We start from the raw sequence: 55,029 nt of genomic DNA on the forward strand, positions 1-55,029 counted from the left end.
GGCGTCGGTCAGGCGTGGGCGAACCACTTTCTCGTTACCGGCGATGATCTGCTGCGGGTCTTTGCTTTCGATGTTGGCCACGGTAATGAAACGTGGCAGCAACTTGCCGTCGGCATCCAGCAGGCAGAAGTACTTCTGGTTGTCCTGCATGGTGGTGATCAGGGCTTCTTGCGGCACGTCGAGGAAACGCTCCTCGAACGAGCACACCAGCGGCACTGGCCACTCGACCAGCGCGGTCACTTCATCGAGCAGGGCTGGCGGTACGATCGCCGTGCCTTCCTGACGGGTGGCCAGCTCTTCGGTGCGCTTGCTGATGATCTCGCGACGCTCGTTGGCGTCGGCCAGAACGTAGGCGGCACGCAGGTCGGCCAGGTAGCTGGACGGCGAACCGATGCGCACGTTTTCCGGGTGATGGAAGCGGTGACCACGGGAGTCGCGGCCGGCCTTCTGGGCGAGGATGGTGCAGTCGATGACCTGGTCACCGAGCAGCATCACCAGCCATTGGGTCGGACGAACGAATTCTTCCTTGCGTGCACCCCAACGCATGCGTTTCGGGATCGGCAGGTCGTTCAGCGAATCTTCGACGATGGTCGGCAGCAGGCTGGCGGTCGGCTTGCCGGCGATGCTCTGGCTGTAGCGCAGTTTCGGGCCGCTCTGATCGATTTCGCTCAGCTCGACGCCGCACTTCTTGGCAAACCCCAGGGCTGCCTGCGTCGGGTTGCCTTCGGCATCGAACGCGGCCTGACGTGGCGGGCCATCTAGGTTGATGCTGCGGTCCGGCTGCTGGGTGGCCAGTGCGGTGATCAGCACGGCCAGGCGGCGCGGGGCGGCGTAGACGGTTTTGCTCTCGTAGTTCAGGCCGGCGGCTTGCAGGCCCTTGTCGATACCGGCGAGGAACGCCTCGGCCAGGGTGTTCAGGGCTTTGGGTGGCAGTTCTTCAGTGCCCAGTTCAACCAGAAAATCCAGAGCACTCATTGTGCAGCCTCCAGCTTGGCCAGTACTTCGTCACGCAGGTCCGGGGTCGCCATCGGGAAGCCCAGCTTGGCGCGAGCCAGCAGGTAGGCTTGCGCAACGGAACGCGCCAGGGTGCGTACACGCAGGATGTATTGCTGACGCGCAGTCACGGAAATTGCCCGGCGCGCATCCAGCAGGTTGAAGGTATGGGAGGCCTTCAGCACCATTTCGTAGCTCGGCAACGGCAGCGGCTGGTCGAGTTCGATCAGGCGCTTGGCTTCGCTTTCGTAGAAATCGAACAGTTCGAACAGCTTGTCGACGTTGGCGTGTTCGAAGTTGTAGGTGGACTGCTCCACTTCGTTCTGGTGGAACACGTCGCCGTAGGTCACTTTGCCCATCGGGCCGTCAGCCCAGACCAGGTCGTAGACCGAGTCCACGCCTTGCAGGTACATGGCCAGACGCTCGAGACCGTAGGTGATCTCGCCGGTCACCGGGTAGCACTCGATGCCGCCCGCTTGCTGGAAATAGGTGAACTGGGTCACTTCCATGCCGTTGAGCCAGACTTCCCAGCCCAGACCCCAGGCGCCGAGGGTCGGCGATTCCCAGTTGTCTTCGACGAAGCGGATGTCGTGGACCAGTGGGTCCAGGCCGACGTGCTTGAGGGAGCCCAGGTACAGTTCCTGGAAGTTGTCCGGGTTCGGCTTCAGGACCACCTGGAACTGGTAGTAGTGCTGCAGACGGTTCGGGTTTTCGCCGTAGCGGCCGTCAGTCGGACGGCGGCTTGGCTGCACGTAGGCGGCGTTCCAGGTTTCCGGGCCGATGGCGCGCAGGAACGTTGCGGTGTGGAAAGTGCCGGCGCCTACTTCCATATCGTAGGGCTGAAGTACCACACAACCTTGCTCGGCCCAGTATTGCTGGAGGGCGAGGATCAAGTCTTGGAAGGTACGCACGGCTGGCGTAGGCTGGCTCACGAAATTCACCTGTTTCTTGGGCTGCGATTTAAAGAGCGGGAGTATACCCGATTCGTTGCTGCGCACGCCCCCTGGAGCCTTATGCCACGCTGCTTTTGGTGTTCCGAAGATCCGCTGTACATGGCTTATCACGATCAGGAGTGGGGCACGCCGCTACGCGATGCGCAGGGTTTGTTCGAGTTGCTTTTGCTCGAAGGGTTCCAGGCCGGGCTTTCCTGGATCACCGTGTTGCGCAAACGCGAGCGTTATCGTCAGGTGATGTTCGGCTTTGACGTGCAGCGCGTGGCGCAGATGAGCGATGCCGAAATCGACGAGTTGATGCTCGATCCGGGCATCATCCGCAATCGCCTGAAGCTCAACGCCGCCCGGCGCAATGCCCAGGCCTGGCTGGCGCTGGAGGACCCGGTGGGGTTTCTCTGGTCCTTCGTCGGTGGTACGCCGGTGATCAATCATTTCAAGGATCGCAGCGAAGTGCCGGCCGTTACGCCGGTCGCTGTCGAGATGAGCAAAGGCCTGAAAAAAGCCGGCTTCACCTTCGTCGGGCCGACCATTTGCTACGCGCTGATGCAGGCCTCGGGCATGGTCATGGATCACACCCGTGATTGCGACCGCTACGCGCAGCTGGCCAACGGCGGTTAGAATGGCCGATTCGCGCACAGCACAAGATCAGGAGTGACCTGTGGATAAGTTGAAAGGCGCCTTGCTGGTAGGCGCTCTGCGGCTGTTTGCCCTGCTTCCGTGGCGGGCCGTGCAGGCCGTGGGCTCGGCGATTGGCTGGGTCATGTGGAAAACCCCGAACCGTTCCCGCGACGTGGTACGGATCAATCTGTCCAAGTGTTTTCCGGACATGGACCCCGCCGAGCGTGAACGTTTGGTCGGACAGAGCCTGAAGGACATCGGCAAGTCCCTGACCGAAAGCGCCTGCGCCTGGATCTGGCCGGCCCAGCGCTCCATCGACTTGGTGCGCGAGGTCGAAGGCCTCGACGTGTTGAAGGACGCCCTCGCCTCCGGCAAAGGCGTGGTCGGCATCACCAGCCACCTGGGCAACTGGGAAGTGCTGAACCACTTCTATTGCAGCCAGTGCAAGCCGATCATTTTCTATCGTCCGCCGAAGTTGAAGGCGGTGGATGAATTGCTGCAAAAGCAACGGGTGCAGTTGGGTAACAAGGTCGCTGCCTCCACCAAGGAAGGCATCCTCAGCGTCATCAAGGAAGTGCGCAAAGGTGGTGCAGTGGGCATTCCCGCTGACCCGGAACCGTCCGAATCCGCCGGGATCTTCGTGCCGTTCTTCGCCACCCAGGCGCTGACCAGCAAGTTCGTGCCGAACATGCTCGCCGGTGGTAAGGCGGTCGGCGTGTTCCTGCATGCCCTGCGCCTGCCGGACGGTTCGGGCTACAAAGTCATCCTCGAAGCCGCGCCAGAAGCCATGTACAGCACCGATACGGCGGAGTCCTGTGCAGCCATGAGCAAGGTGGTCGAGCGTTATGTCGGCGCTTACCCGAGCCAGTACATGTGGAGCATGAAGCGCTTCAAGAAGCGTCCACCGGGTGAAGAGCGTTGGTATTGATTCAATTGGCATGATCTGTGGATAACCCTGCATTCGGGGTTATCCACAACCGTTCATTCAAGGGCGCAGAAGATGTCCGAACACCGCAAGTCATTCCGCATCAAGATCAGTCATGAAAGCATCGGCGATTGCCTGGGCCAGACCCGCAACCTGTCGACCACCGGCGTCTACGTCAAGCATCCGCAACTGTCGACGCTGCCCCCGGGCGCAGTGGTCTACGGTCAGGTGCAGGACTTGCCCACAGGTGCGCCGCGGGTGCGCATGGAAGTGGTGCAGGTGGATGCCGAGGGCATCGGTTTGCGTTATCTCTGATCAGTGCGCCTGGCGGTCGAGCTTCTTCAGGAACACCGTCATTTCCTTTTCTGCCTGCTTGTCGCCATGGTTGCGAGCGGCTTCCACGCCTTGTTCCCAGGCTTGGCGCGCGGCCGCAAAGTCCGCCAGCGCCAGATGGGCCTTACCCAGTAGTTTCCACGCCGCCGAATACTTCGGATCGAATTCGACGCAGCGCTGGAAATGCTCCGCTGCCTTGGCGTTCTCCCCCAGATCCAGATAACCCTTGCCCAGGCCGAAGCGCAGCAAAGCGTTATCCACACCCTTGGCGAGCATTTTTTCCAGGGATTCGATCATGGGGTGGATTCCTTTTCTGCGGGTATCAGGGGATGTTTTTTTCGTCTTTGACGCCGCCATCGCTGGCAAGCCAGCTCCCACAGGGTTCTCTGGTGTGCATCATATTTGTAAACAACCAAAAAACTGTGGGAGCTGGCTTGCCAGCGATAGGGCCGATGCAGGCACTGAAAAAATCAGGATCAGAAGAAGCTCAACCCCACATGGAACAACTTCTCCACATCGCGAATATGCTTTTTATCCACAAGGAACAGAATCACATGGTCGCCCGCTTCGATCACGGTGTCGTCGTGGGCGATGATCACTTCTTCATCGCGGATGATCGCGCCGATCGTGGTTCCTGGCGGCAAACCGATGTTCTCGATGGCCTTGCCGATCACCTTGCTCGATTTCGCATCGCCATGGGCGATCGCCTCGATGGCTTCCGCCGCGCCCCGGCGCAGTGAGTGCACGCTGACGATGTCGCCCCGGCGCACGTGGGCCAGCAAGGTGCCGATGGTCGCCAGTTGCGGGCTGATGGCGATGTCGATGTCGCCACCCTGGATCAGGTCGACATAAGCCGGGTTGTTGATGATGGTCATCACCTTCTTCGCACCCAGGCGTTTGGCCAGCAGCGAAGACATGATGTTGGCTTCGTCGTCGTTGGTCAGGGCCAGGAACAGGTCCGCGTCGGCGATGTTCTCTTCCATCAGCAGGTCGCGGTCCGAAGCACTGCCCTGCAGCACCACCGTGCTGTCCAGGGTGTCGGAGAGATGACGGCAGCGTGCCGGGTTCATCTCGATGATCTTGACCTGATAGCGGCTTTCGATGGCTTCGGCCAGACGCTCGCCGATTTGTCCGCCACCGGCGATGACAATGCGTTTATAGGTTTCGTCGAGACGGCGCATTTCGCTCATCACCGCGCGAATGTTCGCTTTGGCGGCGATGAAAAACACCTCGTCGTCGGCCTCGATCACCGTATCGCCCTGGGGCAGGATCGGCCGGTCACGACGGAAAATCGCCGCGACGCGGGTTTCCACGTTCGGCATGTGTTCGCGTAACTGCCGCAGTTGCTGGCCCACCAGAGGCCCGCCGTAGTACGCCCGCACCGCCACCAGTTGCGCCTTGCCTTCGGCGAAGTCGATCACCTGCAAGGCGCCGGGATGCTGGATCAGGCGCTTGATGTAGTTGGTGACCACTTGTTCGGGGCTGATCAGCACGTCCACCGGAATCGCTTCGTTCTGGAACAACTGCTCTTCGCGGGTCAGGTACGCGGCTTCGCGCACCCGGGCGATCTTGGTCGGGGTGTGGAACAGCGTGTGGGCGACCTGGCAGGCGACCATGTTGGTTTCATCGCTGTTGGTCACCGCGACCAGCATGTCGGCGTCATCGGCGCCGGCCTGGCGCAGTACCGTCGGGAACGAACCGCGACCTTGAACGGTACGGATGTCCAGGCGATCGCCGAGATCGCGCAGGCGCTCGCCATCGGTATCGACCACGGTAATGTCGTTGGCTTCGCTGGCCAGGTGTTCTGCCAGCGAGCCGCCGACCTGCCCTGCACCGAGGATGATGATTTTCATCCAGTCACTCCATTGAATCCGTTTAACCGCGAGCGGCGGCGATCTTGATCAGCTTGGCGTAGTAGAACCCGTCGTGGCCGCCTTCCCGGGCCAGTAACTGGCGACCATGGGGCTGCTTGATGCCGGCCGCCGTGGCGAGGTCCAGTTCACGGGCGCCCGGCGTGCGGGCCAGGAACGCTTCGATGACTTCAGTGTTTTCGGTCGGCAGCGTGGAGCAAGTGGCGTACAGCAGAATGCCGCCCACCTCCAACGTGGTCCACATGGCATCGAGCAGTTCGCCTTGCAACAGCGCCAGCGCGGCGATGTCGTCGGGTTGGCGGGTCAGCTTGATGTCCGGGTGACGACGAATCACGCCGGTGGCCGAGCATGGCGCGTCCAGCAGGATGCGCTGGAACGGCTTGCCGTCCCACCACACCTGAGTGTCGCGGCCGTCGGCGGCGATCAGTTCGGCGCTCAGTTTCAGGCGTTCGAGATTCTCGCGCACGCGCACCAGTCGTTTGGCTTCCAGGTCCACCGCTACCACGCCGGCAAGTTGCGGCTCGGCTTCGAGAATATGGCAAGTCTTGCCACCCGGTGCGCAGCAGGCGTCCAGTACCCGTTGCCCCGGCGCCAGATCCAGCAGGTCGGCGGCCAGTTGCGCGGCTTCGTCCTGCACGCTGATCCAGCCTTCGGCGAACCCTGGCAGGCTGCGGACGTCGGCGGCGGCTTCGAGCACGATACCGTCGCGGCTATAGACACACGCAGTCGCGGCGATACCGGCGTCGGTCAACAGGCCGAGGTAGGCATCCCGGCTGTGATGGCGACGATTGACCCGCAGGATCATCGGCGGATGCGCGTTGTTCGCCGCACAGATGGCCTCCCACTGCTCAGGCCAGAACGCCTTCAGGGATTTTTGCAGCCAGCGTGGGTGAGCGGTGCGCACCACCGGATCACGCTCCAGTTCGGCGAAAATCGTTTCACTTTCGCGCTGAGCGTTACGCAACACGGCGTTGAGCAGTGCCTTGGCCCAAGGCTTTTTCAGCTTGTCGGCGCAACCGACGGTTTCCCCGATGGCGGCATGAGCCGGGACACGGGTATAGAGCAACTGATAGAGGCCGACCAGCAACAGCGCCTCGACGTCGGCGTCGGCGGCCTTGAACGGTTTCTGCAGCAGCTTGGCCGCCAGTGCCGACAAGCGTGGCTGCCAGCGCGCGGTACCGAACGCCAGGTCCTGGGTGAAGCCGCGATCACGGTCCTCGACCTTGTCCAGTTGCGTCGGCAGGGAGCTGTTGAGCGAAGCTTTTCCGCTCAGGACAGCGGCAAGTGCCTTGGCGGCGGCCAGACGCGGATTCATTGAGCGTCCACCGCTTGACCGAGGACGATACCGGTGGCGAACTTCTCGCGACGGCTGTTGAACAGGTCGCTGAAGTTCAGCGCCTTGCCGCCGGGCAACTGCAGGCGGGTCAGGCACAAGGCCTGTTCGCCGCAGGCGACGATCAGACCGTCCTTGCTGGCGCCGAGGATTTCACCGGGTGCGCCTTTGCCTTCGGCGAGGTTCGCGGCCAGCACTTTCAGGGCTTCGCCGTTCAAGGTGCTATGGGTGATCGGCCACGGGTTGAAGGCCCGCACCAGACGCTCCAGCTCAACCGCCGGGCGACTCCAGTCGATGCGTGCTTCGTCCTTGTTCAATTTGTGCGCGTAGGTAGCGAGGCTGTCGTCCTGGACTTCGCCCTCCAGGGTTCCGGCGGCGAGGCCGGCGATCGCCTGGACCACGGCCGGCGGGCCCATTTCGGCTAGGCGATCGTGCAGGCTGCCGCCGGTGTCTGCGGCGCTGATCGGCGTGGTGACCTTGAGCAGCATCGGCCCGGTGTCGAGGCCGGCTTCCATGCGCATCACGGTCACGCCGCTTTCGGCATCGCCCGCTTCCACGGCGCGCTGGATCGGCGCCGCACCGCGCCAGCGCGGCAGCAGCGAGGCGTGGCTGTTGATGCAACCCAGGCGCGGAATATCCAGCACCACTTGCGGCAGGATCAGGCCGTAGGCGACCACCACCATCAAGTCCGGTTGCAGTGCGGCCAGTTCCGCTTGCGCGCCTTCGTTGCGCAAGGTCGGCGGCTGCAACACCGGGATGTTGTTTTCCAGAGCAAGCTGCTTGACCGGGCTCGGCATCAGTTTTTGCCCGCGACCGGCCGGACGATCCGGTTGGGTGTAGACCGCGACGATCTCGTAAGGGCTGCTCAGCAGGGCCTTGAGGTGTTCGGCGGCGAATTCCGGGGTGCCGGCAAAGACAATGCGCAGTGGCTCAGTCATGGATGACGTCTCTTGAAAAGAAAAGGCTTGCCGCAGCAAGCCTTTGAAGATGGGCATCAGGCGTTCTGGCGATGAAGCTTTTCCAGTTTCTTCTTGATGCGGTCGCGTTTGAGCGTGGACAGGTAATCGACGAACAATTTGCCGTTGAGGTGGTCGCATTCGTGCTGGATGCACACCGCGAGCAAATCTTCGGCGATCAGTTCGTATGGCTGGCCGTCGCGGTCCAGCGCCTTGACCTTGACTCGTTGCGGGCGATCGACGTTTTCATAGAAGCCCGGTACCGACAGGCAGCCTTCCTGATACTGGCCCATGTCGACGGTCAGCGGTTCGAGCTCGGGGTTGATGAACACTCGGGGCTCGGTGCGGTCTTCGGAGAGGTCCATCACGACGATACGTTTGTGCACGTTGACCTGGGTCGCGGCGAGGCCGATGCCAGGCGCTTCATACATTGTTTCAAACATGTCGTCGACCAACTGACGCACTTCGTCGTCCACTACGGCCACTGGCTTGGCGATAGTGCGCAGACGCGGATCAGGGAATTCGAGGATGTTTAAAATGGCCATAAGCTTGATTAGTGCACGTGTGAAGTAAGGTCGGGTCGATGGCCTGGCGGGTCCGAAGAATTGCAGGCTACCGTTGTAAAACGTAGCTCCCTTCTGTTGACAAGCAAGTTTTGACAAGCAAGCCGGGAGCGAGCCACCGAGGGCTCTGGCGTTTCACGCGAACGCACATAATAAAGGGATTCACCGCATGAGGAAATCACTACTCGCCCTGCCGCTTCTGGTCTCGGCCGGTCTGGCGTACGGGCAAGTGCAACTTCGGGAAGATATTCCCACCATAAAGCTGTCCCCTCACGTGCGCAGCAGCCCGGTGACCGAGGCTATCCCCGGCATCGCGCTGAAATCGATCAACAGCTTTCTGCTGAGCAACCGCATCGTCGACAAGGCCGAGGATTTCACCAAGGCGCCCTATATCGTCGCCGGCGATTCCGAGCGTGTGCTCAGCGGCGCGGGTGACCGCATCTTTGCCCGTGGTCAGTTCGATCCGGCGCAGCCGGTGTACGGCATCTTTCGCCAGGGCAAGGTCTACACCGATCCGCAGAGCAAAGAGATTTTGGGGATCAACGCCGACGACATCGGCGGCGGCGAGGTCGTGGCCATCGAAGGTGACGTCGCCACCCTGGAGTTGCAGCGCACCACCCAGGAAGTGCGCCTCGGTGACCGCCTGTTCAGCGGCGAAGAGCGCTCGATCAATTCCACCTACGCACCCAGCGCACCGAGCCACGAAATCAGCGGTTTGATCATCGATGTACCGCGCGGGGTCACGCAGATCGGCGAACTGGACGTGGTTACGCTGAACAAGGGGCAGCGCGACGGACTGGCCGAAGGCAATCTGCTGGCGGTGATGAAGACCGGCGAAACCGTGCGCGACCGGATCACCGGCCAGCCCTTGAAGATTCCCGATGAGCGCGCCGGTCTGCTGATGGTTTTCCGTACCTACGACAAGCTCAGCTACGGGCTGGTGCTGAGCGCTTCGCGTTCGCTGTCGGTGATGGACAAGGTGCGAAATCCATAAGCTTGCTGCACAAGTTACCAACAGAGTTATCCACAGCTTATTCCCGTTTGTACGGGTGCTCATAACGATCAAGGATGATCCATGTCGACGTCTGCCGTTACACCGGTTTCCCCTGCGGAACTGGAAGCTCGATTACGCCTGCACCGTGTGCCGGAACTCGGTCCGGCGCGGTTCAGGAAGCTGCTCGAAGCCTTCGGTTCGGCATCCAAGGCCATCAGCGCACCGGCCAGTGCCTGGCGCGCGTTGGGTTTGCCACTGGCCTGTGCCGAGGCCCGGCGCAGTCCCGAGATTCGCGACGGCGCCAGCCATGCGTTGGCCTGGCTTGAGCGTCCGGGCCAGCATTTACTGATGTTTGACCAACCGGACTACCCGGCACTGCTGGCACAAATCAGCGATGCACCGCCGCTGTTATTTGTCGCGGGCGATCCGGGCATTCTGGAAAAACCCCAACTGGCCATGGTCGGCAGCCGTCGCGCGTCTCGGCCGGGGATGGACACCGCGGCGGCGTTTTCCCGCAGCCTGGCGGGCGCCGGGTTTGTCATCACCAGCGGCCTGGCCCTGGGCATTGACGCCGCTGCACACCAGGCTGCTCTGGATGTCGGCGGGCAAACCGTAGGCGTGCTTGGCACGGGGCTCGAGAAGTTTTATCCACAGCGCAATCGGCGCCTGGCAGACGCGATGATTGCCTCGGGCAGTGCCGTGCTTTCGGAGTTTCCTTTGGATGCAGGCCCGACCGCGAGCAACTTCCCTCGACGCAACCGGATCATCAGCGGCTTGTCCCTTGGCGTGCTGGTGGTCGAGGCAAGTGTCGCCAGTGGTTCGCTGATTACGGCGAGGCTGGCGGCGGAACAGGGGCGCGAGGTGTTTGCGATGCCCGGGTCGATTCATCATCCGGGCGCACGCGGCTGCCATCAGTTGATCCGTGACGGTGCGGTGCTGGTGGAAACCATCGAGCATATCCTCGAAGCCTTGCGCGGCTGGCAACGACTGTCGTTATCCACAGAAACGTGCACCGCTGTAACCACTCACCCGCTGCTGAAGCTGCTGCATGCCGCGCCTCTGACCAGTGAAGCGCTGGTCGATGCAAGCGGCTGGGCCTTGCCGAAAGTGCTGGCGGCGTTGACGGAACTGGAAATAGATGGCCGCGCCGTGTGCGAAAGCGGGCGCTGGTTTGCGCGGGTGAGCTAGGTTTTATGAACAAGATCGGTAAACTGCGCAGAGCCTTATTCTGGAGTGTTTTTCATGGTCAACAGTTGGCGTGTGCAACAAGCCGCGCAAGCAATTCGCGCCGGGGCGGTGATTGCCTACCCAACCGAAGCAGTCTGGGGCCTGGGTTGCGACCCGTGGGACGAGGAAGCGGTGGAACGTCTGCTGCTGATCAAGGGCCGGTCTGTGGACAAGGGGCTGATCCTGGTTGCCGACAACATTCGTCAGTTCGATTTCCTTTTCGAGGACTTCCCCGAGCTGTGGATGGACCGCATGGCCAGCACCTGGCCTGGCCCGAACACCTGGCTGGTGCCGCACCAGAACCTGCTGCCAGAGTGGATTACCGGCGTGCATGAAACCGTGGCGCTGCGGGTCAGCGATCATCCGCAGGTGCGCGACCTGTGCGCGCTGGTCGGGCCGCTGGTGTCGACGTCGGCCAACCCGCAGGGGCGCCCGGCAGCGCGTACGCGGATTCGCGTCGAACAGTATTTCCGGGGGCAGGTGGATCTGGTGCTGGGTGGAAATCTGGGCGGGCGCAAGAACCCGAGCGTGATTCGCGATCTGGCCACCGGCAGGGTTGTGCGCCCGGACTGATACCGAAGCGACCCCTATCGCGGGCAAGCCCGCTCCCACAGTGTCTTCTGGTGTTCACAAAATTTGTGGTCACCGCTGATCCTTGTGGGAGCTGGCTTGCCAGCGATTGCGTCCTCAAGGCAACAAAACAACCGAACCGGTCGTACGACGCGCCGACAACTCGGTCTGCGCCTTCGCCGCCTCAGCCAGTGGAAAGCGCTGGCTGATCTCCACGGTCAGCTTGCCGCTGATGATCATCTCGAACAGCTCGTCGGCCATGCGTTGCAGGTTCTCGGCGTTGTTCGCATAAGTGCCGAGGGTCGGCCGGGTCACGTACAGCGAGCCTTTCCCCGCCAGGATCCCCAGGTTCACGCCGTCGACCGCGCCGGACGCATTGCCGAAACTCACCACCAGCCCACGCGGCGCGACACTGTCGAGTGATGTCAGCCAGGTGTCCTTGCCGACGCCGTCGTACACCACCGGGACTTTTTTGCCGTCAGTCAATTCCAGCACACGCTGGGCGACGTTTTCGTGGCTGTAGTCGATGGTCGCCCAGGCGCCGTTGGCCTTGGCCAGTGCGGCTTTCTCCGCCGAACTGACCGTACCGATCAGCTTCACGCCCAGGGCCCTGGCCCATTGGCAGGCCAGAGAGCCGACCCCACCGGCCGCGGCGTGGAACAGGATGGTTTCGCCACCCTTGAGTTCATACGTCTGACGCAGCAGGTACTGCACGGTCAGGCCCTTGAGCATGACGCCTGCGGCCTGTTCGAAGCTGATGGCGTCCGGCAGTTTCACCAGATTGGCCTCCGGCAGGACATGCACATCGCTGTAGGCGCCCAGCGGGCCGCTGCCATAGGCCACACGATCGCCGATCTTGAAGCGGGTCACGTCGCTGCCCACCGCCTCGACCACGCCCGCACCTTCCGAGCCGACTCCCGATGGCAGGGACGGCGGCGGGTACAGGCCGCTGCGGTAATAGGTGTCGATGAAGTTCAGGCCGATGGCCTTGTTGGTCACGCGCACTTCTTTCGGGCCTGGCTCGGCGGGTTGGTAATCCACATACTCGAGCACTTCGGGGCCGCCATGGGCGCGGAACTGGATACGCTTTGCCATCAGAACTCTCCATAGGTCGTTTTACCAAGCTCCCTATCGGACTCCTAAGCTTGATCTTCGTCAACTGCGACGGGCCGACTTGCGATGGTATGCTACGGGCCCATTTGCGCTGGCCCCCGCTCCGATGGAGCGCCGCGTAGTTTTGCCCGATTCAAGGTGAAGACATGACGACCCGCACCGAGGCCGTAAAAGCCTACCTGCTCGACCTGCAAGACCGTATCTGCGCCGCCCTGGAAGCCGAAGACGGTGGCACGCAATTCGTCGAAGACGCCTGGACCAGGCCGGCCGGCGGTGGCGGTCGCACACGCGTGATCGAAAACGGCGCATTGATTGAAAAGGGCGGCGTGAACTTTTCCCACGTATTCGGCAGCGGTCTGCCACCCTCCGCCAGCGCTCATCGTCCGGAACTGGCCGGCCGTGGTTTCGAAGCCCTCGGCGTGTCGCTGGTGATTCACCCGCACAACCCGCACGTGCCGACTTCCCACGCCAACGTGCGCTTTTTCATTGCCGAAAAAGAAGGTGAAGAGCCGGTCTGGTGGTTTGGCGGCGGCTTCGACCTGACCCCGTATTACGGCAACGAAGAAGACTGCATCCACTGGCACCGCGTCGCCGAGCAGGCCTGTGCGCCGTTCGGCGCGGACGTCTACCCGCGTTACAAGGCCTGGTGCGACAGCTACTTCCACATCAAGCATCGTCACGAGCCGCGGGGAATCGGCGGGTTGTTTTTCGACGACCTGAACGAGTGGGACTTCGACACCAGCTTCGCCTTCATGCGCGCCATTGGTGATGCGTACATCGACGCCTACCTGCCCATCGTGCAGCGCCGCAAGAATGATGCGTTTACTGAAAAACAGCGCGAGTTCCAGGAATTCCGCCGTGGCCGCTACGTTGAATTCAACCTGGTCTACGACCGCGGCACGCTGTTCGGCCTGCAATCGGGTGGGCGTACCGAGTCGATCCTGATGTCGCTGCCGCCGCAAGTGCGCTGGGGTTATGACTGGAAAGCTACGCCTGGCAGCGAAGAAGCGCGCCTGACCGAGTATTTCCTGCAAGACCGCGATTGGTTGGCCGAAGCCTGAACGAGGAAACCTGATGGACCGTTATGTCGTATTCGGTAACCCGATTGGCCACAGCAAGTCGCCGTTGATCCATCGCCTGTTCGCCGAGCAGACCGCGCAAAAGCTGGACTACAACACCCTGCTGGCACCCCTCGACGATTTCTCCACTTGTGCCCGGACGTTTTTCCTCGAAGGACGCGGCGCCAACGTGACGGTGCCGTTCAAGGAAGAGGCCTATCGATTGGCCAATAGCCTGACGGCACGGGCGCAGCGCGCCGGTGCGGTCAATACCCTGAGCAAACTGGCCGATGGCAGTCTGCTGGGCGACAACACCGACGGTGCCGGGTTGGTGCGCGACCTGAAGGTCAACGCCGGGTTCAGCCTCAAGGGCAAACGCATCCTGCTGCTCGGTGCCGGCGGCGCGGTGCGCGGTGCCCTGGAGCCGTTGCTGGCCGAGCAGCCGGCCTCGGTGATCATCGCCAACCGTACGGTGGACAAGGCCGAATTGCTGGCGGAACTGTTCTGCGATCTGGGGCCGGTCTCGGCCAGTGGTTATGACTGGTTGCAGGAGTCGGTGGACCTGATCATCAACGCGACCTCCGCGAGCCTGACAGGCGATGTGCCGCCCATATCGCCCGGCCTGATCGAGCCGGGCAAAACGGTGTGCTACGACATGATGTATGGCAAGGAGCCGACCTCATTCTGCCGCTGGGCCAGTGAGCACGGGGCTGCGGTGGCGATGGATGGCTTGGGGATGCTGGCCGAGCAGGCGGCGGAAGCCTTCTTCCTTTGGCGCGGAGTGCGCCCGGATACGACGCCGGTGCTGGCCGAACTTCGCCGACAATTAGCCCTGTAACCCCTGTGGGAGCGAGCTTGCTCGCGATGACGGCAGTACATCCAGCATTGATATGCCAGACATACCGCTATCGCGAGCAAGCTCGCTCCCACAGGGTTCAGAGTGAAGTCGGATTAATCCTCAAACCGGATCGGGCATTTCTCTGCCCCTTCCAGCTTCCTCAATTCTTCCACCACCTGCGGCCGGGCCCGGCGCAGGGTCAGGCTGCGATCCTGGCGCAGCAGGCGCCGCGCTTCCTGATGGAGCATTTCCACCCCTGAATAGTCGATGAAGTTGATCTGCTGCGCCTCGATCACCACCCGCGCGCCGTGCATGCGTTGCAGGCGCACTTGCAGGTAATGGCTGGCGCCGAAAAAGATCGACCCGCCGACCCGCAGAATATCTTCCTCGCCATCGCGTACGTGCTGCACCCGTGGTTGCGATGTGCGTTTGAGGTAGAAAAAAAGCGACGCCAGCACGCCGGCGTAGATCGCCGTCTGCAACTCCAGCAACAGCGTGGCGACGCAGGTCAGCGCCATGACCAAAAATTCGGCGCGGCTGACCCGCAACAGCGCGCGAATGCCGCGATGGTCCACCAGTCCCCAGGCGATCAACAGAATGCTGCCAGCCATGGCGGGAATCGGTATGTGTGCGATCAGGCTCGCGCCGAAGATCGCAAACAGAGCTACCCACAATGCCGAAAAAATCCCCGCCAGGGGCGAACAGGCCCCTGCTTCATAGCTCAGACCTGAGCGAGTGAAGGAGCCGGCTGAGAGCGACCCGGAAAAAAACGCACCGACGATGTTCGACAAGCCCTGGGCGCGAACTTCCTGGTTGGCGTCGAGTAATTGCTGCGAACGTGCCGAGATCGAGCGGGCAATCGACAGACTGGTGACCAGCCCGAGCATACCGACCGCCACCGCACTGGGCAGCAGGCGCAGGATCAGATCGAGGTCCAGCGGCAACGGACTGAAAGGCGGCAGCTTGCCGGTAAAGGCGCTGACCAGTTGCACATGGCCGAACATTGATGGCCAAAGCCAGACCAGCAATGCACCCAGCACCAGAGTGATCAACAGCGTCGGCCAGCGTGGCAACCACAGCTTGAGGATCACGCCCACGACTACCGTCGCCAGCCCCAGTGCCAGCGAAGGTTTGTCCATTTCGCCGAGATGGCGCAACAAGGTGATGAAACTGTCCAGCGCAGTGGCCTGGCTGGGCAAGTCCAGCCCCAGCAGGTTAGGCAGCTGACCGATGGCAATCACCACGGCAGCACCCAGAGTGAAGCCGAGTACCACTGAGTGGGAGACGAAATTCACCAGGGCGCCGAAGCGCAGCAATCCCAGCAGCCACTGGAAAATCCCGGCCAGGAAGGTGAGCAACAGGATCACGGTGACGTAGTCCTGCGTCGCCGGAACGGCCAGGGGACTGACGCTGGCGTACAGGACAATCGAGATGGCCGCCGTAGGACCGCAGATCAAATGCCACGACGAACCCCAGAGGCAGGCGATCAGCACCGGGATGATTGCGGCGTAGAGGCCGTATTCCGGTGGGAGGCCGGCAATCAGCGCGTAGGCAATGGATTGCGGCAACGCGAGAATCGCGCCGCTGAGGCCGACGATCAGGTCGCGCCCGACGCTGGCGCGGGTTTGCTTGGGCAACCAACTGAGGAATGGAAAGAGTGAATGGCGGCTTGGCAGGGCCATGGGGCCTCTCGGTTGGGGTTTTGTGAAAGAGTATCAGGACGAGATAACGATGTGCCCAATGTGGGAGCGAGCTTGCTCGCGATGACGGAATCACATTCAACATCTCTGCTGACTGTCCCGCCGCTATCGCGAGCAAGCTCGCTCCCACAGGGATGGGTTAAAGCCTGGCTTTGACCGCAGGCAACGCATCCTTGCCATCCACGGTCTTCACCCCATCGAGCCATTTATCCAGCACCGCAGGGTTGGCTTTGATCCATGCCTTGGCCGCGTCCGCATTGCTGACTTTCCTGTTCACCACTTCGGCCATGATGCTGTTCTCCATGTCCTGGGTGAAGCTCAGGTTGGTCAGCAGTTTGCCGACGTTCGGGCAGGCCTGTGCATAACCTTTGCGGGTCAGGGTGTGGACGCTGCCGGTGTCACCGAAGTATTTCTCGCCGCCCTTGAGGTAGTGCATCTTCAGTTGCACGTTCATCGGATGCGGCGTCCAGCCGAGGAAGGTCACGAATTTCTGTTTTTTCACCGCGCGGGATACTTCGGCCAGCATTGCCTGCTCGCTGGACTCGACCAGTTTCCACTGGCCCATGTCGAAATCGTTTTTCTTGATGATTTCCTGCAGCGAAATGTTCGCCGGCGCGCCGGACCCGATACCGTAGATCTTGTGGTCGAACTTGTCGGCGTATTTGTTCAGGTCGGCAAAGTCATGCACACCCGCGTCCCAGACGTAATCCGGGACGGCGAGGGTGAACTCGGTGCCGTCGAGGTTTTTCGCCAGTTGCGTCACATCGCCGTTGGCCACGAACTTGTCGTAGAAACCCTGCTGCGCCGGCATCCAGTTCCCCAGGAACACATCGACCTGGCCATCCTTGAGCCCGCCAAAGGTGATCGGCACCGCGAGGGTGTCGACCTTGGCCTTGTAGCCCATGCCGTCCAGCAGAAACCCGGTGATGGCGTTGGTCGCGGCGATGTCGCTCCAGCCCGGGTCGGCCATCTTCACCGTCTCGCAGCTCTGATCGGCAAATGCCGATGCACTGCCCAGGGCCAGGAGCCCGACCGTCAGTACTGTGGATAACCTTTGCATGGACTTCCCCTTAACATTATTGGTTTTGGCAGGGTTGTGGATAACGTGCTTTACGTTCCAGATCGTCGAGGTCGATATGGTTGCGCATGTATTGCTGGCTGGCATCTACCAGCGGCTGGTGATCCCAGCTCTTCAGCTTGCCGAGGGTCAGCGCCTCGGCCACGAAACGTCGGCGCCGCTGGCTGGCGAGTACTTGGTTATGAATCGTCGGAATGCTCCATTTAGCCCGTGCTTCGGCGAGAAAATCGTCGAACAGCTGGCGATGTTGCGGCGAATGGCTGAGTTCTTGCTGTTCGTGCGGGTCATTGTGCACGTCGAATAGCAGGCAAGGGTCGTCTTCGCTATAGATGAATTTATAGGCACCGCGACGGATCATCATCAGCGGGCTGATGGTGCCTTCGGCCATGTATTCGCCAAACACTTCGTCGTGGCCGCCCTGCCCTCGCAGGTGCGGGACCAGCGAACGGCCATCCAGCGGCAAGCCCGGTTCAAGCGAGCCGCCGGCCAGTTCGACGAAGGTCGGTAGCAGATCGGCGGTCGAAACGCTGGCGCTGACCCGAGCGGCGCCGAATTGCCCCGGTGCACTTATCAACAGGGGCACCCGTGCGGCCATTTCGTACCAGTGCATTTTGTACCAGAGGCCGCGTTCGCCGAGCATGTCGCCGTGGTCGCCGGAAAACACAATGATGGTGTCATCGATCAGCCCGGTTTCCTCGAGTGTTTGCAGGAGTTTGCCGACGTTGCTGTCGATATAGCTGCACGCGCCGAAATAAGCGCGGCGGGCGTCGCGAATTTTATCCACAGGTAGTGGCTTGTCCCACAGGTCGTAGACCTTGAGCAAACGCTGGGAGTGCGGGTCGAGTTCATGCTGATCCGGCGTTGCAGGCAGCGGGATGTCGGCATCGTCGTACAGGTCCCAGAAAGCCTTGGGAATCGTGTATGGGTCGTGTGGGTGAGTCATCGAAACGGTCAGGCAGAACGGCTGGTCGCCATCTTCGCGGATATGGTCGAACAGGTATTGCTGGGCCTTGAACACCACCTCCTCGTCGAAATCCAGCTGATTGGTGCGCACACACGGGCCGGCTTGCAGCACCGAGGACATGTTGTGATACCAGGTCGGGCGTACATCCGGTTCATCCCAGTTCACCGCCCAGCCGTAGTCGGCGGGGTAAATATCGCTGGTCAGGCGTTCTTCGTAGCCATGCAACTGGTCCGGCCCGCAGAAGTGCATCTTTCCCGACAGGGCGGTGCGGTAGCCGAGGCGGCGCAGGTAGTGGGCGTAGGTCGGTACGTCGGCGGGGAAATCGGCGGCATTGTCGTAAGCGCCGATCTTGCTCGGCAATTGGCCGCTGACCAGGGTGAAACGCGACGGCGCGCACAGGGGGCTGTTGCAATAGGCGGAGTCAAACACCACGCCTTGGGCGGCGAGGCGGCTTAGATTGGGCAGCTTGATGGGCGATGGACCGTAGAACGGCAACATTGGCGCGGCCATTTGATCGGCCATGATGAAAAGAATGTTCTTGCGCTTCATGTGATCGCGGCATTCCATAGTGGATGTTTATGCGAGAGTGCTGGCTTTGAGAATGAAACCCTCGCACTTTGCGGTAAAGCCCACGCGCGGCAATGACTAGGATAAGCACAGCTTATGTATGACGCCCTTGGTGACCTGTCACTGGATCTGCTTCGTGCCTTCGAAGCCGCGGCCCGTCAGCGCAGCTTCACGGCGGCGGCGGTTGAACTGGGCACCACGCAACCGGCCATCAGCCAGCAGATCAAGCGCCTCGAAGAACAACTCGCGACCCGATTGTTCGACCGCATTTATCGCGGTATTGAACTGACCGAGGCCGGGCAGATTCTTTTCGAGCAGGTTCAGCTCGGTTTGCAGAACATCGACGCAGGATTGAGTGCAATCAGCGCACAACATCAGCATGAGGTGCTGCAGGTCGCCACGGATTTTGCCTTCGCCGCCTATTGGCTGATGCCGCGCCTGCATCGCTTTCACGCGGCCAATCCGCAGGTGGATGTCAGCCTGGTCACCAGTGAACGCAGCCATAACATGCTACGTACCGATATCGATGTGGCGATACTGTTCGGCGATGGCCGCTTCAAACAGGGTGAAAGCCATTGGCTGTTCAGCGAGGAAGTGTTTCCGGTGTGCAGCCCGCAGTTGTTGGGTGAACGAACCCTGCCCTTGCCGGCCCAGGCATTGCTGGAGTTTCCTTTGCTGCACCTGCGTGGGGAACACAGCAGTAATTGGTTCGACTGGAGTGGTGTGTTTCGGGAGCTGGGGATTACCTCGCCTCCAGCGCCCGGTCAGCTGCGTTTCGACAATTACACGCTGCTGATACAGGCGGCGATAGGGGGTCAGGGTGTGGCCATCGGCTGGCGCCACCTTGTGGATAACTTGCTGTGCCAAGGTCTGTTGTGCCGACCGATTGCCGAGACGGCGATGTCCAGGCTGGGTTACTACGTGGTCCTGCCCCAGCGCAAACGGCGCGGAGCGCTCATTCAACAGTTTGTGGACTGGTTGATGTCCGAGCAAGCCAGCAGCGCGGAGTCGTTGTCGGGCCTGTCATTGCCTTCGATTGCGGTGTGAATGGTGAAAAAATCGCAGCCTGTGCCGCGTGATCAGCTCGACCTGAAAGAGGATTTCAAATGCAACGCATAACGGGCTACCACGCCCACGTTTATTTCGATGCCGGCACCATTGATCAGGCGCGAGCCCTGTGTGAGCAGGCGGCGCAATTGTTTCCATTGAAAATGGGCCGCGTCCACGAGCGTCCGGTCGGTCCGCACCCGGACTGGAGCTGCCAGTTGGCGTTCGAGCCGCAGCTGCTGGGCGACGTGCTGCCGTGGCTGGCGCTCAACCGCAAGGGTCTGGTGGTGTTCTTGCATCCGGACACCGGCGACGATCTGCGCGATCACACCGAGCATGCAATCTGGATGGGCGCGGTTCGGCCGCTGGACCTGTCTATTTTTTGATCAGAGGGATTCTTCAGCCTCGCCGGGCAAGTGTTCGTCCAAGTGCAGCCACGGCAGGCGGCTGTCGGTCCAGATGTGCCGCTCGGCCGGTGCTTGCTCGGGATGGTCGAGGGTAGCGATGGTCAGGTCGATGCTGTCCGGACTCAGGAGCGTTACCACTGCCAGTTGCGCCCCACAGTGGCCGCAGAAATATCGCGCGCAGGTGGCGGAAGAGTCGTACCGCGCCGGCGTCCCGGCCAGCCATTGAAAGGCGGACGTCGGCACGGTGATCCAGGTGGTCACGATGCCGCCGCTGACCCGTCGGCAAATCGAGCAATGGCAGTGGGCGATATCGTGCAGCGGCCCGCTGAATTGATAGCGCAGTTGCCCGCAGTGGCAGCCGCCGGTGTGAATGTCGGCCATGCTGGTTCCTCCTGTTGTGAATTCTCTGACGCCATCGCGAGCATGCTCGCGTCCCTGCCCCGCTCCGACGACCGGTCGTACTTCCGGTCAACGCTTTCATCGGCGAAAGCTGGCTGAAAGCTTCCCCGATTAGGATCGCCCCACTACCGGCAACAGACCGGTCGGCCAATGCCAGCGTTTTATCGCTCGCACAGCCCATTTAACAACAACAATGGTGATTCTGATGTCCTCTTCTACCCGCCGCGTCGCTGTAACTCCGTCCGTACGTCCCGTGCTTCCCGTTCTGCGCTGACCCCACCGGTCCGCCCATTCCCTAGCCGCGCCACGCCTGGAGTATTCCCATGCTGACTTTCCTTGGCTTCGCCATGGTCATCACGTTCATGTTCCTGATCATGACCAAGCGCCTGTCCGCGCTGATCGCCCTGATCCTGATTCCAATCATCTTCGCCCTGTTCGGTGGTTTCGGCCCGAAAATCGGCCCGATGATGCTCGAAGGCATCACCAAGCTCGCGCCGACCGGCGTGATGCTGATGTTTGCGATTTTGTACTTCGCCCTGATGATCGACTCCGGTCTGTTCGACCCGGCCGTGCGCAAGATCCTCAAGATGGTCAAGGGCGACCCGCTGAAAGTGTCGGTCGGCACCGCCGTGCTGGCGCTCGTCGTTTCCCTCGATGGTGACGGCGCGACCACTTACATGATCTGCGTGGCCGCGATGCTGCCGCTCTACAGCCGCATCGGCATGAGCCCGCGGATCATGGCCGGCCTGATCATCCTCGCCGGTGGCGTGATGAACATGACCCCATGGGGCGGTCCGACCGCGCGTGCTGCCAGTGCGCTGCACGTGGACCCGTCGGCGATTTTCGTGCCGATGATCCCGGCGATGGCGGCCGGTGTAGTGGCCATCCTGGCGATCGCCTACTTCTACGGCAAACGTGAACGTGCGCGCCTGGGTGAGTTGCACTTGGTGGGCGATGAGATCGATCACAGCGAAATCAGCGTTTCACAGTTCCCGGATGCCCGTCGTCCGAAGTTGATCTGGTTCAACGGCGCCCTGACCCTGGGCCTGATGTGCACCCTGATCGCCGGCCTGTTGCCGCTGCCCGTGCTGTTCATGGTGGCGTTCAGTATCGCGATGATCGTCAACTATCCGTGCCTGCAACAACAGAAGGATCGCGTCGCGGCCCACGCCGGCAGCGTGCTGGCAGTGGTCGGGCTGATCTTTGCTGCCGGTATCTTCACCGGTATCCTGACCGGCACCGGGATGGTCGATGCGATGTCGAAAAGCCTGCTGGCGGTGATTCCGGATTTCCTCGGCCCGTACCTGGCGGTGATCACGGCGCTGGTGAGCATGCCGTTCACCTTCTTCATGTCGAATGATGCATTTTATTACGGCGTGTTACCGGTACTTGCCGAAGCCGCTAGCCATTACGGTATAACCGCAGTGGAAATGGCACGTGCCTCGATCGTCGGTCAGCCCGTCCACCTGTTGAGCCCGCTGGTTCCATCGACCTACCTGTTGGTGGCCCTGGCCGGCATCGATTTCGGTGATCACCAGCGCTTCACCCTGAAGTGGGCAGTGCTGGTTTGTATCTGCATACTGGTTGCTGCACTGCTGTTGGGGACTTTCCCGCTGTTCAGCACTCTATAAGCCCAAGACTCACCACTTCGGGTCCAGGCTTCGCGGTTTGAAGCCCGGGCCCTTTTTGGTTTAACAATCGCTCAAAGGAATACACATGGAATGGCTGACCAACCCTGAAATCTGGGTTGCCTTCTTCACCCTGACCGCCCTGGAAATCGTCCTGGGCATCGATAACATCATCATGATTTCGATCCTGGTCAGCCGCATGCCCAAACACATGCAGGCGCGCACCCGGATTTTCGGTCTGGCGCTGGCCATGATCACGCGAATCCTGTTGCTGCTGTCGATCACCTGGGTCATGCGCCTCACCGCCGATCTGTTCGAAGTGTTCGGCCAGGGCATCTCCGGGCGCGACCTGATCCTGTTCTTCGGTGGTCTGTTCCTGCTGTGGAAAAGCTCGCAAGAGATGTACCACGCGCTGGAAGGTGAAGATGAAATCAACGAAGAACCTTCGGGCAAGGGCGGCAACTTCCTCTACACCATCATCCAGATCGCGATCATCGACATCGTGTTCTCCCTGGACTCGGTGATCACCGCAGTCGGCATGGTTTCCCACGTACCGGTCATGGTCGCGGCAATCATCGTGGCCGTGCTGGTGATGATGTGGGCGTCGGGCACCATCAGTGAGTTCATCGACAAGCACCCGTCGCTGAAGATGCTGGCGCTGTCGTTCCTGTTGATCGTCGGTACCGTGCTGATTGCCGAATCCCTGGACGTGCACGTGCCAAAAGGCTACGTCTACTTCGCCATGGCGTTCTCGCTGGCAGTGGAAGCGATCAACATCAAGATGCGCACGGCCATCGCGAAAAAGAGGAAACAGCAGGATCCGGTGAAGCTGCGCAAGGACATTCCGGGCCAGTAAGCCGAATGTTGTGCTGAGAAAGGGGCCTTCTGGCCCCTTTTTCCTTGTTTTCATAAAACCGTCTTCATGACAGTTTTGTTTCAATCCACTCTTTGGCTATGCGATGCTGGCGCGCAGACCGTTAGCCAACTACAGCTTAAGTACAGAACGTAGAACGTCGCGGCACCGTCAATTTGCTCCTTTGGGGCGCTACACCACAGGGGGTCTGTATGCTCACCCTGCTCAATCTGCTTTCCGCCGTGGCCCTGCTGATCTGGGGCACGCACATCGTCCGAACCGGCATCCTGCGGGTCTACGGCACCAACCTGCGCCATGTCATTGGCCATAACATGTCCAAACGCTGGCTGGCTTTCGCCTCCGGGATCGCCGTGACGGCGATGGTCCAGAGCAGCAACGCCACCGCCATGCTCGTCACCTCCTTTGTCGGTCAGGGTTTGATGGCGCTCACCCCGGCTCTGGCCACCATGCTTGGCGCAGACGTCGGTACGGCGTTGATGGCGCGGGTGCTGACGTTCGATCTGTCGTGGCTGTCGCCGTTGCTGATCTTTCTCGGGGTGATTTTCTTTCTGTCGCGCAAACAGACCCGCCTCGGGCAACTGGGCCGCGTTGCCATTGGCCTGGGCTTGATCATTCTGGCGCTGCAACTGATTGTTGAAGCGGCGCATCCGATCACCCATGCCAAAGGGGTGAAAGTGATTTTCGCCTCGCTCACCGGCGATATCCTGCTCGATGCCCTGGTCGGGGCGCTGTTCGCGATGATTTCCTATTCCAGCCTGGCCGCCGTGCTGCTGACCGCGACCCTGGCAGGGGCCAATGTGATCAGCCTGCCGGTGGCGATCGGGCTGGTGATCGGCGCCAATATCGGCAGTGGCGTACTCGCTTTCCTCAGCACCAGCATGCAGAACGCCGCCGGACGGCAGGTGGCGCTGGGCAGCCTGCTGTACAAACTGATTGGTCTTTTATTGATCATCCCGGTGCTCGATCCGCTGGTGCACTGGCTCGACGGCCTCGATTTCAGCCCTCAGGAAATGGTCATCGGCTTTCACTTGCTCTACAACACCGTGCGCTGCCTGATCCTGCTGCCGAGCCTCGGACCGATGGCCAGGTTCTGTGCCTGGGTGCTGCCGGAGCGCCCGCAGGCCAACGGCACGGCCAAGCCCCGGCATCTTGACCCCACGGCATTGGTCACGCCCGGCCTGGCGCTGGCCAACGCGGCGCGGGAAACCCTGCGCATGGGTGACCTGATCGACAGCATGCTCGAAGCCATGCTGGACGTGTTGCGCGGCAAGCAAACCGCCGTCACCCAGGAAATGCGCCGCCTGAGCGATGACGTCGAAGCGCTCTACAGCGCGATCAAGTTGTACCTGGCGCAAATGCCCCGGGAAGACCTCAGCGATCAGGACAGCCGACGCTGGGCGGAAATCATCGAGCTGGCGATCAACCTGAAACTCGCCAGCGACTTGATCGAACGCATGCTGCGCAAGATTCAGCAGCAGAAAACCTCGCAGCGCCGGTCGTTTTCCGAAGTCGGGCTGGACGAATTGACCGGGCTGCATGCGCAGTTGATTTCCAGCCTGCGGCTCGGGATGTCGGTGTTTCTCAGTGGCGACCCGGAAAGTGCCCGCCAATTGGTGCGGGAGAAACGTCGTTTCCGCGCACAGGAACGGCGCCTGGCTCATGCTCATGTCAGCCGCTTGCAACGTAAAATCGTGCAAAGTATCGAAACCAGTTCGTTGCACCTGGAGCTGATCGCCGACATGAAGCGTCTCAATTCGCTGTTTTGCAGCAGTGCCTATGTGGTGCTGGAAACGTCGGATACCGGCGCATTGGTTGTTGATGATTTGAGCGACATCACCCATTCGCCCTGAACGTCCACAGTCGCCTGGAGTCTGTTGAACTTACGCTGGCCGTATGGAAGCCCGTTATGCGTTGTCTGTTGTTCGCCTGCCTGTTGCTGGGTTCATTCCCGTCATTCGCCCTGGATCGCTTTCAGGTCGAGGGCTATACGCTGCGCAATGGTTTGCAGTTGCTGCTCAAACCGGGCACTGACCGCGGGCATGTGGCGATCCGGCTGGTGGTCGGCGTTGGCCTGGACGATTTCAACTGCGAAGAAAAGGAACTGCCGCATCTGCTCGAGCACCTGCTGTTCAGCGGCATCGACGCCAGCGGTGAAGGTGGCCTGGAAGAGCGCATGCAGGCCCTGGGCGGTGAGTGGAATGCATTCACCAGCAACGCCGACACGACGTTCGTCATCGAAGCCCCGGCAAAAAACCAGCGCAAGGTACTCGACCTGCTGCTGGCGCTGCTGACCCAGACCCGTTTCGACGACAACGCCATCAACGCCGCCAAGCAAGTGGTCGAGCGTGAAGACGGCGGCCACTATTCACACCTGCAACGCTGGCTCGATCGTCAGGACCTCGGCCACACGGCCAGCAATCAACTGGCCGTGGAGCTTGGCCTCAAATGCCCGGAGCGTGCGCAAGTCGATAACCTGACCCGTGAGCAACTGGAGCAGGTGCGCAAGGACTGGTATGCGCCGAACAACATGACCCTGATCGTGGTCGGCGACCTCGACAAGTTGTTGCCGGCCTATCTGGATCGGGCGTATGGCACGCTGGAAGCGATTGAACCCGGTGAGCATCCGCCGCTGCCGCAAATCAAGACCAGCGCCGTCCATGAGCGCAGCCTGACCGACGGTTTGGTCGGCAACGGTGCCAAATTGCACTGGCTGGTGCCGGAGCCGGTTCTGGAAGAGGGGCACGACCAAACCTTCGATTTGCTCAAGGATTATCTGGATTGGGCGCTTTATCGCCAGCTGCGCCTGGCTCACGGTTTGTCCTACGGCCCCTGGGCGGAACGCGAGGTGTTCGGCGGCGTGGGCTTCATGAGCCTCAACGCCGACCTTGAACGCGACGACGTGCCCGAGGCCGAACAAGTGCTCGATGACCTGAAGGCCGAACTGCTCAAGGACGGCCTCAACGCCGAGACCTTCAACCGCCTGAAGCAGGCCGCGATCGCCCGCCAGACCTGGGCCGTGCAAGGCAACAGCGCGTTGGCCGACTACTACTGGAGCGCCATCGGCGACTACGAGGACGGCCGTTTCGCCAACCCGGCCCGGGAGCTGCAAGGGGTGACGCTGCAAGAGGCGAACAAGGCCGTGCGTGAACTGCTGTTGCAGCCGGGGTATTTGCGGATCGAGAAGTCGCTGTTCAGCTATGACCAGTTGATGTGGTTGGTGGTTGGTGGGGTGGGCTTGATCGTGTTGATGTTGGTGGGCTGGCGTTTGCATCGCAGGAAGTAACCATTCCATGTGACAACGGACTGAGAGACCTTGCCGGTTCCCTGTGGGAGCGAGCTTGCTCGCGATAGCGGATTGTCAGCCGACGAAAAATGTTGGATGTGCCGGCCTCATCGCGAGCAAGCTCGCTCCCACAGGTTGTGTGGTGTTACTGACCGCGAACCCTCGCCACAGGGCCGCGCCAGCGGTACCCTGTTGAGGTTTTTTCCTACAACTACTGTGAAAACGTCGAATGCAAAAGCTGACCCTTTTCGTACAGCGCATCCTCGAATTGATGAAGCGCTATCCCGGGGTCATTGCGCTCGCTGGTTTCATCTCCGGGGTGGGCAGCTTCATTCTGGTCGACCGCCAACAGGGCCTGGCGACCTGGATCACCACCATCATGCTGATCAGCTGGATCTGGCTGATGCTGGAAAATAGCCTGACCAAGCTGTTCACACGCATTTTCAAGCGCGAAATCCCGGAGCCCTTGCTGCGTTACGCCACGCAGATGATCCATCAGGAAAGCCTGTTTTTTGTCCTGCCGTTCTTCTTCATCACCACGACGTGGAACAGCGGCCAGTTGTTTTTCACCGGGCTGTTGGGCATCGCGGCGCTGATTTCGATCATCGACCCGCTCTACTACAAGTGGCTGGCCCCACGGCGCTGGGCGTTCCTGGCCCTGCACACCCTGACCCTGTTCGCCGCGCTGCTCACGGCGTTGCCGGTGATCATGCACCTGACCACCGCGCAAAGTTTCAAATGGGCACTGGGTATCTCGGTGCTGTTGTCGTTCCCGAGCCTGGCGTCGATCTTCCCGATTCGTACCCTGCGCAGTGCGCTGGCGATTCTGAGTATCACCCTGGGCATCGGCGCCGTCGGTTGGACGCTGCGCTCGTGGGTGCCGCCGGCGACGCTGTGGATGACGGACGTGGCCATCAGCACGCAAATGCAGGACCGCACGCCCGGCGCCAGCCTCGACACAGTCAGCGCCGAGCAGATCCGCAATGGCGGGCTTTACGCCTACACCGCGATCAACGCCCCGCGTGGCCTGGACGAGCGGATTTATCACGTCTGGCAGTTCAACGGTAAAGAGGTCGACCGCATCCCGCTGGATATTCACGGCGGGCGCAAGGAAGGTTACCGGGCCTGGACCCACAAACAGAACTTCCCGGGCAACCCGGCCGGCAAATGGCAGGTTCGGGTGCTGACCGAAGATGGCCAGGTCATCGGCGTGCTGCGTTTCGAAGTCACGGACAGCACAGCGATCAAAGAAAAGTAGTCAGGTTCGTGCTATTACGTAGTGCTGCGAAATCACTGAACAAGCACGGAGCTTATGATCAGCAGCACGACGGCCGGCAATGCCCAGTTGGACACGTCGCTCACCCCTGCACGGTTGCGGGTGACGGGCGACTGGACGCTTGCCCATTACGCTGACTTGAAGCTGTTGAGCGAAAAACTCTACGGCCAGTACGACGCCAACACCCCCATCGACCTCAATGGTCTCGGCGCTCTCGATACGGCTGGCGCGTCGCTGTTGGTCGAGCTGCTCGGCTCCGAGCGCCTCGGCCGTTCCGCCGAGCATCCGGATTGCACACTCTCCAACGCCGATCGTGCGTTGTTGCAGACCGTCTACCGCTCGCTGACCGATTTCTGTGTACCGATCAAGGAGCCGGAAGTCAGCGTCACCGTGCAGTTGCTGACCCGCATTGGCCGGGCGGTGGACACCGTCTGGCAGGACACCCTGCAACTGCTGGGTTTTGTCGGCCTGATCATCGAAACCATCGTTCGCGGCCTGTTCCGGCCCAAGCGCTGGCGCGTCACACCGATGATCGCGCACATCGAACAGACCGGCCTCGATGCTGCCCCCATCGTTGCCCTGCTGACTTTTCTGGTGGGCGCCGTGGTGGCGTTTCTCGGGTCGACGGTGCTGGCCACGTTCGGCGCCACGGTCTTCACCGTCGACCTGGTGGGATTCGCCTTCCTGCGCGAGTTCGGTGTGCTGCTGACCGCGATCCTGATGGCCGGGCGCACCGCCAGCGCGTTCACCGCGCAAATCGGCTCGATGAAGGCCAACGAAGAAATCGACGCCATTCGCACCCTGGGCCTCGACCCCGTGGAATTGCTGGTGGTGCCGCGGGTCCTGGCGTTGCTGATCGCCCTGCCGATGCTGACCTTTGTGGCGATGCTGTCGGGGATCATCGGCGGTGCGGTGGTCTGCGCGGTGAAGCTGGATATCTCGCCGGCGATGTTCATCTCGCTGCTGCAATCGGACATCGGTGTTCAGCACTTTCTGGTGGGGATCGTCAAAGCACCGGTCTTCGCCTTCCTGATCGCCGCGATTGGTTGCCTCGAAGGCTTCAAGGTCAGCGGCAGCGCCGAGTCTGTGGGCGCCCACACCACGTCGAGTGTGGTGCAGTCGATTTTCGTGGTGATCGTGATGGATGCGATAGCGGCGATGTTTTTCATGGAGATGGGCTGGTGAGTCGTATTCCCCGAGCGCCCAGCGAGGCGGTGATTGAAGTCCGTGGGCTGTGCAACCGCTTTGGAAGCCAGAGCGTGCACGAGAACCTTGACCTGGATTTGTACAAAGGGGAAATCCTCGCCGTGGTCGGTGGTTCCGGCAGTGGTAAATCGGTGTTGCTGCGCAGCATTGTCGGGTTGCGTCAGCCGAGCGAGGGTGTGGTGAAAGTCTTCGGCAAAAACCTGCCGACCTTGTCCGAGCACGAGCGCTCGCTGGTGGAACGGCGATTCGGCGTGCTGTTCCAGAAAGGGGCCTTGTTTTCCTCGCTGACGGTGACCGAAAACGTCGCCCTGCCGCTGATCGAGCACGCCGGTTTGAGCCGCAACGACGCGGAGCACCTGGCGGCGGTGAAAATGGCCCTGGCCGGGTTGCCCCTGTCGGCGGCGGAGAAGTACCCCTCATCGCTGTCCGGCGGGATGATCAAGCGTGCCGCGCTGGCCCGGGCATTGGCGCTGGATCCGGACATCCTGTTCCTCGACGAGCCCACCGCCGGTCTCGACCCGATTGGCGCCGCCGCGTTCGACCAATTGATCCTGACCCTGCGCGATGCCTTGGGCCTGAGTGTCTTTCTGGTGACCCACGACCTCGATACGCTCTACACCATCACCGACCGGGTGGCGGTGCTGGCGCAGAAAAAGGTGCTGGTGGCGGACGCCATCGACAAGGTGTCGGAAACCAACGATCCGTGGATTCACGAATACTTCCATGGCCCTCGCGGCCGCGCGGCATTGACGGCCGCCCAACAGCTCAACGAGGTCTGACATGGAAACCCGAGCCCATCATGTATTGATCGGCCTGTTCACCGTGATTGTGGTGACGGCCGCGCTGCTGTTCGGCCTGTGGCTGGCCAAGTCGAGTGTCGACACCGAGTTCAAGGATTACGAGGTCGTGTTCAACGAGGCGGTCAGCGGTTTGTCCAAGGGCAGTTCGGTGCAGTACAGCGGGATCAAGGTCGGCGACGTGATCTCGCTGCGCCTGGACCCGAAAGATCCGCGCCGGGTACTGGCGCGAATTCGCCTGGCCGGCGACACCCCGGTCAAGGAAGACACCCAGGCCAAACTGGCCCTGACCGGCGTCACCGGGACGTCGATCATCCAGCTCAGCGGCGGCACGCCACAGAGCCCGACGCTCAAGGGCAAGGACGGCAACCTGCCGACCATCGTCGCCTCGCCCTCGCCCATCGCCCGCCTGCTCAATGACAGCGAAGACCTGATGGCCGGGGTAAACACCCTGATGCATAACGCCAACCGGATGTTTTCCACGGAAAACATCGAGCGCATCAGCAATACCCTGGAGAACCTGGAGCAAACTACCGGGACCATTGCCGAGCAGCGCGGCGATATTCGCCAGGCCATGCAGCAACTGGCCTCCGTCGGCAAGCAGGCCAACACCATGCTGGAGCAGACCACGGCGCTGATGCGCAATGCCAACGGGCTGCTCAATGAACATGGCAAGGAGGCGCTCGGCAGTGCCGAACAGGCGATGAAGTCGCTGCAGCAAAGCAGCGCCACCCTCAACAAACTGATCAGCGCCAATCAGGATTCGCTCAACAGCGGTATGCAAGGCCTCAATGGCCTGGGCCCGGCCGTGCACGAGATGCGCGAAACCCTGTCCTCGTTGCGCGTCATTACCAAGCGTCTGGAGGCCGACCCCAGCGGTTACCTGCTGGGCAGTGAAAAGACCAAGGAATTCACGCCATGAAGCTGATTCGGATTGCCCTCCTCGCCGGCTTCACGCTGATCGGTTCGTGCTCGATACTGCCCAAGCCCGAACCCTTCGAGGTCTATAGATTGCCTTCGGCGCAGAGTTCATCGGCCAGCCATGGCGCGCCGCAGCGGTGGTCATTGCGCCTGAACAAGTTCCAGTCCAGCGAAGCGTTGAACAGTCCGAACATTGCCGTGATTCCTCAGGGCGACGTGCTCAGCCACTACAAGGGTTCGCGCTGGACCGACCCGGCGCCGGTGCTGGTGCGCAATCGCCTGCTGCAAGGTTTCCAGCATGACGGACGGGTGACATTGCTGAGCACCGATGACAGCATCTTCCAGACCGATCTTGAATTAGGCGGCAGCCTGCAGGCGTTCCAGACCGAGTATCAGGATACGAATGCCAGCGTGGTCGTGCGTCTGGATGCCCTGCTGGTGCGCAGTTACGATCAGCGCCTCCTCGCCAGCCGCCGCTTTGAAGTGCGCCAGCCACTCAGTGGCGTGCAGGTCCCGGCGGTGGTGGTCGGGTTCGGTCAGGCGAACGATCAGTTGACCACGCAGGTGGTGAACTGGGCGGTCGAGCAAGGGCAGAAGCTGGCGCCACCGCCCAGACCCTGAAGCCGTCCCCTGTGGGAGCGGGCTTGCCCGCGATGGGGGCGTGCCTGGCACACCGCGTCGCAGCAATCGCCAGCAAGCCGGCTCCTACAGGGGTTGGCCTTTTCAGCGCGGCAAAAATGCCTGATGCAACTCGGCCAGCGTTTCAAAGTGATAGGCCGGCGCTTCGGCGCTCAATTCTTCGTGGCTGCCAAATCCGTAACCCACTGCCGCTGCGTCCAGGCCGTTGCTGCGCGCACCGATCAGGTCGTGTTTGCGGTCACCGATCATCAGGGTATTGGCCGGGTCGAGGTTTTCTTCGGCCATCAGGTGAGCGATCAACTCCACCTTGTTGGTCCGGGTGCCATCCAGTTCGCTGCCGTAAATCACCTTGAAGTGTTTGGCAAAGTCGAAATGCCGTGCGATTTCCCGGGCGAACACCCACGGCTTCGAGGTCGCGATGTACAGCTGACGGCCTTGTCCGCCGAGGGTTTCCAGCAGCGGGGTGACGCCGTCGAACACGCGGTTTTCGTACAAACCGGTGACCTTGAAACGCTCACGGTAGAAATTCACCGCCTCCCAGGCCTTGGCTTCGTCGAAGGCGTAGAACTGCATGAAGGCCTGCAACAATGGCGGGCCGATGAAGTGCTCGAGTTTGGCCAGATCCGGCTCATCGATACCCAGCTTGCCCAAGGCAAACTGGATCGAACGGGTGATGCCCTCGCGCGGGTCGGTCAGGGTGCCATCGAGGTCGAACAGAACGGTTTGGTAATGCATGTTGAATCCTGAAAATGAGGGGCCGGGTCAGAGCTGGTCGTAGCCTTCGGCCAGATGCAGGTCCTTGAGCTTCACGTAGTTCGCCGCGCTGTAGGTGAAAAAGGCGCGTTCCTTGTCCGTCAACGGGCGGATCTGCTTTACCGGGCTGCCCACATACAGGAAGCCGCTTTGCAGATGTTTGCCCGGTGGCACCAGGCTGCCGGCGCCGATGATCACGTCATCGTCGACCACCGCACCGTCCATGACGATGCTGCCCATGCCGATCAATACCCGGCTGCCCACCGAACAGCCGTGCAGCATGACCTTGTGGGCGATGGTCACGTCGTCGCCGATCAGCAACGGGAAGCCATCGGGGTTGAACGGCCCGGCGTGGGTGATGTGCAGTACACAGCCATCCTGCACGCTGGTGCGCGCGCCGATGCGGATACGGTGCATGTCGCCACGGATCACCGTCAGCGGCCAGACCGAGCTGTCCGCGCCGATTTCAACGTCGCCGATCACCACCGCCGAGCCGTCGACAAAAGCGCCTTTGCCGAGCCGCGGCGTGTGGTTCTGATACTTGCGAAGGTTCACGATAGGGTTTCTCTCTGTCGCTGATAGCTGCGGTGAGTGTCGATTGTAATTAAGATGGCTGCATGTTTCTCCAGCCAAGGTATCAACCGTGAGCGTGAACAACCCTCTTTTGCAGTCCTACGACCTGCCGCCGTTCTCCGCCATCCGCGCAGAACACGTGCAACCGGCCATTGAACAGATCCTGGCTGACAACCGCGCCGCCATCGTCGAGATCCTCAAGACCCAGGCCAAGCAGCCAACGTGGGCCGGCCTGGTGCTGGCGATGGACGAACTCAACGATCGCCTGGGCGCGGCGTGGAGCCCGGTCAGCCACCTCAATGCCGTGTGCAACAGCGCCGAACTGCGCGAAGCCTACGAGTCGTGCCTGCCGGCCTTGAGCGCCTACTCCACCGAAATGGGCCAGAACCGTGAACTGTTCCAGGCCTTCGAAGCCCTGGCCAGCAGCCCGCAGGCCAGCGGTTTCGACGTGGCGCAGAAAACTATCCTGGAACACGCCCTGCGTGACTTCCGTCTGTCGGGTATCGACCTCCCGGAAGCCGAACAGAAACGTTACGCCGAAGTGCAGAGCAAACTCTCCGAACTGGGCAGCCGTTTCTCCAACCAGTTGCTCGACGCCACCCAGGCGTGGACCAAGCATGTCACCGATGAAGCCGCCCTCGCCGGCCTGACCGATTCGGCCAAGGCGCAAATGGCCGCTGCGGCCCAGGCCAAGGATCTGGACGGCTGGCTGATCACCCTGGAATTCCCGAGCTATTACGCAGTGATGACCTACGCCCAGGACCGCGCACTGCGTGAAGAAGTCTACGCAGCCTACTGCACCCGAGCGTCGGACCAGGGACCGAATGCCGGTCAGAACGACAACGGCCCGGTCATGGAAGAAATCCTCGACCTGCGTCAGGAGCTGGCCAGGCTGCTGGGTTTCGGCAGCTTCTCCGAGCTGAGCCTGGCAACCAAAATGGCTGAGTCCAGCGATCAGGTGCTGAGCTTCCTGCGCGACCTCGCCAAGCGCAGCAAGCCGTTCGCCGCCCAGGATCTGAAACAGCTCAAGGCCTACGCTGCCGAGCAAGGCTGCCCGGACCTGCAAAGCTGGGACAGCGGTTTTTACGGTGAAAAGCTCCGTGAGCAGCGTTACAGCGTCGCCCAGGAAGCCCTGCGCGCCTACTTCCCGATCGACAAGGTGCTCAGCGGCCTGTTCGCCATCGTGCAGCGCCTGTACGGCATCGAGATCGCCGAACTCAAAGGCTTCGACGCCTGGCACCCGGATGTGCGCCTGTTCGAGATCAAGGAAAACGGCCAGCACGTCGGCCGCTTCTTCTTCGATCTCTATGCCCGCGCCAACAAGCGTGGCGGTGCCTGGATGGACGGCGCCCGCGACCGTCGCCGCACGGCTGGCGGCGTGCTGCAAAGCCCGGTGGCGAACCTGGTGTGCAATTTCACCCCGGCCGACAGCGGCAAGCCTGCGCTGCTGACCCACGATGAAGTCACCACCCTGTTCCATGAATTCGGCCACGGCCTGCATCACCTGCTGACCCGCGTCGAGCATGCTGGCGTGTCCGGCATCAACGGCGTGGCCTGGGATGCCGTCGAACTGCCAAGCCAGTTCATGGAAAACTGGTGCTGGGAGCCGGAAGGCCTGGCGCTGATTTCCGGTCACTACGAGTCCGGCGAACCGCTGCCTCAGGATTTGCTCGGGAAAATGCTCGCGGCGAAAAACTTCCAGTCCGGCCTGATGATGGTCCGCCAACTGGAGTTTTCGCTGTTCGACTTCGAGCTGCACGCCACCCACGGCGACGGCCGCAGCGTGCTGCAAGTGCTCGAAGGTGTGCGCGATGAGGTCTCGGTGATGCGTCCGCCGGCCTACAACCGCTTCCCCAACAGCTTTGCGCACATCTTCGCTGGCGGTTATGCCGCGGGCTACTACAGCTACAAATGGGCTGAAGTGCTGTCGGCCGATGCCTTCTCGAAATTTGAAGAAGAAGGCGTGCTCAACGCCGACACCGGTCGAGCCTTCCGTGAAGCGATCCTGGCCCGGGGCGGCTCCCAGGAACCGATGGTGTTGTTCGTCGACTTCCGTGGCCGTGAGCCATCGATTGACGCACTCTTGCGCCACAGCGGCCTGAGTGAGGACGCAGCAGCATGAGTGAGGGACCTGTGATCACGAAAAAACGCTTTATCGCCGGGGCGGTATGCCCGGCATGCAGCGAACCGGACAAGTTGATGATGTGGAACGAAGACCTGGTCCCGCACCGTGAGTGCGTGGCCTGCGGTTACTCCGACACACTCAACGAGCAGGGGCTGTCGGTTCCCAAGGAGCTGGGGACGCGGGTCAACACCAGCGCACCCAAACCAGCCGCCACCAAGGTTCAGGCGGTTCAGTTCTTCCCGAACCCGAAACTGAAGAAAAAGCCTGAGTGAAAAAAAGCCCCCGCTGCGCCATGCAGCGAGGGCTTTTCTTATTCGATATGAGCCGACTTGAACCAACTCTTCATTGAGCACGCGGCGAACGGGCTGGTGCTGCAATCGCCATTGGCCAGCGCCGTGCGCAGTTTGTCCACATCGGCCTGCATCATGTAGCGAATGCCATCCTTGAAATGGGTGCTGTCACCAAAGCCGCCCTGGGTCATCTCGTCCAGGGCCTCTTCCTTGCTCCAGCCCTGGACGACGACCCGATACATGGCCGCCATCAGGCCGGTGCGGTCGGAGCCGTGTTTGCAGTGCATCAGCACCGGGCCTTGGGCTTCGGCAGACGTGATGGCGCGCAGGGCCTTGAGCACATCGGCGTCATCCACATGGTTGGTGCGATAAGGCAGATGTACTTGCCTGATGCCCGGCGTGGACAGCCAACCGGAGTCTTGTTCCGGCAGGAAGTTGATCACCGTGCCGATCTTGAGGTTCTCCAGCAGCGATACCGCTTCCTTGTCCGGCAAGGCGCTGCGGTAGAGGGTTGGCGACATCTGAAAGAGGTTGTACTGCTTCTCGACCGGTTGCGCCCAGTCTGCCGGGCGCTGAACCACACTGTCGTCAGCAAGTGCCGGTGCCAGGTTAACGAGTGCAATGAGCGACAGGCAGATTGCAGATATGAATCGTCGTAAGGGCATGCTTGAGCGACCGCTCTGAAGGGGACGGGAAGATGCTGGCAAGGATCAGCCAAGCCCGGTCAAAGACCTGTGAGCGAACCGTCAAAGAATCGTGAAGCTGAAGGCGTGATGAGTGTTCCATCAAGGATCTGGCTTCGCTCATTGAAAGAACTTTGTCATATGCAAAATCAAATCCGATCGATTGTCAGTTTCGACCGGATCTGATTAATAAATATATATTTGCCTGAAACTTTGCTTCAAGGCTGGGCAATGCTTGCGTACGCTTTAGCCAGCGTCAGCAGTTTTTCCTTGTCAGCGGAATTGATGGTCCCGTTGCCATCAATATCTTTGTCGACCTTACCGATGCTAAAGGACTGGCCCCCGTCATAGGAGGACGCAATTATTGTAGTGGAGTCCAGCAAAGACGTGGTTGTTACCGAGTTTTCTTCATCCCAGCCTTCCTCCTTGAGAGCGAACTGCATCGATACCAGTACTTCATTTGGGTCGACTATGGTCGGTCCAAGTTTTTGCAGAAAGATACCGCGGCGATTGAAAAACGACATAAATAAATCCTTTTATAGAATATCGGTATGTGTGTGTAGCGAAAAAAATGTACCTGCTGTTTTGCCGAAACAGCCAGAACTTATATGTTTCTCCCAGTTGCTTCATGTAAGCGCACATGACAAATGATCAGAAAGTGCCGAACGGCGCTGGTCGAGTGGTTTTGATCGGCGTACTGTATGCGCATACAGTCATTGGGTGTTTTTCATGCACACGCCATCTCCTCCCCGTGGCCGCGGCACCGCGACCAACCCGCATAACCGTTTCGCCCCCAATCGTTCGGTGGTTGAAGACGACGGCTGGTATCAGGAAGCACCGGTTACCCAAGGCACCGAGGTGCGCATCGAAACGGCGAAAACCATCATCACCCGCAATACCTCGCCGGATTTGCCATTCGATCGGTCGATCAATCCCTACCGCGGCTGCGAGCATGGTTGTATCTATTGTTATGCAAGACCGAGCCACGCCTATTGGGACATGTCGCCCGGGCTGGATTTCGAGACAAAACTGATCGCCAAGACCAACGCCGTGGATGTGCTGGAGGAGCAGTTGTCCAGGCGTGGCTATCAATGTGCGCCGATCAACCTCGGTTCCAACACCGACCCGTATCAGCCGATCGAGCGCGAATACCGGATCACGCGTCGAACCCTCGAAGTACTCCTGCGTTACCGGCATCCGGTGACCATCGTCACCAAGGGCTCGCTGATTCTGCGTGACCTGGACCTGCTGACCGAGCTTGCCAGCCAAAGACTGGTGGCGGTAATGATCAGCCTGACCACCCTGGACGACGAACTCAAGCGCATCCTCGAGCCCCGCGCCGCAGCACCCAAGGCGCGGTTGCGGGCCATTCGGGTGATGCGCGAGGCGGGCATCCCGGTCGGCGTCCTGTGTTCACCGATGATCCCGATGATCAACGACAGCGAGCTCGAAAGCCTGCTCACCGAGGCCCATGCAGCCGGGGCGCAGAGCGCTGCCTACATGATGTTGCGCTTGCCGCTGGAAGTGGCGCCGCTGTTCGAGGAATGGCTGGGCGCCCATTATCCGCAGCGGGCCGCGCATGTGCTGAGCCTGATTCGCCAGAGCCGTGGCGGTGAACTCTATGACAGCCGCTTTGGCGCTCGAATGCGCGGCGAAGGCCCGTTTGCGGACTTGCTGGCACAGCGCTTTGCCAAAGCGATCAAGCGGCTGGGGCTCAATCGCCGGGAGGGGTTCAATCTGGACTGCGACGCCTTTTGTCCGCCGGGTCGCCAAATGTCGCTGATTTGAGGACAATTGGCCTATGGTTGAGTACTGAGGAGCGCCCTCGAAGCTTTAGGCTGGTCACGTTTTTTGTGACCTGGAACACGCGTTCTAGAGCGGTTTATTCAGTTTCAATTAAGATTCGGCCGCTACCTTGTTCATCGAGTGACTGACTGGTCGAGATGTTTGGCCCGGATGTTTTTTAACCAGCCACTGGCTCCACACCGGACCCCACGGGACGACTTTCCGAGCCCGCCAATGAGGATGAATTCATGAGTGACAAGGATAAACAGCCGTTGGCTGCATCGGCTTCAGCCCAACCCGAGGCCGAATCCGCCGATGCGGCGTTGCAGCATATCGTTGACGGTTTTTTGCATTTTCATCATGAGATCTTTCCCCAGCAGGAAGAGCTCTTCAAGAAGCTCGCCACGGCCCAGCGGCCACGCGCGATGTTCATTGCCTGCGCCGATTCGCGCATCGTTCCAGAATTGATCACTCAAAGCTCCCCTGGCGATCTGTTCGTGACCCGCAACGTCGGTAACGTCGTACCGCCTTACGGGCAAATGAACGGGGGCGTATCCACGGCCATCGAGTACGCCGTACTGGCTCTGGGTGTGCATCACATCATCATTTGCGGGCATTCCGACTGCGGCGCCATGCGCGCGGTGCTCAACCCGGACAGTCTGGAAAAAATGCCCACGGTCAAAGCGTGGCTGCGTCACGCCGAAGTGGCCAAGACCATGGTGCAGGAGAACTGCAACTGCTCTAACGAAAGCGAAAGCATGCACATCCTCACCGAAGAGAATGTGATCGCCCAGTTGCAGCATCTGCGCACCCATCCGTCGGTGGCCTCGCGCATGGCCAACGGTCAGTTGTTTATCCATGGCTGGGTCTACAACATCGAAACCAGCGAAATCAAAGCCTACGACGCTGATCAAGGCTGTTTCCTGCCGCTCAATGGCAGCCTGCCAATTCCTGTGGCGACGCCCAAAGCGCGCTTCTGAATCCTCCAAAATCGTTGTGTGGTTTAGCCGTGGCTGCCGTTCAGGCAGCCTGGCTTTGCCATGCCTGAAGAAAACTTCGGGAGACTCACCATGCGTGCTGCTCGACTCAAAGCTGTTCTGCCACGGGAGCTGCTGGCTTCGGTGGTTGTGTTTCTGGTCGCCCTGCCCTTGTGCATGGGCATCGCGATTGCCTCGGGGCTGCCGCCGGCCAAAGGTTTGATCACCGGCATCATCGGGGGGCTGGTGGTCGGCTGGTTGGCCGGCTCGCCATTGCAAGTCAGTGGCCCGGCGGCGGGTCTGGCCGTTCTGGTGTTTGAATTGGTGCGCCAACACGGTATTGCCATGCTCGGGCCCATTCTGTTGCTGGCCGGATTGCTGCAACTGGTGGCGGGTCGATTGAAGCTGGGATGCTGGTTTCGGGTGACGGCGCCTGCGGTGGTGTACGGCATGCTGGCCGGGATTGGCGTGCTGATCGTTTTGTCTCAGGTGCATGTGATGCTGGATGCCGTGCCCAAACCCTCGGGTCTCGATAATCTGGCAGCCTTCCCGGCGGCACTGGCCCAGGCGTTGCCCACGTTTGGCTGGCAAGCCGGTTTACTTGGTTTGTCGACGATCGCTGTCATGTGGCTGTGGGAAAAATTTCGTCCGCGATCCCTGCGCTTCATTCCCGGAGCGCTCCTTGGCGTCGGCCTGGCCACGCTTGCCAGCCTGGTGCTGGCGTTGCAGGTCAAACGGGTTGAGGTACCTGCCAACCTGACGGAGGCCATCGACTGGTTGAAGCCAATGGACCTGCTCAACCTGGCGGATCCGACCTTGCTGATCGCTGCGTTTGCCGTGGCCTTCATCGCCAGCGCCGAAACCCTGCTCTCGGCCGCGGCGGTTGATCGCATGCACAGCGGTCAGCGATCGGACTTCGACCGGGAGCTGTCAGCCCAGGGTATCGGCAATATGTTGTGTGGCCTGCTTGGGGCGTTGCCGATGACGGGCGTTATCGTGCGCAGTTCGGCGAATGTTCAGGCCGGAGCAACTACGCGGTTTTCCACCATTTTTCACGGCCTGTGGCTGCTGGCGTTCGTGCTGTTGCTGTCCAGCGTGTTGCAGAGCATTCCGGTGGCGAGCCTGGCGGGCGTACTGGTGTACACCGGCTTCAAACTGGTGGATCTCAAGGTCTTTCGTGGTTTGGGCCGGTATGGTCGGGCGCCGATGTTCACTTACGCGGCAACCGCGCTGGCCATCGTTTTCACGGATTTGCTGACGGGCGTGCTGGTTGGCTTCGGCCTGACGCTGGTGAAGCTGGCGCTGAAAGCCTCGCGTTTGAAAATCAGCCTGATCGACCTGCCTCAGGAAGGGCAGATGGAATTGCGCCTGGCGGGCGCGGCGACTTTCCTCAAGGTGCCGGCGCTGACCCGGGTGTTGGGCAGCATTGCGCCGGGCACGACGGTGCATGTGCCACTCAACAATCTGAGCTACATCGATCACTCGTGCCTGGAACTGCTGGAGGACTGGGGACGGGCGAATGCGGCCAAGGGTTCGAGGCTGTTGATTGAGTCGCGGGGGTTGAAGCGCAGGCTCGAGGGACGGGTGCGGACGAATACCGGCATAGGCGCGGCTGGCTGAGACTCCAGTGTGGGAGCGAGCTTGCTCGCGATGGCGGTGGATCAGTCAACCTTGATGTTGAATGACATGGCCTCATCGCGAGCAAGCTCGCTCCTACAAGGAGATTGTGTTTACCGATGGATCAAGCCGCCGGCTGATCCAGTTCCAGGCCTACGCCCAAGCGCCGGGACATGCACGGCCAGCGTTTCCACGCGGCACCGGTGTCCGGGCTGTTGAGCTTCTCGCGGTAGGCTTCCACCGATTCCAGCGCGAAGCTTTCGTCGTTGAGCATTTCGTCGATGGCGTGGTGCACCACTTCGTCCAGTTGGTTGGCGAACGACTCACCGATCAATTGGTGAGCAATCAGGTTGGCGACAGTCATGTCCAGGGGGATCAGTGGCTGGCCGAAATGCTTGATGTACAGGTCGTTGACCTCTTCGACAAACCGGTGCGCAAGGTAGGCTTCATCCAGCAGGCTATCGAGCCCGACATGACCGGCCATGATGGCTGGCGGCTGGAGGAAGTACTGCTCGGCGATTTTCAGCACCGGTTTGATCTGTGACTCAATGCCCGCTTCCCTGGCGACTTCATTGGCTGCATCCAGCAGGTCGGGCACTTCTTCGATGTAGGCGGCGACAAATCGCGTCAGTACGCTATTGGCGTCCGCTTCCGGCAATTGGATGGCCGGGTGTAGATGAGGCAGTTTGCTTTCCAGCTGACGCGTCAGCAGGCCGGTTTCTTTTTCGTGCTGTTGGGCTTTTTGGATCTGCTCGCGCAATGCGGCGGTGTTCATGAAAACTCCAGGAAACAAGGCAATGAAATAGGGAAGACATAACTTAGCTGGCTTACGAAAAATGCTAAGACGCATTTGTCATAATTATTTCATCCTTGAGACGCACCCGTTATATCGATTTGCCACCACTCGTCTGCATCCTTCTCCATTCGTGCCCTGCAATGCAAGTTAATGCTGTTTCAGATGATTTACGCCTTCGCGTTGCGAGGTCGGAGGTGCTGTCTATACTCGGGGTGGAATGGAGTTAGCTGATGACGCCCGACTGCATATGCAGCAAGGCCCGGTGCTCAAGTTCGTAGTCTGATGCAGCCGCTCCCTTGCCGCAGGTGAAAGCCGGCGGGATAACAAGAACGATAAGGGGAACCCGCAATGATGCGACATCCACATGTCTGGATGGGCCTCCTGTTGTGGTCGATTTTCAGTCAGGCGCAAGCGGCCTGGACTGTGAATATGGCGCCTGGAGCGACTGAAATCAGTCACGCAGTATTCGACCTGCACATGACCATTTTCTGGATCTGTGTGGTGATCGGCATCATCGTTTTTGGTGCCATGTTCTGGTCGATGATTCTCCACCGCCGCTCGACCGGGCAGGTGGCCGCCAAATTTCATGAAAGCACCACCGTCGAAATCCTCTGGACCATCGTGCCCTTCCTGATTCTGGTGGCCATGGCGGTTCCCGCTACCGCGACCCTGATCAAGATGTACGACGCCAGTGAGCCGGAAATCGATATCCAGGTCACCGGCTACCAGTGGAAGTGGCACTACAAGTACCTGGGCCAGGACGTCGAGTTCTTCAGCAACCTGACCACTCCTCAAGACCAGATCCACAACAAGGAAGCCAAGGGCGAGCACTACCTGCTCGAGGTCGACAAGCCCCTGGTGCTGCCGGTCGGCGCCAAGGTGCGCTTCCTGGTGACTTCCGCCGACGTGATCCACTCCTGGTGGGTGCCGGCTTTCGCGGTCAAGCGCGACGCGATTCCCGGGTTCGTCAACGAAGCCTGGACCCGCGTCGACAAACCCGGCATCTACCGTGGCCAGTGCGCCGAGTTGTGCGGCAAGGACCACGGCTTCATGCCGACCGTGGTCGAGGTCAAGGAAAAGGCCGATTACGAAAAATGGCTGGCCGATCGCAAGGCCGAGGCCGCGCAGCTCAAGGAGCTGACCAGCAAGGAATGGACGCTCGACGAGCTCAAGGAGCGCGGTGACAAGATCTACCACACCACCTGTGTGGCCTGTCACCAGGCCGAGGGCCAGGGTCTGCCGCCGATGTTCCCGGCGCTCAAGGGTTCGAAGATCGCTACCGGGCCGAAAGACGCTCACCTGAGCATTGTCTTCCACGGCAAGCCGGGTACTGCAATGGCGGCGTTCGGCAAGCAACTCTCGGAAGTCGACATCGCGGCGGTCGTGACCTATGAACGTAATGCCTGGGGCAACAACAAGGGCGACATGGTCACGCCTAAAGAAGTGCTGGAGCTGAAACAGGCGGAAAGCAAATGACCCGGTCTATTGCGCACGTACGGAACCGGTCGGGACAACGTGCCCCGACCAGCCCAGCCCATCTGCTTGCAGGAGACAAACCATGAGCGCCGTCATCGATGACCATGGTCATGCCGACCACGCCCACGGCCCCGCAAAAGGCCTGATGCGCTGGGTACTGACCACCAACCACAAGGACATCGGTACGCTGTACCTGTGGTTTGCATTCTCCATGTTCCTGCTGGGTGGCTCGTTCGCGATGGTGATTCGCGCCGAGCTGTTCCAGCCGGGGCTGCAAATCGTCGAGCCGGCATTCTTCAACCAGATGACCACCATGCACGGTCTGGTGATGGTCTTCGGTGCGGTAATGCCGGCCTTCGTCGGCCTTGCCAACTGGATGATCCCGCTGATGATCGGCGCGCCGGACATGGCCCTGCCGCGGATGAACAACTTCAGCTTCTGGCTGCTGCCGGCAGCGTTCCTGTTGTTGGTGTCGACCCTGTTCACCCCCGGTGGCGGGCCGAATTTCGGCTGGACGTTCTACGCACCGCTGTCGACGACCTATGCACCGGAAAGCGTGACCTTCTTTATCTTCGCCATTCACTTGATGGGGATCAGTTCGATCATGGGGGCGATCAACGTGATCGCCACCATCCTCAACTTGCGTGCCCCCGGCATGACGCTGATGAAAATGCCGCTGTTCGTCTGGACCTGGCTGATCACCGCGTTCCTGCTGATCGCGGTGATGCCGGTACTGGCGGGTTGCGTGACGATGATGCTGATGGACATCCACTTCGGCACCAGTTTCTTCAGTGCCGCCGGTGGTGGTGACCCGGTGCTGTTCCAGCACGTGTTCTGGTTCTTCGGTCACCCCGAGGTGTACATCATGATCCTGCCGGCGTTCGGCGCTGTCAGTTCGATCATCCCGACCTTCTCGCGCAAGCCGCTGTTCGGCTACACCTCGATGGTCTACGCCACGGCGAGCATCGCGTTCCTGTCGTTCATCGTCTGGGCGCACCACATGTTCGTGGTCGGCATTCCGCTGGTGGGCGAGCTGTTCTTCATGTACGCCACGCTGCTGATCGCGGTGCCGACGGGGGTGAAGGTGTTCAACTGGGCCAGCACCATGTGGCAAGGCTCGCTGACGTTCGAGACGCCGATGCTGTTTGCCGTGGCGTTCGTGATCCTGTTCTCCATCGGCGGTTTCTCCGGGTTGATGCTGGCCATCGCCCCGGCGGACTTCCAGTACCAGGACACTTACTTCGTGGTCGCGCACTTCCACTATGTGCTGGTGCCGGGGGCGATCTTCGGGATCTTCGCCTCGGCCTATTACTGGATGCCGAAATGGACCGGCCACATGTACGACGAAACCCTCGGCAAGCTGCATTTCTGGCTGTCGTTCATCGGCATGAACATGGCCTTCTTCCCGATGCACTTCGTGGGACTGGCGGGCATGCCCCGGCGGATTCCGGACTACAACCTGCAATTCGCCGACTTCAACATGGTGTCGTCGATTGGCGCATTCATGTTCGGCGCCACGCAGATCTTCTTCCTGTTCATCGTGATCAAGACCATTCGCGGCGGCCCGCCGGCACCGGCCAAACCGTGGGATGGGGCTGAAGGCCTGGAGTGGAGCATCCCGTCGCCGGCGCCGTATCACACCTTCACCACGCCACCGGAAGTGAAATGAACAAATCCCTTGTAGGAGCCGGCTTGCTGGCGATGAGCGATAACGCGGTGTTGCCGATACACCGAGGTGTTTGCATCGCCAGCAAGCCGGCTCCTACAGGGTCAGAGGTTTGGAATCATGGCTGATTCGATTTCGTTGAAGAAACTGGTCACGCGTTTGCTGATCGTGGTGGGGGCAATGTTTGTGTTCGGGTTTGCGCTGGTGCCGATCTACGACGTGATGTGCAAGGCCTTCGGCATCAATGGCAAGACTGCCGGGCAATACGAGGGTGAGCAGACGGTCGACACCTCGCGGCAGGTGCGCGTGCAGTTTCTGTCGACCAACACCGCCGACATGCCTTGGGATTTCTATCCCAGGCACGATGAACTGACGGCCAACCCCGGGGCGGTGAACGAAATGATCTTCATCGCCCACAACCCCACCGACAAGCCGATGAGTGCCCAGGCAGTGCCGAGCATTGCACCGAGCAGCGCGGCGGCGTACTTCCACAAGACCGAATGCTTCTGTTTTACCCAGCAAGTGCTGCAGCCCGGTCAAAGGATCGAGATGCCGGTACGCTTCATCGTTGACCGTGACATGCCCAAGGATGTGAAGCACCTGACGCTGTCTTACACGCTGTTCGATATCACCGCCCGACATCCTCCGGTAGCTGTAAACACTGGCGGTTGAGCGTGCCCGATAAGGAGAACAATAAATGGCAACTCATGAACATTATTACGTTCCCGCCCAGAGTAAATGGCCGATCATTGCCACGTTCGGCATGGCCATCACGGTGTACGGCCTGGGCACCTGGTTCAACGATCTGAAAGCGGCGCGCCCGGAATCCCATGGGCCACTGATCTTTTTCGTCGGCGGGCTACTGCTGGCCTACATGCTGTTTGGCTGGTTCGGCACGGTGATCAAGGAAAGTCGTGGCGGTTTATATAGCGCACAAATGGATCGCTCGTTCCGCTGGGGCATGAGCTGGTTCATTTTCTCGGAGGTGATGTTCTTCATCGCCTTTTTCGGCGCGCTGTTTTATGTGCGCCACGTCTCCGGGCCGGCGCTCGGTGGCGAAGGCACCAAGGGCATAGCGCACATGCTGTGGCCGAACTTCGAATTCGTCTGGCCGTTGCTCAACAACCCCGACTCGAAACTGTTCCCGCCGCCCAAGGAAGTCATCAGCCCCTGGGGTCTGCCGCTGCTCAACACCGTGTTGCTGGTGAGCTCCAGCGTGACCGTGACCATCGCCCACCACGCCTTGAAAAAGGGCCATCGCGGCGCACTCAAGCTGTGGCTGGCGATCACCGTCCTGCTGGGCTGTGCGTTCCTCACCTTCCAGGCCGAAGAATACATGCACGCCTACCGCGAACTGGGCCTGACCCTGGGCTCGGGCATCTACGGCGCGACCTTCTTCATGCTTACCGGGTTTCACGGCGCCCACGTGACCATCGGCACCATCATCCTGTTCGTGATGCTGATGCGGGTCATGCGCGGGCACTTCGACAACGAGCATCAGTTCGGTTTCGAAGCGGCGAGTTGGTACTGGCACTTCGTGGACGTGGTGTGGATCGGTTTGTTTGTTTTCGTCTATGTGCTGTAGGAGCGAGCTTGCTCGCGAAGGTCTATCTGTCGAAGTCAGGGTAACTGACACACCTTCACGAGCAAGCTACCAGGGGGCATGAGACACCAGCTGGCCGCTGAAAAAACCCCAGGTGATCAGACCCAGGGTAATGGCGGCCAGAGTGACACGCACACTCAAGGCAATGACGAGGCGGTTTGAACGGCTGTCGTCCTTGACCAGAAAAAACAGGCCGCTGAACAGGCTGACAACCGTGGCAATCAGCATCAGGACGATGGCTGTTTTGAGCATGGTGGAACTCCGGGGGGACAAGCGATGCACTTGAGTATAGCTATCGCGATGACCGACTTTCTGGCGATGCCATGAAGGGCTTTCGGCCGGGTGTCGTGCCGACGCTGGTGGTCGCGCTGTTGCTGCCGCTGCTGGTGTTCCTGGGGTTCTGGCAATTGAGCCGGGGCACGGAGAAAAGCGCGCTGCTGCAAACCTACGCCGAGCGCCGGGCCGCCGAGCCGATGGCCAGTACCGAACTGCAATACACCACTGACCCGGCCTTCCGCCGGGTTCGCCTGCACGGCCAATTCGATGCCGAACACAGCCTGCTGCTGGACAACAGCCAGCGCAACGGCAAGGTCGGCGTTGAATTGTTGCAACCCTTTCACGATCAGGCCAGCGGGCTCTGGCTGCTGGTCAATCGCGGCTGGCTGCCATGGCCGGAGCGCCGCACACCTGTGCAATTCAAGACCCCTGCCGAGGCAGTCAGCCTCGACGCGTGGGTCTACGTCTCCCCCGGTGCGACATTCCAGTTGCATGCAGACCCAACGACTACGACATGGCCGAAGCTGATTACAGCCGTTGAACCGACCAGTCTCTGGAAAGCGCTGAACCGCGAAGGCTATGCCTTTGAACTGCGCGCCGAAACCGGCCCCGCCACCTATCAGGCCGACTGGCCGGTGGTCGCCATGGGGCCGGAAAAACACATCGCTTATGCCGTGCAGTGGTTCGCCATGGCGATCGCCCTGTTCGGTCTTTTTATCTATCTCGGTTGGCACAACGCAAAGGAGAAACACCATGGGAGCGGCCATGAATCCACCCAGCATGTCTGAGGCCAAACCGTCGGCGAACCGGCGCAAGGGTCGCTTGCAACTGCTGTTGATCCTGCTCGGGGTGATCGGTCCGATGATCCTCGCCACTGGCATGTACAAGCTGAATTTCTGGGTGCCCGAGGGCCGCAGTTATCACGGCGAACTGATCGGCAATGGCCAGACCCGTGCCGACATCGGCGTGCAGGCTCAGGAGGATCGCTGGCAGATTCTGGTAACGGCGCCCAGGGATTGCGCGGTGGACTGCCAGCAACTGGTGTATCTGGCGCGACAGATCCAGATCGGCCTGGGCCGCGACGCCTCCCGCGCCAGCCATGCCCTGGCCGCCGCACAGCCGCTGAGCAGCGAGTACGACGCCAAGCTGCAGCGCGAATATCCACAGCTGCAACGTTATCCACTGGACCTGACCACTTTCAGCAAGGCCACCGGCGACAAGGCCGCGCCGCAACTGTGGATCATCGATCCCCACGGCAATCTGGTGCTGCGCTACGACCCGTCGGTGAAGGGTAAGGACCTGCTTAACGATCTGCGCCACCTGCTGAAACTGTCGAACATCGGATAAGGGCATCGTCATGGCCAAACCTGGATTTCGCCTCGCGCTGTTTGCCACCTTGCTGGCACTGATTGTGGTGTTGCTCGGCGCCTACACCCGCCTGACCCACGCCGGCCTCGGCTGCCCGGACTGGCCGGGCTGCTACGGTTTCATCAGCGTGCCGAAAAGCGAAGCCCAGCTGGCCCATGCCGAATTGCACTTTCCGGACGCTCCGGTCGAAGCCCACAAGGGCTGGAACGAGATGATCCACCGCTACTTCGCCGGCACGCTGGGAGTGTTGATCGCGGTGTTGGCCAGTCGTGCGTGGCTGCATCGCCGTCATCCGGGACAACCGGTGAAGTTGCCGTTGTTTCTGTTGGCGGTGGTCTTTGGCCAGGCCGCGTTCGGCATGTGGACGGTCACGCTCAAGCTCTGGCCGCAGGTGGTCACCGGGCATTTGCTTGGCGGCTTCGCCACCTTGAGCCTGTTGTTCCTGCTGACCTTGCGCCTGTCCGGCGTACTGCCGGCGCTGACCGTGCCGCGACGTTTGCAGCACTGGGCGACGGCGGGGCTGTTGCTGGTGATCGGGCAAATCGCCCTCGGTGGCTGGGTCAGCTCCAATTACGCCGCCGTGGCCTGCATCGACTTTCCAACCTGTCACGGCCAATGGCTGCCACCGGCAGATTTCGCCAACGGCTTTCACCTGACCCAACACATCGGCCCGAACTATCTCGGCGGGCAACTGGACAGCGATGCCCGCACGGCCATCCACCTGACCCATCGCATCGGCGCGTTGCTGGTCACCTTGGTTTTGCTCGGGCTGGCCTGGCAATTGAAGGTGGTCGGCATGACGCGCCTGGCCGGTTTGGTGCTGATCGCTCTGGGCGCACAAATCACCCTGGGCATCAGCAACGTACTGTTCCATCTGCCTCTGCTGGTGGCCGTCGCGCATAACGCGGGCGGCGCAGCACTGCTGCTGACCATGGTGCTGGTCAATTATCACGCCCGCACCAGCCTGGTCCGGGTCAGGCAGCCAACACGCTGGCACTTCAGCCCGCGTAAACACTCAGCCGGCCCCATAACAATAAAAGGAGAGATGCCATGGCGATTCTGATCGGCGAACGTCCCAGTCAGGCGATCTGGCGTGATTACCTGGAACTGACCAAACCCAAGGTCGTGGTGCTGATGCTCATCACTTCTCTGGTGGGGATGTTTCTCGCGACCCGAGCCGGGGTGCCGTGGACGGTGCTGATCTTCGGCAACCTGGGCATCGCCCTGTGTGCCGGTGGCGCGGCGGCGGTCAATCATGTGGTGGACCGGCGCATCGACGCGGTCATGGCACGCACCCACAAACGGCCGCTCGCCGAAGGCAGGGTTTCGCCGACGGCCGCGCTGACGTTTGCGCTGGTATTGGCGGCCCTCGGGCAAGCCATGCTGCTGGCGTTCACCAACCCGCTGACCGCGTGGCTGACCCTCGCCTCGCTGCTCGGCTATGCGGTGGTCTATACCGGATTCCTCAAGCGCGCGACCCCGCAGAACATTGTCATCGGCGGTCTGGCGGGTGCCGCGCCGCCATTGCTCGGCTGGACCGCCGCCACCGGTCACGTCAGCGCCGAGCCGCTGCTGCTGGTGCTGATCATCTTCGCCTGGACCCCGCCGCACTTCTGGGCCCTGGCAATTCATCGCAAGGAGGAATACGCCAAGGCCGACATCCCGATGCTGCCGGTCACCCATGGCGAGCACTACACCAAGATCCATATCCTGCTTTATACCTTTGCACTGCTCGCCGTCAGCCTGATGCCCTATGTGATCCACATGAGCGGTATGCTCTATCTGGTCTGCGCGCTCGGGCTGGGCGCGCGGTTTCTGCAATGGGCCGTGGTGCTGTACCGTGGCACTCGGCCGCACGCGGCGATCAACACGTTCAAGTACTCTATCTACTACTTGTTCCTGCTGTTTATCGCCCTGCTCGTAGACCACTACTTACTGTTGAACCTATGACTCGAACCCAGAAAACCGTCTTCATTCTCGTCGCCCTGATCGCACTGATCCTGGGCCTGACCGTCAACAAGGTATTGTCCGGGAAAAACCAGGGCGATCCGACGGCGCTGATCGACGCCGGCATCATTTTGCTGCCGCAGAGCCGTAATCTGCCGGACGTGACGATGACCAACCAGGACGGTCAGCCGGTCATGATCAATGAGCTGAAGGGCAAGTGGAGCCTGCTGTTCTTCGGCTACACCTTCTGTCCGGATGTCTGCCCGACCACTCTCGCCCAGCTGCGACAGATCAAGAGCGAGTTGCCACCCGAGGCTGTGGATAAACTGCAGATCGTGCTGGTCAGCGTCGACCCCAATCGCGATACGCCCAAGCAGCTCAAACAGTACCTGAGCTATTTCGACCCGCAGTTCATCGGCCTGGCCCCGGCGTCGATCGCTGAGCTGGAAAAAATCTCCAACGCGGTAAGCATTCCGTTCATCCCGGCAGACACCAGCAAGCCGAACTACACCGTCGATCACAGCGGCAACCTCGCGGTGATCGGCCCGGACGGCACCCAGCGCGGCTTCATCCGCGCGCCGTTGAACAATGTGAAGCTGGTGGCGCAGTTGCCGGTGATGCTCAAGCGCGACTAAACACCACGTATCCTTGTAGGAGCCGGCTTGCTGGCGATGGCGTCGGTGAGATCGCCATCGCCAGCAAGCCGGCTCCTACAGGGGAAACGAGCAAGCACAAAAAAGGGGCGCATTCAATGCGCCCCTTTTTCATTGCAGCAGTTCGATCAGAACGCCGGCACTACCGCGCCTTTGTACTTCTCGAGAATGAAGGCTTTCACTTCCGGGCTGTGCAGGGCAGCAACCAGCTTCTTCATTGCTTCACTGTCCTTGTCATCCGGGCGAGCCACCAGGATGTTCACGTATGGCGAGTCGCTGCCTTCGATGAACAGGGCGTCCTTGGACGGATCGAGCTTGGCTTCCAGCGCGTAGTTGGTGTTGATCAGCGCCAGGTCGACCTGCGTCAGCACGCGCGGGATGGTCGCGGCTTCCAGCTCACGGATTTTCAGGTCCTTGGTGTTCTCGGTGATGTCCTTCACGGTCGACAGGATGTTGTTCGAATCCTTCAGCTTGATCAGCCCGGCCTTGGCCATCAGCAACAGTGCGCGGCCGCCGTTGGTGGCGTCGTTCGGGATCACCACGTTGGCGCCGCCAGGCAGTTCAGCGAGGGTCTTGTACTTGCTGGAGTAAGCGCCCAGGGGCTCCAGGTGCACGCCAGCCACGGAAATCAGGTTAGTGCCCTTGGCCTTGTTGAACTCATCCAGGTACGGCTGGTGCTGGAAGAAGTTGGCGTCCAGGCGTTTTTCCGCGACCTGTACGTTCGGCTGGATGTAATCGGTGAATACCTTGACCTTCAGGTCCACGCCTTCTTTGGCCAGGGTCGGCTTCACGAATTCGAGGATCTCGGCGTGCGGCACCGGGGTGGCCGCGACGGTCAGGGTGTCGGCGTGAGCAGAGAACGCGGCAATTGCCGCGAAGGCCACGAGTAGTTTTTTCATTCAGCTAACTCCTTGTGCGGCACCGGTTTGCGGCGCCTGCCAGCGAATGGCCGGCTCATGTCTTATTTACGGGAGAAATGCACAACCAGTTTGTCACCGACGGTTTGCAGTACCTGGACCAGTACCAGCAGCAACACCACGGTCACCACCATCACATCGGTCTGGAAACGCTGGTAACCGAAGCGGATCGCCAGGTCACCCAAACCACCGGCACCGACGACACCGGCCATCGCCGTGTAGGACACCAGTGTAATGGCTGTCACCGTTATCGCCGCGAAGATGCCCGGGCGGGCTTCAGGCAGCAACGCGTTGGTGATGATCTGGCGCGTGGTCGCGCCCATGGCCTGGGTGGCTTCGATGATTCCGCGATCAACTTCACGCAGGGCGGTTTCCACCAGGCGGGCGAAGAACGGCGTGGCACCCACCACCAGCGGCGGGATCGCACCGGCGACACCGAGGGACGTGCCGGTGATCAACACGGTGAACGGGATCATCACGATCAACAGGATGATGAACGGCAGCGAACGCAGGATGTTCACCACCAGCGACAACATCGCGTAGACGCCTTTGGCTTCCAGCAACTGACGCGGGCTGCACAGGAACAGCAGCACACCCAGCGGCAGGCCGAGCAGCACGGTAAACAACAGCGAACCACCGAGCATCAGCAGGGTGTCGCCGGTGGCCAGCCAGATTTCGAACCAGTCGATATTGGCGAAGAAACTTGTCAGGGCTTCCATTAGCGCAGCACCTCCATGTGGACGTCGGCTGCGGTGAAGCGGGCGAACGCCGCCTCCATGTCACCACCGGTCACGGCCAGGGTCAGTTGCCCGTAAGGGATGTCTTTGATGCGGTCGATACGACCGGCCAGGATGCTGTAGTCCACCCCGGTTTCCCGGGCGACGGTACCCAGCAACGGCGCGTAGGTCGCTTCGCCCTGGAAGGTCAGACGCACGATGCGGCCTGGCACATGCGCGAAGTCGTCACGCTGTTCGCTTTCGTCGATCTGCTCGTCTTCCTGCACAAAGCGTTTGGTGGTGGGGTGCTTCGGATGCAGGAACACCTCGGCCACCGAGCCTTGCTCGACGATCACGCCGGCGTCCATCACGGCGACCTGGTCGCAGACCCGGCGGATCACGTCCATCTCGTGGGTAATCAAGACGATGGTCAGTTTCAGCTCGCGATTGATCTCTGCCAGCAATTGCAGGACCGATGCGGTGGTCTGCGGGTCGAGGGCGCTGGTGGCTTCATCGCACAGCAGGATTTTCGGCTTGGTCGCCAGGGCGCGGGCAATGCCGACACGCTGCTTTTGCCCGCCGGACAGTTGCGCCGGGTACTTTTTCGCGTGGTCGGACAATCCGACCCGTGCCAGCAACTCGGCCACGCGCGAATCGATATCGCTGCGAGACAGCTCGCCGGCCAGGGTCAGCGGCAGCGCGACGTTGTCGGCGACAGTCTTGGAAGCCAGCAGGTTGAAGTGCTGGAAAATCATCCCGACCTGCTGACGGAAGCGGCGCAGGCCATTGGCGTCGAGCGCGGTGACTTCTTCGCCGTCGACGGTGATTTTGCCGCCACTGGCGTTTTCCAGGCGATTGATCAGACGCAGCAGGGTACTTTTTCCTGCGCCGGAATGACCAATCAAGCCGTAAACCTGCCCGTTCTCAATCGTCAGACTGGTCGGATGCAGGGCGGGGATTTCCTTACCGGCGACGCGGTAGGTTTTGTGGACGTTTTGAAACTCGATCACGTAGCGAACCTTGTGGGCGCGTTAGAAAAGGGTCAGCGGTTAGCCGGGCGCGCATTTTAGCCTGTCCGTATAGAGGTTCTTAGCATTTATTTCGCATTTGTCCTGTCATTTGGCAATAACGCGATCAAAGGTCAGAAAAAAGGAACGGCTGAAGAAGCTCGTCAGTCACTACTTAGGCCACTGGAAAACGCCTGAGGAGTTCACGCCTGATGACTACCAAGAAGCCTGCCGCCACCAAGAGCGCCCTGGCCGGGACCGATACCCCGGACCGCCACAACACCAATGCCAAGCTCGACAGCCTGGAAACCTTTCGCTCCGATGCCTCTGAGCAGGCTTTGCGCACCAACCAGGGCGTGAAGGTCGCGGACAACCAGAACACTCTGAAGGCCGGGGTCCGCGGGCCGTCGCTGCTGGAAGATTTCATCATGCGTGAAAAGATCACGCACTTTGACCACGAGCGCATTCCCGAGCGCATCGTTCACGCCCGCGGCACCGGCGCCCATGGCCATTTTCAGAGTTATGAAAACCATTCAGAGCTGACAAAGGCCGGATTCCTGCAGGATCCAGCGAAGAAAACCCCGGTGTTCGTACGCTTTTCCACGGTGCAGGGGCCGCGAGGGTCAGGCGATACCGTGCGCGACGTACGAGGTTTCGCCGTGAAGTTCTTCACCGACGAAGGCAACTTCGACCTGGTGGGCAATAACATGCCGGTGTTCTTTATTCAGGACGCCATCAAGTTTCCCGACTTCGTGCACGCGGTCAAACCCGAGCCGCATAACGAGATGCCTACCGGTGGCTCGGCCCACGACACCTTCTGGGACTTCGTCTCGCTGGTGCCGGAGTCGGCGCACATGGTGATATGGGCGATGTCCGACCGGGCGATCCCGAAAAGCCTGCGCAGCATGCAGGGCTTCGGCGTGCACACTTTTCGGCTGATCAATGCCGAAGGAAAGTCGCGCTTCGTCAAATTCCACTGGCGCCCCACCGCCGGCACTTGCTCCCTGGTGTGGGACGAAGCGCAAAAACTTGCGGGAAAAGATGCCGACTACCATCGCCGGGACCTGTGGGAGTCGATCGAGATCGGCGACTACCCAGAGTGGGAGCTGGGGGTGCAGGTCATCGAAGAGGAAAACGAACACGCCTTCGATTTCGACATTCTCGATCCCACCAAGCTGATCCCGGAAGAGCTGGTTCCCATCACGCCGTTGGGCAAGATGGTGCTGAACCGCAACCCGGACAACTTCTTCGCCGAAACCGAGCAGGTTGCCTTCTGCCCCGGGCATATCGTTCCGGGGATCGACTTTTCCAACGACCCTCTGCTGCAAGGTCGATTGTTTTCCTACACCGACACGCAAATCAGCCGACTCGGCGGGCCGAATTTTCACGAGATCCCGATCAATCGTCCGGTGTCGCCGTTCCACAACGGCCAGCGCGACGCGCAGCACCGCACCACGATCGATAAGGGGCGTGCGTCCTACGAGCCGAACTCCATTGATGGCGGCTGGCCAAAGGAAACGCCAGCGTCAGCGCAAGATGGTGGCTTCGAGAGTTATCCGGAGCGGATCGATGCCAACAAGATCCGCCAGCGCAGCGAGTCGTTCGCTGACCATTTCTCCCAGGCTCGTTTGTTTTTCCACAGCATGAGTGAGCATGAACGAGAGCACATCATCTCGGCCTATAGCTTTGAGCTGGGCAAAGTCGAGCGTGAAGCGATTCGTGCCCGGGAGGTGAACGAAATACTCGCCAATATCGATCTGGAATTGGCCAAACGAGTGGCGCAGAACCTTGGGTTGCCCGCGCCGGCTCGCGGCACCGTGGAGGTGCGCAAGACTGCACCGGATCATTCACCGGCATTGAGCCAGGCGAATTTGTTACCAGAGAATATCAAGACGCGAAAAGTCGCCATTCTGGTGGCCAATGGCGTCGATAGCGCTGCGATTGATGCAATGAAATCAGCCTTGGAGGCCGAGGGCGCCCACGGGAAGGTGCTTGGACCGACCTCTGCGCCGGTGAAAACCGCGGACGGCAAAACCCTGGCTGTCGATGCTTCGATGGAAGGCTCGCCATCTGTGGCGTTCGATGCGGTGTTCGTGCCGGGCGGAGTGGCGTCGATCAAGGCGTTGAGTACTGACGGGGTGGCGCTTCACTACCTGCTGGAGGCGTACAAGCATCTGAAGGCCATTGCCTTGCAGGGCGAGGCGAAGCAGTTGCTGGATGTGTTGAAGCTCGAGGTTGATGCGGGGTTGGTTGTGGGGGCGGATGCGAAGTTGATCAAGCCGTTTTTGCTGGCTATCGGGCGGCATCGGGTCTGGGCCAGGGAGGCGAAGGCCAAGGCGGTTCCGGCCTGAGGATCTTCGGAGCCGGATAGACCATCGTCGGAACGCCGCCCGGAGCAGGCTCGCTCCCACAATGGTTCTGCGTCGGTTACAGATCCAATGCGGGAGCGAGCCTGCTCGCGAGGGTTTCAGGGTTTACGCGGACTCAGAACCATCTGCGCCGGAACACTGCGCAAGATCTGACGTTCAAGCTTCAGGTCAAAATCGGGATCGAGCTTCTTCACCCGCTTGGTCAGCAAGTTAGCCAGCCAAGGGTAATCATCCGTGCGCGGAGCCTGAATGGTCACATCGCACTGGAAATTCACCACATCGGCGGCGATGGCGTCCAGTT

Annotated in this window: 56 protein-coding genes (2 of these 56 running past the window's edge); 34 read left to right on the forward strand and 22 right to left on the reverse strand. The window is 60.8% G+C overall.

What is annotated here, in order from left to right; genetic code table 11:
* On the reverse strand, positions 1-975 hold the start of the coding sequence (gene glyS / locus AB4O16_RS16400) for a glycine--tRNA ligase subunit beta (protein ID WP_160388573.1). It extends 1,080 nt beyond the left edge of the window; 975 of the gene's 2,055 nt are visible here — the first part of the coding sequence; its start codon is at positions 973-975; the stop codon falls past the left edge of the window.
* Complete coding sequence (gene glyQ, locus AB4O16_RS16405) at positions 972-1,925, reverse strand: glycine--tRNA ligase subunit alpha (RefSeq protein ID WP_025112261.1); 954 nt, start codon at positions 1,923-1,925, stop codon at positions 972-974. Before glyQ ends, glyS begins: the two co-directional genes overlap by 4 nt.
* Before the next feature lie 81 nt (positions 1,926-2,006).
* Between glyQ and AB4O16_RS16410 the strand changes: the two genes are divergently transcribed.
* From AB4O16_RS16410 to AB4O16_RS16420, 3 genes are all read left to right on the forward strand, one after another.
* Entirely contained in the window at positions 2,007-2,564 is a 558-nt protein-coding gene (locus tag AB4O16_RS16410; protein ID WP_160388572.1) for a DNA-3-methyladenine glycosylase I, read from the forward strand.
* A 40-nt stretch (positions 2,565-2,604) separates the two neighbouring features.
* The gene (locus tag AB4O16_RS16415) at positions 2,605-3,492 is read left to right on the forward strand and encodes a lysophospholipid acyltransferase (protein ID WP_110661925.1); all 888 of its coding nucleotides are present in this window, start codon (positions 2,605-2,607) and stop codon (positions 3,490-3,492) included.
* Positions 3,493-3,564: 72 nt separating this feature from the next.
* Positions 3,565-3,804: a PilZ domain-containing protein gene (locus tag AB4O16_RS16420; protein WP_160388571.1), complete on the forward strand. Its 240-nt coding sequence runs from the start codon at positions 3,565-3,567 to the stop codon at positions 3,802-3,804.
* On the opposite strand, the gene AB4O16_RS16425 is transcribed toward AB4O16_RS16420, so the two are convergent.
* The 5 genes from AB4O16_RS16425 to def form a co-directional block, all read right to left on the reverse strand.
* Complete coding sequence (locus tag AB4O16_RS16425; protein ID WP_160388570.1) at positions 3,805-4,119, reverse strand: tetratricopeptide repeat protein; 315 nt, start codon at positions 4,117-4,119, stop codon at positions 3,805-3,807.
* 179 nt (positions 4,120-4,298) lie between these two features.
* Complete coding sequence (gene trkA / locus AB4O16_RS16430; protein ID WP_008045725.1) at positions 4,299-5,675, reverse strand: Trk system potassium transporter TrkA; 1,377 nt, start codon at positions 5,673-5,675, stop codon at positions 4,299-4,301.
* A gap of 22 nt (positions 5,676-5,697) precedes the next feature.
* Positions 5,698-7,008: a 16S rRNA (cytosine(967)-C(5))-methyltransferase RsmB gene (gene rsmB / locus AB4O16_RS16435; RefSeq protein WP_460155321.1), complete on the reverse strand. Its 1,311-nt coding sequence runs from the start codon at positions 7,006-7,008 to the stop codon at positions 5,698-5,700.
* Positions 7,005-7,964 carry a methionyl-tRNA formyltransferase gene (fmt, locus tag AB4O16_RS16440; RefSeq protein ID WP_460155322.1) on the reverse strand — a complete coding sequence of 320 codons (960 nt, stop codon included), beginning with the start codon at positions 7,962-7,964 and terminating at the stop codon, positions 7,005-7,007. The genes rsmB and fmt overlap by 4 nt, the downstream gene beginning before the upstream one ends.
* A 56-nt stretch (positions 7,965-8,020) precedes the next feature.
* Positions 8,021-8,527, reverse strand: coding sequence for a peptide deformylase (gene def / locus AB4O16_RS16445; RefSeq protein WP_160388567.1), 507 nt, complete (start codon positions 8,525-8,527; stop codon positions 8,021-8,023).
* A gap of 187 nt (positions 8,528-8,714) precedes the next feature.
* Between def and AB4O16_RS16450 the strand changes: the two genes are divergently transcribed.
* From AB4O16_RS16450 to AB4O16_RS16460, 3 genes are all read left to right on the forward strand, one after another.
* On the forward strand, positions 8,715-9,539 hold the full coding sequence (locus AB4O16_RS16450; protein ID WP_460155323.1) for a peptidoglycan-binding protein: 825 nt from the start codon (positions 8,715-8,717) through the stop codon (positions 9,537-9,539).
* 81 nt (positions 9,540-9,620) lie between these two features.
* Complete coding sequence (gene dprA, locus AB4O16_RS16455; RefSeq protein ID WP_460155324.1) at positions 9,621-10,727, forward strand: DNA-processing protein DprA; 1,107 nt, start codon at positions 9,621-9,623, stop codon at positions 10,725-10,727.
* A 54-nt stretch (positions 10,728-10,781) separates the two neighbouring features.
* Positions 10,782-11,339 carry an L-threonylcarbamoyladenylate synthase type 1 TsaC gene (locus AB4O16_RS16460; protein WP_056726757.1) on the forward strand — a complete coding sequence of 186 codons (558 nt, stop codon included), beginning with the start codon at positions 10,782-10,784 and terminating at the stop codon, positions 11,337-11,339.
* A gap of 114 nt (positions 11,340-11,453) precedes the next feature.
* Here AB4O16_RS16460 and AB4O16_RS16465 read toward each other — a convergent pair whose 3' ends face one another.
* Entirely contained in the window at positions 11,454-12,431 is a 978-nt protein-coding gene (locus AB4O16_RS16465; protein WP_160388564.1) for an NADPH:quinone reductase, read from the reverse strand.
* A 164-nt stretch (positions 12,432-12,595) separates the two neighbouring features.
* Here AB4O16_RS16465 and hemF point away from each other — a divergent pair, with 164 nt between their 5' ends.
* Positions 12,596-13,510: an oxygen-dependent coproporphyrinogen oxidase gene (gene hemF, locus AB4O16_RS16470; RefSeq protein WP_160388563.1), complete on the forward strand. Its 915-nt coding sequence runs from the start codon at positions 12,596-12,598 to the stop codon at positions 13,508-13,510.
* Between the two features lie 13 nt (positions 13,511-13,523).
* The gene (gene aroE / locus AB4O16_RS16475; protein ID WP_160388562.1) at positions 13,524-14,345 is read left to right on the forward strand and encodes a shikimate dehydrogenase; all 822 of its coding nucleotides are present in this window, start codon (positions 13,524-13,526) and stop codon (positions 14,343-14,345) included.
* 113 nt (positions 14,346-14,458) lie between these two features.
* Here the strand turns inward: aroE and AB4O16_RS16480 are convergent, their stop codons facing one another.
* From AB4O16_RS16480 to betC, 3 genes are all read right to left on the reverse strand, one after another.
* Positions 14,459-16,027, reverse strand: coding sequence for a SulP family inorganic anion transporter (locus AB4O16_RS16480; RefSeq protein ID WP_160388561.1), 1,569 nt, complete (start codon positions 16,025-16,027; stop codon positions 14,459-14,461).
* Between the two features lie 157 nt (positions 16,028-16,184).
* Positions 16,185-17,105, reverse strand: coding sequence for a choline ABC transporter substrate-binding protein (gene choX, locus AB4O16_RS16485; protein ID WP_160388560.1), 921 nt, complete (start codon positions 17,103-17,105; stop codon positions 16,185-16,187).
* 16 nt (positions 17,106-17,121) lie between these two features.
* Positions 17,122-18,636, reverse strand: a complete 1,515-nt coding sequence (gene betC, locus AB4O16_RS16490) for a choline-sulfatase (RefSeq protein WP_160388559.1) — start codon at positions 18,634-18,636, stop codon at positions 17,122-17,124.
* 114 nt (positions 18,637-18,750) lie between these two features.
* Between betC and AB4O16_RS16495 the strand changes: the two genes are divergently transcribed.
* Both AB4O16_RS16495 and AB4O16_RS16500 read left to right on the forward strand, forming a co-directional pair.
* Positions 18,751-19,701: a choline sulfate utilization transcriptional regulator gene (locus tag AB4O16_RS16495; protein ID WP_460155325.1), complete on the forward strand. Its 951-nt coding sequence runs from the start codon at positions 18,751-18,753 to the stop codon at positions 19,699-19,701.
* Positions 19,702-19,760: 59 nt separating this feature from the next.
* Positions 19,761-20,087 (forward strand): DOPA 4,5-dioxygenase family protein, encoded by a 327-nt coding sequence (locus tag AB4O16_RS16500; RefSeq protein WP_160388557.1) that lies wholly within the window; start codon positions 19,761-19,763, stop codon positions 20,085-20,087.
* Here AB4O16_RS16500 and AB4O16_RS16505 read toward each other — a convergent pair whose 3' ends face one another.
* On the reverse strand, positions 20,088-20,489 hold the full coding sequence (locus tag AB4O16_RS16505; RefSeq protein WP_460155326.1) for a GFA family protein: 402 nt from the start codon (positions 20,487-20,489) through the stop codon (positions 20,088-20,090).
* Between the two features lie 341 nt (positions 20,490-20,830).
* Between AB4O16_RS16505 and AB4O16_RS16510 the strand changes: the two genes are divergently transcribed.
* From AB4O16_RS16510 to AB4O16_RS16550, 9 genes are all read left to right on the forward strand, one after another.
* Positions 20,831-22,138, forward strand: coding sequence for a CitMHS family transporter (locus AB4O16_RS16510; RefSeq protein ID WP_160388555.1), 1,308 nt, complete (start codon positions 20,831-20,833; stop codon positions 22,136-22,138).
* 85 nt (positions 22,139-22,223) lie between these two features.
* Positions 22,224-22,991, forward strand: a complete 768-nt coding sequence (locus AB4O16_RS16515) for a TerC family protein (protein WP_460155327.1) — start codon at positions 22,224-22,226, stop codon at positions 22,989-22,991.
* A 209-nt stretch (positions 22,992-23,200) separates the two neighbouring features.
* Positions 23,201-24,859: a Na/Pi cotransporter family protein gene (locus AB4O16_RS16520; RefSeq protein ID WP_460155328.1), complete on the forward strand. Its 1,659-nt coding sequence runs from the start codon at positions 23,201-23,203 to the stop codon at positions 24,857-24,859.
* Between the two features lie 56 nt (positions 24,860-24,915).
* The gene (locus tag AB4O16_RS16525; RefSeq protein WP_160388552.1) at positions 24,916-26,292 is read left to right on the forward strand and encodes a M16 family metallopeptidase; all 1,377 of its coding nucleotides are present in this window, start codon (positions 24,916-24,918) and stop codon (positions 26,290-26,292) included.
* Between the two features lie 229 nt (positions 26,293-26,521).
* On the forward strand, positions 26,522-27,550 hold the full coding sequence (locus AB4O16_RS16530) for a DUF5924 family protein (protein ID WP_160388551.1): 1,029 nt from the start codon (positions 26,522-26,524) through the stop codon (positions 27,548-27,550).
* Positions 27,551-27,604: 54 nt separating this feature from the next.
* Complete coding sequence (locus AB4O16_RS16535; RefSeq protein WP_460155329.1) at positions 27,605-28,753, forward strand: ABC transporter permease; 1,149 nt, start codon at positions 27,605-27,607, stop codon at positions 28,751-28,753.
* Positions 28,750-29,553: an ABC transporter ATP-binding protein gene (locus tag AB4O16_RS16540; RefSeq protein ID WP_150718247.1), complete on the forward strand. Its 804-nt coding sequence runs from the start codon at positions 28,750-28,752 to the stop codon at positions 29,551-29,553. Before AB4O16_RS16535 ends, AB4O16_RS16540 begins: the two co-directional genes overlap by 4 nt.
* A 1-nt stretch (position 29,554) precedes the next feature.
* Positions 29,555-30,493, forward strand: coding sequence for an MlaD family protein (locus AB4O16_RS16545; protein ID WP_160388548.1), 939 nt, complete (start codon positions 29,555-29,557; stop codon positions 30,491-30,493).
* Positions 30,490-31,113 (forward strand): ABC-type transport auxiliary lipoprotein family protein, encoded by a 624-nt coding sequence (locus AB4O16_RS16550; protein ID WP_460155330.1) that lies wholly within the window; start codon positions 30,490-30,492, stop codon positions 31,111-31,113. Before AB4O16_RS16545 ends, AB4O16_RS16550 begins: the two co-directional genes overlap by 4 nt.
* A gap of 102 nt (positions 31,114-31,215) precedes the next feature.
* Here the strand turns inward: AB4O16_RS16550 and AB4O16_RS16555 are convergent, their stop codons facing one another.
* Positions 31,216-31,866 (reverse strand): HAD family hydrolase, encoded by a 651-nt coding sequence (locus tag AB4O16_RS16555; RefSeq protein WP_160388546.1) that lies wholly within the window; start codon positions 31,864-31,866, stop codon positions 31,216-31,218.
* Positions 31,867-31,893: 27 nt separating this feature from the next.
* Positions 31,894-32,439 carry a gamma carbonic anhydrase family protein gene (locus AB4O16_RS16560; RefSeq protein WP_460155331.1) on the reverse strand — a complete coding sequence of 182 codons (546 nt, stop codon included), beginning with the start codon at positions 32,437-32,439 and terminating at the stop codon, positions 31,894-31,896.
* Positions 32,440-32,527: 88 nt separating this feature from the next.
* Between AB4O16_RS16560 and prlC the strand changes: the two genes are divergently transcribed.
* Together prlC and AB4O16_RS16570 are read left to right on the forward strand one after the other, a co-directional pair.
* Complete coding sequence (prlC, locus tag AB4O16_RS16565) at positions 32,528-34,579, forward strand: oligopeptidase A (RefSeq protein WP_460155332.1); 2,052 nt, start codon at positions 32,528-32,530, stop codon at positions 34,577-34,579.
* Positions 34,576-34,854 (forward strand): YheV family putative zinc ribbon protein, encoded by a 279-nt coding sequence (locus AB4O16_RS16570; RefSeq protein ID WP_160388544.1) that lies wholly within the window; start codon positions 34,576-34,578, stop codon positions 34,852-34,854. The genes prlC and AB4O16_RS16570 overlap by 4 nt, the downstream gene beginning before the upstream one ends.
* 38 nt (positions 34,855-34,892) lie before the next feature.
* Here the strand turns inward: AB4O16_RS16570 and AB4O16_RS16575 are convergent, their stop codons facing one another.
* Both AB4O16_RS16575 and AB4O16_RS16580 read right to left on the reverse strand, forming a co-directional pair.
* Positions 34,893-35,537 carry a phosphatase domain-containing protein gene (locus tag AB4O16_RS16575; RefSeq protein WP_160388543.1) on the reverse strand — a complete coding sequence of 215 codons (645 nt, stop codon included), beginning with the start codon at positions 35,535-35,537 and terminating at the stop codon, positions 34,893-34,895.
* Positions 35,538-35,773: 236 nt separating this feature from the next.
* Positions 35,774-36,079 (reverse strand): hypothetical protein, encoded by a 306-nt coding sequence (locus AB4O16_RS16580; RefSeq protein ID WP_460155333.1) that lies wholly within the window; start codon positions 36,077-36,079, stop codon positions 35,774-35,776.
* A 205-nt stretch (positions 36,080-36,284) separates the two neighbouring features.
* Between AB4O16_RS16580 and AB4O16_RS16585 the strand changes: the two genes are divergently transcribed.
* The 3 genes from AB4O16_RS16585 (at position 36,285) to AB4O16_RS16595 (ending at position 39,937) form a co-directional block, all read left to right on the forward strand.
* Positions 36,285-37,343: a PA0069 family radical SAM protein gene (locus tag AB4O16_RS16585; protein WP_160388541.1), complete on the forward strand. Its 1,059-nt coding sequence runs from the start codon at positions 36,285-36,287 to the stop codon at positions 37,341-37,343.
* Positions 37,344-37,588: 245 nt separating this feature from the next.
* Positions 37,589-38,320, forward strand: coding sequence for a carbonic anhydrase (locus tag AB4O16_RS16590; protein WP_253558013.1), 732 nt, complete (start codon positions 37,589-37,591; stop codon positions 38,318-38,320).
* Between the two features lie 90 nt (positions 38,321-38,410).
* Entirely contained in the window at positions 38,411-39,937 is a 1,527-nt protein-coding gene (locus AB4O16_RS16595) for a SulP family inorganic anion transporter (RefSeq protein ID WP_460155334.1), read from the forward strand.
* Between the two features lie 121 nt (positions 39,938-40,058).
* Here AB4O16_RS16595 and AB4O16_RS16600 read toward each other — a convergent pair whose 3' ends face one another.
* Complete coding sequence (locus AB4O16_RS16600; RefSeq protein WP_460155335.1) at positions 40,059-40,709, reverse strand: hypothetical protein; 651 nt, start codon at positions 40,707-40,709, stop codon at positions 40,059-40,061.
* A 369-nt stretch (positions 40,710-41,078) separates the two neighbouring features.
* On the opposite strand from AB4O16_RS16600, the gene coxB reads away from it, so the two are divergent.
* The 4 genes from coxB (at position 41,079) to AB4O16_RS16620 (ending at position 45,457) form a co-directional block, all read left to right on the forward strand.
* Positions 41,079-42,206 (forward strand): cytochrome c oxidase subunit II, encoded by a 1,128-nt coding sequence (coxB, locus tag AB4O16_RS16605; RefSeq protein ID WP_160388537.1) that lies wholly within the window; start codon positions 41,079-41,081, stop codon positions 42,204-42,206.
* Between the two features lie 82 nt (positions 42,207-42,288).
* Positions 42,289-43,875 (forward strand): cytochrome c oxidase subunit I, encoded by a 1,587-nt coding sequence (gene ctaD, locus AB4O16_RS16610; protein ID WP_160388536.1) that lies wholly within the window; start codon positions 42,289-42,291, stop codon positions 43,873-43,875.
* A 117-nt stretch (positions 43,876-43,992) separates the two neighbouring features.
* Positions 43,993-44,544 (forward strand): cytochrome c oxidase assembly protein, encoded by a 552-nt coding sequence (locus AB4O16_RS16615; RefSeq protein ID WP_160388535.1) that lies wholly within the window; start codon positions 43,993-43,995, stop codon positions 44,542-44,544.
* A 25-nt stretch (positions 44,545-44,569) separates the two neighbouring features.
* Positions 44,570-45,457, forward strand: coding sequence for a cytochrome c oxidase subunit 3 (locus AB4O16_RS16620; protein ID WP_160388534.1), 888 nt, complete (start codon positions 44,570-44,572; stop codon positions 45,455-45,457).
* A 66-nt stretch (positions 45,458-45,523) separates the two neighbouring features.
* Here the strand turns inward: AB4O16_RS16620 and AB4O16_RS16625 are convergent, their stop codons facing one another.
* A complete protein-coding gene (locus AB4O16_RS16625; RefSeq protein WP_160388533.1) occupies positions 45,524-45,727 on the reverse strand; it encodes a twin transmembrane helix small protein in 204 nt (67 codons plus the stop codon).
* A gap of 71 nt (positions 45,728-45,798) precedes the next feature.
* Between AB4O16_RS16625 and AB4O16_RS16630 the strand changes: the two genes are divergently transcribed.
* Genes AB4O16_RS16630 through AB4O16_RS16650 form a run of 5 tightly spaced genes read left to right on the forward strand, consistent with a single transcriptional unit; the run spans position 45,799 to position 49,701 of the window.
* Positions 45,799-46,539: an SURF1 family protein gene (locus tag AB4O16_RS16630; protein ID WP_460155336.1), complete on the forward strand. Its 741-nt coding sequence runs from the start codon at positions 45,799-45,801 to the stop codon at positions 46,537-46,539.
* A complete protein-coding gene (locus AB4O16_RS16635) occupies positions 46,505-47,098 on the forward strand; it encodes a hypothetical protein (RefSeq protein ID WP_160388531.1) in 594 nt (197 codons plus the stop codon). Before AB4O16_RS16630 ends, AB4O16_RS16635 begins: the two co-directional genes overlap by 35 nt.
* Positions 47,099-47,108: 10 nt before the next feature.
* On the forward strand, positions 47,109-48,182 hold the full coding sequence (locus AB4O16_RS16640) for a COX15/CtaA family protein (protein ID WP_460155337.1): 1,074 nt from the start codon (positions 47,109-47,111) through the stop codon (positions 48,180-48,182).
* Entirely contained in the window at positions 48,170-49,069 is a 900-nt protein-coding gene (cyoE, locus tag AB4O16_RS16645) for a heme o synthase (protein ID WP_160388529.1), read from the forward strand. Before AB4O16_RS16640 ends, cyoE begins: the two co-directional genes overlap by 13 nt.
* Positions 49,066-49,701, forward strand: coding sequence for an SCO family protein (locus tag AB4O16_RS16650; protein WP_160388528.1), 636 nt, complete (start codon positions 49,066-49,068; stop codon positions 49,699-49,701). Before cyoE ends, AB4O16_RS16650 begins: the two co-directional genes overlap by 4 nt.
* A gap of 146 nt (positions 49,702-49,847) precedes the next feature.
* Here AB4O16_RS16650 and AB4O16_RS16655 read toward each other — a convergent pair whose 3' ends face one another.
* The 3 genes from AB4O16_RS16655 to AB4O16_RS16665 form a co-directional block, all read right to left on the reverse strand.
* Complete coding sequence (locus tag AB4O16_RS16655) at positions 49,848-50,618, reverse strand: MetQ/NlpA family ABC transporter substrate-binding protein (RefSeq protein WP_460155338.1); 771 nt, start codon at positions 50,616-50,618, stop codon at positions 49,848-49,850.
* 62 nt (positions 50,619-50,680) lie between these two features.
* Positions 50,681-51,355: a methionine ABC transporter permease gene (locus AB4O16_RS16660; RefSeq protein ID WP_008002212.1), complete on the reverse strand. Its 675-nt coding sequence runs from the start codon at positions 51,353-51,355 to the stop codon at positions 50,681-50,683.
* Positions 51,355-52,362 carry a methionine ABC transporter ATP-binding protein gene (locus AB4O16_RS16665; RefSeq protein ID WP_160388526.1) on the reverse strand — a complete coding sequence of 336 codons (1,008 nt, stop codon included), beginning with the start codon at positions 52,360-52,362 and terminating at the stop codon, positions 51,355-51,357. The genes AB4O16_RS16660 and AB4O16_RS16665 overlap by 1 nt, the downstream gene beginning before the upstream one ends.
* A gap of 209 nt (positions 52,363-52,571) precedes the next feature.
* Here AB4O16_RS16665 and katE point away from each other — a divergent pair, with 209 nt between their 5' ends.
* Positions 52,572-54,710: a catalase HPII gene (katE, locus tag AB4O16_RS16670; protein WP_460155339.1), complete on the forward strand. Its 2,139-nt coding sequence runs from the start codon at positions 52,572-52,574 to the stop codon at positions 54,708-54,710.
* A gap of 116 nt (positions 54,711-54,826) precedes the next feature.
* Here the strand turns inward: katE and AB4O16_RS16675 are convergent, their stop codons facing one another.
* Positions 54,827-55,029, reverse strand: partial view of a PA5502 family lipoprotein gene (locus AB4O16_RS16675; RefSeq protein WP_460155340.1) — the 3' portion only. The gene runs 514 nt beyond the window's last position; 203 of the gene's 717 nt are visible here — the last part of the coding sequence; its start codon lies off the right edge, out of view; the stop codon is at positions 54,827-54,829.

This window comes from Pseudomonas sp. S2_H10 (assembly GCF_054668285.1).

Excerpts from the sequence above, each read along its gene's own strand:
- AB4O16_RS16410 (WP_160388572.1), top strand. The coding sequence starts at position 2,007 with ATGCCACGCTGCTTTTGGTGTTCCGAAGATCCGCTGTACATGGCTTAT.
- AB4O16_RS16420 (WP_160388571.1), top strand. The coding sequence starts at position 3,565 with ATGTCCGAACACCGCAAGTCATTCCGCATCAAGATCAGTCATGAAAGC.
- AB4O16_RS16425 (WP_160388570.1), bottom strand. The coding sequence starts at position 4,119 with ATGATCGAATCCCTGGAAAAAATGCTCGCCAAGGGTGTGGATAACGCT.
- trkA (WP_008045725.1), bottom strand. The coding sequence starts at position 5,675 with ATGAAAATCATCATCCTCGGTGCAGGGCAGGTCGGCGGCTCGCTGGCA.
- rsmB (WP_460155321.1), bottom strand. The coding sequence starts at position 7,008 with ATGAATCCGCGTCTGGCCGCCGCCAAGGCACTTGCCGCTGTCCTGAGC.
- fmt (WP_460155322.1), bottom strand. The coding sequence starts at position 7,964 with ATGACTGAGCCACTGCGCATTGTCTTTGCCGGCACCCCGGAATTCGCC.
- def (WP_160388567.1), bottom strand. The coding sequence starts at position 8,527 with ATGGCCATTTTAAACATCCTCGAATTCCCTGATCCGCGTCTGCGCACT.
- AB4O16_RS16450 (WP_460155323.1), top strand. The coding sequence starts at position 8,715 with ATGAGGAAATCACTACTCGCCCTGCCGCTTCTGGTCTCGGCCGGTCTG.
- dprA (WP_460155324.1), top strand. The coding sequence starts at position 9,621 with ATGTCGACGTCTGCCGTTACACCGGTTTCCCCTGCGGAACTGGAAGCT.
- AB4O16_RS16460 (WP_056726757.1), top strand. The coding sequence starts at position 10,782 with ATGGTCAACAGTTGGCGTGTGCAACAAGCCGCGCAAGCAATTCGCGCC.
- AB4O16_RS16465 (WP_160388564.1), bottom strand. The coding sequence starts at position 12,431 with ATGGCAAAGCGTATCCAGTTCCGCGCCCATGGCGGCCCCGAAGTGCTC.
- hemF (WP_160388563.1), top strand. The coding sequence starts at position 12,596 with ATGACGACCCGCACCGAGGCCGTAAAAGCCTACCTGCTCGACCTGCAA.
- aroE (WP_160388562.1), top strand. The coding sequence starts at position 13,524 with ATGGACCGTTATGTCGTATTCGGTAACCCGATTGGCCACAGCAAGTCG.
- AB4O16_RS16480 (WP_160388561.1), bottom strand. The coding sequence starts at position 16,027 with ATGGCCCTGCCAAGCCGCCATTCACTCTTTCCATTCCTCAGTTGGTTG.
- choX (WP_160388560.1), bottom strand. The coding sequence starts at position 17,105 with ATGCAAAGGTTATCCACAGTACTGACGGTCGGGCTCCTGGCCCTGGGC.
- betC (WP_160388559.1), bottom strand. The coding sequence starts at position 18,636 with ATGAAGCGCAAGAACATTCTTTTCATCATGGCCGATCAAATGGCCGCG.
- AB4O16_RS16495 (WP_460155325.1), top strand. The coding sequence starts at position 18,751 with ATGTATGACGCCCTTGGTGACCTGTCACTGGATCTGCTTCGTGCCTTC.
- AB4O16_RS16500 (WP_160388557.1), top strand. The coding sequence starts at position 19,761 with ATGCAACGCATAACGGGCTACCACGCCCACGTTTATTTCGATGCCGGC.
- AB4O16_RS16505 (WP_460155326.1), bottom strand. The coding sequence starts at position 20,489 with ATGGCCGACATTCACACCGGCGGCTGCCACTGCGGGCAACTGCGCTAT.
- AB4O16_RS16510 (WP_160388555.1), top strand. The coding sequence starts at position 20,831 with ATGCTGACTTTCCTTGGCTTCGCCATGGTCATCACGTTCATGTTCCTG.
- AB4O16_RS16515 (WP_460155327.1), top strand. The coding sequence starts at position 22,224 with ATGGAATGGCTGACCAACCCTGAAATCTGGGTTGCCTTCTTCACCCTG.
- AB4O16_RS16520 (WP_460155328.1), top strand. The coding sequence starts at position 23,201 with ATGCTCACCCTGCTCAATCTGCTTTCCGCCGTGGCCCTGCTGATCTGG.
- AB4O16_RS16525 (WP_160388552.1), top strand. The coding sequence starts at position 24,916 with ATGCGTTGTCTGTTGTTCGCCTGCCTGTTGCTGGGTTCATTCCCGTCA.
- AB4O16_RS16530 (WP_160388551.1), top strand. The coding sequence starts at position 26,522 with ATGCAAAAGCTGACCCTTTTCGTACAGCGCATCCTCGAATTGATGAAG.
- AB4O16_RS16535 (WP_460155329.1), top strand. The coding sequence starts at position 27,605 with ATGATCAGCAGCACGACGGCCGGCAATGCCCAGTTGGACACGTCGCTC.
- AB4O16_RS16545 (WP_160388548.1), top strand. The coding sequence starts at position 29,555 with ATGGAAACCCGAGCCCATCATGTATTGATCGGCCTGTTCACCGTGATT.
- AB4O16_RS16550 (WP_460155330.1), top strand. The coding sequence starts at position 30,490 with ATGAAGCTGATTCGGATTGCCCTCCTCGCCGGCTTCACGCTGATCGGT.
- AB4O16_RS16555 (WP_160388546.1), bottom strand. The coding sequence starts at position 31,866 with ATGCATTACCAAACCGTTCTGTTCGACCTCGATGGCACCCTGACCGAC.
- AB4O16_RS16570 (WP_160388544.1), top strand. The coding sequence starts at position 34,576 with ATGAGTGAGGGACCTGTGATCACGAAAAAACGCTTTATCGCCGGGGCG.
- AB4O16_RS16575 (WP_160388543.1), bottom strand. The coding sequence starts at position 35,537 with ATGCCCTTACGACGATTCATATCTGCAATCTGCCTGTCGCTCATTGCA.
- AB4O16_RS16580 (WP_460155333.1), bottom strand. The coding sequence starts at position 36,079 with ATGTCGTTTTTCAATCGCCGCGGTATCTTTCTGCAAAAACTTGGACCG.
- AB4O16_RS16585 (WP_160388541.1), top strand. The coding sequence starts at position 36,285 with ATGCACACGCCATCTCCTCCCCGTGGCCGCGGCACCGCGACCAACCCG.
- AB4O16_RS16590 (WP_253558013.1), top strand. The coding sequence starts at position 37,589 with ATGAGTGACAAGGATAAACAGCCGTTGGCTGCATCGGCTTCAGCCCAA.
- AB4O16_RS16595 (WP_460155334.1), top strand. The coding sequence starts at position 38,411 with ATGCGTGCTGCTCGACTCAAAGCTGTTCTGCCACGGGAGCTGCTGGCT.
- AB4O16_RS16600 (WP_460155335.1), bottom strand. The coding sequence starts at position 40,709 with ATGAACACCGCCGCATTGCGCGAGCAGATCCAAAAAGCCCAACAGCAC.
- coxB (WP_160388537.1), top strand. The coding sequence starts at position 41,079 with ATGATGCGACATCCACATGTCTGGATGGGCCTCCTGTTGTGGTCGATT.
- ctaD (WP_160388536.1), top strand. The coding sequence starts at position 42,289 with ATGAGCGCCGTCATCGATGACCATGGTCATGCCGACCACGCCCACGGC.
- AB4O16_RS16615 (WP_160388535.1), top strand. The coding sequence starts at position 43,993 with ATGGCTGATTCGATTTCGTTGAAGAAACTGGTCACGCGTTTGCTGATC.
- AB4O16_RS16620 (WP_160388534.1), top strand. The coding sequence starts at position 44,570 with ATGGCAACTCATGAACATTATTACGTTCCCGCCCAGAGTAAATGGCCG.
- AB4O16_RS16625 (WP_160388533.1), bottom strand. The coding sequence starts at position 45,727 with ATGCTCAAAACAGCCATCGTCCTGATGCTGATTGCCACGGTTGTCAGC.
- AB4O16_RS16630 (WP_460155336.1), top strand. The coding sequence starts at position 45,799 with ATGAAGGGCTTTCGGCCGGGTGTCGTGCCGACGCTGGTGGTCGCGCTG.
- AB4O16_RS16635 (WP_160388531.1), top strand. The coding sequence starts at position 46,505 with ATGGGAGCGGCCATGAATCCACCCAGCATGTCTGAGGCCAAACCGTCG.
- AB4O16_RS16640 (WP_460155337.1), top strand. The coding sequence starts at position 47,109 with ATGGCCAAACCTGGATTTCGCCTCGCGCTGTTTGCCACCTTGCTGGCA.
- cyoE (WP_160388529.1), top strand. The coding sequence starts at position 48,170 with ATGGCGATTCTGATCGGCGAACGTCCCAGTCAGGCGATCTGGCGTGAT.
- AB4O16_RS16650 (WP_160388528.1), top strand. The coding sequence starts at position 49,066 with ATGACTCGAACCCAGAAAACCGTCTTCATTCTCGTCGCCCTGATCGCA.
- AB4O16_RS16655 (WP_460155338.1), bottom strand. The coding sequence starts at position 50,618 with ATGAAAAAACTACTCGTGGCCTTCGCGGCAATTGCCGCGTTCTCTGCT.
- AB4O16_RS16660 (WP_008002212.1), bottom strand. The coding sequence starts at position 51,355 with ATGGAAGCCCTGACAAGTTTCTTCGCCAATATCGACTGGTTCGAAATC.
- katE (WP_460155339.1), top strand. The coding sequence starts at position 52,572 with ATGACTACCAAGAAGCCTGCCGCCACCAAGAGCGCCCTGGCCGGGACC.